Here is a 57076-nt window from a genome sequence, read left to right on the forward strand (position 1 = left end):
GCAAATGGCGGCCTGGCCCGGAGAGAGACTCAAGCTCGCTCAGGTGCCTGCCTTGGCCTTCGGAACAAGGAAGGCTATAGCTGCTGCTCGAAAGGCTTTCGTCTGCTCGCAACTAGACAAAAAGCGATTGTCCAGATTCTGTCGTCCTGAGAGTATTTCTGTCATACCCAATGCCGTGCCATTGCACGAAGCAGTGGCTACACTCCAAGGCACCAAGACCATCTTGTTCATTGGATCATACGGATACCCACCCAACGCCGATGCCGCTGAGTTTCTCATAAAGCAGATATGGCCAAGAATTCAGCGCCACTGCCCAGAAGCCAAACTCATCATTGCCGGACCAGAACCGGAAAAAATCCCTAGCTTTCAAGAATCGCCGCAGAGCGTGGAATTCACCGGCTTTGTGCGCCGACTAGACGAGCTTTATAAAACCGTTAGCGTATTATGCTGTCCGATCAGGGCTGGAAGCGGAACGCGGCTCAAAATAATTGAGGCCGCCTCCTACGGGGTCCCGGTGGTCTCAACGACGCTCGGAGCCGAAGGGTTGGAATTCCGGAATCGTGAGGAGATCTATTTATCCGATGACCCAGAAGAAATGGCGGGCCTGTGTGCTTTTCTGTTGAACAATGTCGCTGCAAGACAGGCGGTGGGTAGTGCAGCAAGAACCGCCTTCGTTAGGCACTACGAAAGGAAGGCGGTTATACGACGCATTCAGGACGAGCTAACGGCAGCTCTTAGCCGCCGTGGTTAGACTTTCCTAACGGCAATGAGTGGATTGCCTTGAGCGGCACCCGCAGAGCCCTTTTTCTCTCCTTCGCCCAGCGCTACGTGGGGCTGATGATCTACCTCGTCAGCACCATGATCCTGGCGCGGCTGCTCACACCCGAAGAGATCGGGATTTTCTCCCTCTGCGCCGCCTTCACAGCGATTGCCGGGACTCTGCGCGACTTCGGCGTGAGCGAATACATCATCCAGGAGCGGGAACTGACCCGAGATCGGCTCAAGGCAGCCTACGGGCTCGCGATCGTAACATCGTGGTCAATCGCGGCGGTTGTCTTTCTATCACGCTGGCCCTTGGCCGAATACTACGACGAGCCTGGATTGCGAGCGGTGCTAGCGATATTGACCTTGAATTTCTTGCTTCTGCCTCTGGCGTTTCCCGCTTACGCCGTTCTTACTCGGGAAATGAAATTTGCCGCTATATTTGTCATTCAGACCGCTGCAGCGCTCACGCAAGCGGCGACGGCGATTGCGCTCGCATGGCAGGGCTTCAGCTACCTGAGCCTCGCCTGGGCTGGAGTTGCGGCCAATGTCGTGCAGATCCTCGGCACAGGTTATTTTCGTCCGCGAGAAGCCTGGCTGCTGCCCGGATTCAGAGAGTGGAGGCGTGTCTGGGACTACGGCTCCCGCGTGAGTGGCGCGACCCTGCTGCAAGAGGTGTCTAGAAACGCCTACGAATTCATCATCGCCAAGCAGCTCGGCTTCGCTTCGTTGGGTCTTTACAACCGCGCCGTCGGCCTGATGAGCCAGTTCCACCAGAACATCACTTCGGCCATCATCCGGGTCGCCCATCCCAGCTTCGCGGCAGCAAATCGGGCCGGCCGGGACATTGTTCCAGAATATACCCGGGCGCTTGCCTATTTCACGGGGGTTGCCTGGCCGTTTTTTGCTTTCGCTGCGGTGATGTCGCGCGAGATCATCGAAGTCTTGTTCGGCCATCAGTGGCTGGAGGCGGCTCCTCTAGCGAGGATTCTCGCGGTCAGCTCGATGATTTATTGCACCTGGGCCTTTGCGCCCACGTTGCTTGGGGCTCTTGGGCAAGCGCGGCGCAAGTTGCGTGTTCAGCTCTTTTTGACGCCTTTGACCATAGGCATTGCGCTGCTTGCCTCGTTACATTCTTTAACGGCGGTTGCCTACGGCGCTGCGCTCGGTTCCGCGATGGCGTTCGTGCTGTACGGTGAGCAGTTAAAGCAGGTCATCGGCTTAAAAGCGATGCGCGCCCTTCGCGCCTGTGGCGTAAGCGCTAAAGTTGCGCTCCTTTGCTTGGGAATTTCGGTGGCGGCGCACGCACTGATAGCGGCTGAGGCCACCAACCCCTTGCTGCAATTATTTTGGGTTGGAACTTGGGCAGCGATTGCCTGGATTGTAGGAATTCTGATATTTGGCCACCCGCTGCAGGCCGAATTGTCGAACGCATGGTCAAACATCAAACGCCATCGTTCGTTGGGCATCGGCAGGGATCCGCTAGACAGGTAATGCGCGTAATTACAACGCTTAGAAATGCGTGGCCGGAACACGTCTCAATCACAGGTTCGGTCAAGCATGCCTTACTGGGCTTGCTCGTGTTTATATCGGCGTCGGTCAGGCAGTTGTACCGCCTCGTTGACAAGCATCCTGGCATCATTATTCTCTCTCCCGCCGATCCCGGAAGCCTAGGGGATGAGGCGATGATGATCGTGGCTGCGGAGCGCCTTCGCTCGATCGGTTATGCCAAAATAGCCGTCATCTATCACACGCGCCGGAATCAGCGATATCCGGTAGGCGAGCACAAGAGCATCGTCCTGAGCAGGTTTTTCTCCTGGGGATCATGGAGCGACAAGTGTCGCTTCCTATGGATGAGCACGAGTTTCGAATCGTTCGTTTGCCTTGGCGCGGATGTGTTGGATGGAGGATACAGCGTTGAGGGTTCCGTAAGAAGGCTAGAGCTTGTTCGCTTGGTAGCGAGGGCTGGAATGAGTACACGGGTGGTGGGGTTCAGCTTAAACGTAGCTTTAGACATCGCCGTTATCCAAGCCATACGTGCCTTGCCGCCATCCGTTCTTTTCTTTCCGCGTGATCCCTTGTCGTTGCAAAGACTTCGCTCGTTCGCTGGCGTTCCTGGTGAATTATCCGCCGATCTGGCATTCTTGCTCCAGCCAAGGAGCACGCCGGCTTCCAGAGCCGTTACCGCTTGGATCGAAGAACGGAGGGCAGTTGGGCAAATTCCCATCGGGATCAACGCGAACTATCTGTTGGTCAAAGATCATCACGATGACCCTTATAGCGCGTTTTTGGAATTGATAGGTTTTAATGTAGCGTTGATTGAATCTCTACGCGCCGCAAATCCTCGATATTGTTTCATCCTTATTCCCCATGACTATCGGGGTCCTTGGAGCGACGATCGTCTTGCACAGCTCATCCATGAGAAGCTTGCCAATGTGACACGAGATTACGTCTTGACGGTCGCGAATAAGCTGTCAGCCGCGGAAGTCAAGGCCATCTGCGCACGCCTAGAGTTCCTCGTCACCGGGAGGATGCACCTCGCGATTGCCGCCCTAGGTATGGGAATTCCTGCCGCATGCTTTTCTTACCAAGGGAAAGTACAGGGCCTATTCGAGCATTTTGGAATAGGCGAGCTTGCACTTGAGTTACCAGCCACCCTGACTGCCGAACGGAGTACCGAGCAAGTATGGACTCATATAGAAAACAGGGTTGCGATCAAGCGATGTATTCAGGATCGTTTAAACACGGTGTTATTCTTGGCGTCAAAGAACTTGGCAGGCCTACCATCGCATCCTAGGCGGGGAAAACGACAGACGACGACTTTTTAATGCCGCACTTTTTCCGCTTTGTTGGAATTTCGGACCACTTCGTGAGATGTCGAAAATCGTGAGAGGAGGAGCGACTGTACGCACGGCTTCGAGGGCAGAAGGCATTTGGGCATGCCAGCGAGCATGCTGAAAGTTTGCGAGCGAACAGCGCATGCTTGGTGGGGTCTCATCCTCGCAGCGTATGCCCAGAAAGGGAGAGGGCGCTAAAAGACGTCACTTTGGCAAGACCTTTTGGAGCAGCGCCCAACGCGTTCGCGCGCTCGTCGGACCGATCGGCAACAGCGCTTTATAAAAGTCTTTAACAATCCCAGCGGATCAAGGAACAAGACCGCAACGCGCTTCTTTCACTATCATCATGCTGGCGGTCGAGTAAAATTCCTGAGAAGCGCTGTCAAAATAACCCATGAAATCAACGACTCTCCTGCATGATCTTCCGACAGCGTCGGCCGAAGGCATCCCTTCGAGCCGGGCCTTGACCTACGCCGAGGCGTCGCTTTCCTATAGCGAGCTTGCCGCACAGATCGACGCTTTTTGCAGCGGCCTTTTGGCGCTTTCGTTGGCCCGCGCCGAACGGGTGGCCGTCTACCTGGAAAAGCGCTTTGAGACCGTCATCGCCATCTTCGGCACCTCCGCGGCCGGCGGGGTTTTCGTGCCGATCAACCCGCTGCTCAAGGCGGAGCAGGTCGCCTATATCCTGAAGGATTGCAACGTCCGCGTGCTGGTCACGTCAGGTGAGCGCCTGGAGACCCTCACCGGCGTGCTAGTCGAGTGCCCCGACCTGCGGCACGTGGTCGTCGTAGGGGCAGATGGTCGTCAATCGATTGCCCGCGGCGCGTTGAAAGGCCTGTCGGTCCACGCCTGGAACGAGCTGCTCGCGTCGCCGCCCCGGCCCGGCCACCGGGTGATCGACACCGACATGGCGGCGATCCTTTACACCTCCGGCAGCACCGGCCGCCCGAAAGGCGTGGTGCTGTCCCACCGCAACCTGGTGGCGGGGGCGAAGAGCGTCGCCCAGTATCTGGAAAACGGCCCGGAGGACGCGATCCTGGCCGCGCTCCCCCTCTCCTTCGACGCGGGCTTCAGCCAGCTTACCACCGCGTTTCACGTGGGCGCCCGGGTCGTGCTGCTCAATTACCTTTTGCCCCAGGACGTGGTCAAGGCCCTTGCCAGGGAGAGGGTCACGGGCCTGACCGCCGTGCCGCCCCTGTGGATCCAGTTGACCCAGGTGGCCTGGCCCCAGCCCATCGCCGGACACTTGCGCTACATCGCCAATACCGGCGGCCGGATGCCTTTGGAGACGTTGAAGGCGCTCCGGGCGCGGCTGCCCGGGACCAAGGTTTACCTGATGTACGGGCTGACCGAAGCCTTCCGCTCCACCTATCTGCCCCCGGAGGAAGTGGACCGCCGGCCGGACTCCATCGGCAAAGCGATCCCCAACGCCGAGATCCTGGTGTTGCGGGAGGACGGGACCCCCTGCGGCCCCAACGAACCCGGGGAGTTGGTGCACCGGGGGGCGCTGGTGGCCATGGGCTACTGGAACGACCCCGAGAAAACCGCCGAGCGGTTCAAGCCGTTGCCCGGGCGGGAGGCGGGCCTCGTGCTGCCCGAGATCGCCGTCTTTTCCGGGGATACCGTGCGCATGGACGAGGAAGGCTTTCTCTACTTCATCGGTCGCCGGGACGAGATGATCAAGACCTCCGGCTACCGGGTGAGTCCCACGGAGATCGAAGAGGTGCTCTACAGCACCCAGCTCGTGGCGGAGGCGGCGGCGTTCGGAGTGGAGCACCCAACGCTGGGGCAGGCCATCGTGGCGGTGGTCGTGCCCAAGGATGGGCACGATCCCACGGCGGAGGCGATCATCGCCGAATGCCGGGAACGGCTTCCCGCCTACATGGTGCCCGCCCACGTGGAGCTTCGGCGGAGGGCGCTGCCGCGCAATCCCAACGGCAAGATCGACCGCAAGGGCCTGGCTCAGGAATTCGCGGGGATGTTTCGAGCTTCTTTTACATAGACCTATCTCAAAATCGGCTAGGCGGCGTTGTGCGCAGCCGAAACGCACTGCGCATCCAGAGGCGCCGCGACGGTGCGCTGAAGCGCCCTTCCGCGCCGGCGATTTTGAGACAGGTTCTAAGGGGCTTCTTCAAGTCACCACCGCCACGCCGGCGGAGCGGCAGGCCGCGGCCAGCTTCCGATCGAGGGTGGCGAGCGGAAGCTGCATGCGCAGCGCAAGCTCCAGGTAAGCGGCGTCATAGGCCGAAATCCCGTGGCGGTGGGCCAAATCCAATATCTGGAGCGCTTGATTGGAAGTATTAGGATCGACCTCGATGGGAAGCGCCCCAAGATCGGCGAAAATGCGCCGCCAGTCATCTTCCGCGAGTCGTCCCCGGCGCGTTGCCACGAGCAGAACGTTGGCCACCTCGATGGGCCACAGCTCGGGCACGACCGCCAGCTCGGTCACGAGAGCATCGCGCAGGGCCTCAGTCCTGTCGGTGGCCTCGTCCCGGAACACCCAGGCCATGGTCACCGAACAGTCCAGCACGAAGGGCACTATTTACGACCTTCCTCGATCATGTCGCGCACGGAAAGGCCGCCCAGGTCATGGGCCGCCTGGAATGCCTTAAGATCCTCGATAGCCTTGCGGATGCGCTGGGGATCGCGTTTGCTCACGGGGGCCAGCTCCGCCACCGGACGACCGTGCTTGGTGATCAGGAAACGCTCCCCCTTTTCCACCCGCTCCAGCAATTTGGGAAGATGGGTCTTCGCCTCGTAAGCGCCGATTTCACGCATGTTGATGTGCCCATATCAGACTAGTGTTAGACTAGTCTATTTATGTTAATAAGTGCCTGTCAATAAGAGCATAAAGGCAACCAATGAGCGCCCTTGAGCACGCTTTCGTCTGCCCCTTCCCCGTCATCGACGATTGCCTCCAGGTGGGCGGCATGCCCCTTACCCGGCTTGCCGAGCGGGTGGGCCGCACCCCTTTCTACGCCTACGACCGCGGCCTCATCGGCGAGCGGGTGGCGCTCCTCAAGCGCCACTTGCCGGAAGCGGTGAGACTTCACTACGCCGTCAAAGCGAATCCCATGCCGGCGCTGGTGGCCCATATGGCCGGGCGGGTGGACGGGCTCGATGTGGCTTCCGCGGGGGAGCTTCGCGTGGCGCTGGATAGCGGCATGGCGCCCGCCGAGATCAGCTTCGCCGGCCCAGGAAAACGGGACGAGGAGCTGCGCCAGGCGGTCGCGGCCGGCATCTTGGTGAACGTGGAGTCCTTCCGGGAGGCCCGGGCGCTTGCCCGGATTTCGGCGGAACTGGGACTCCCTGCCCGGGTGGCGGTGCGGGTGAATCCGGATTTCGAGCTCAAGTCGTCCGGAGCCAAAATGGGGGGTGGCCCCAAGCCCTTCGGCGTCGACGCGGAGAAGGTGCCGGAGTTGCTCCACGAGATGGGCGCGCTGGGCCTCGCTTTCGAAGGATTCCACATCTTCGCCGGCTCCCAGAACTTAAAGGCCGAGGCCATCGTCGAGACCCAGGTGAAATCCTACGAGCTGGCCGTCAGCCTCTCCCGGGAAGCGCCTGCGCCGGTCAAAGTGGTCAACATCGGCGGCGGGTTCGGGATTCCCTACTTCCCGGGGGAGCAGCCCTTGGATCTCGCCCCCATCGGGCGAAACCTCGCCGGGCTGACCGAGCGCGTGCGGCGCGATTTGCCGGGCGCCCACCTGGTGCTGGAGCTGGGGCGCTACCTGGTAGGCGAGGCGGGGATCTACGTGTGCCGGGTGATCGACCGGAAAGAGTCCCGGGGGCACGTGTTCCTGGTGACCGACGGTGGACTGCATCACCATCTTTCCGCCTCCGGCAACTTCGGGCAGGTGATCCGCAAGAACTACCCGGTGGTGGTGGGGAACCGGGTCCGGGGAGAACGGCGAGAGGTGGTCTCCGTGGTGGGACCGCTGTGCACGCCGCTGGACCTGCTGGCGGACCGCATGGAGCTGGCCGAAGCTCACCTCGGGGATTTGATCGTCATTTTCCAGTCGGGCGCCTACGGGCTCACGGCAAGCCCGACGGCTTTCCTGAGCCATCCGGCGCCTTTGGAAGTTCTAATCTGAAAGGAAAGTCGCTGTGCCGGAAGTCAGCGTTATTGTCCCCACGTTCAATAGTGAGCGCTTCATTGCTCAGACCATTGGCAGCGTCTTTGCCCAGACCTTCAGGGGCTTCGAGATATTGGTGGTCGATGACGGGTCGATCGATGGGACGATAGCGGCGATACCCAAAAATGATCCGCGCGTTCGCATTTTTCGGCAAGAGAACGCCGGCGTGGCGGCAGCCCGTAATACGGGGATCAAGAACGCAAAGGGCCGCTACATCGCTTTTCTGGATCACGATGACTTCTGGCATCCCCAAAAGCTGGCAGCGCAGCTTGAGTCCTTTCGAAGGCGTCCAGAAATTGGCGTCGTGTACGGCTAATTCAAAAATTGGGTTGATGGCACCGAAGCGTGCTTCCCCGAGCGCACGCTTGATCCAGACGATGTCGTGGAGACGCTTTCGGGCTGGATCTACCATCAACTCCTGCTGACTAACTGGGTGCTTCTGACCACAGCAATGTTCCGTGCTGAGGTCATACACAAGACTGGCTTTTTCGATGAGTCTCTCCCGCCGGCAGATGACTGGGATTATGTGATTCGCGCTTCAAGACGCTACAAGTTTTGCAAACTCAGGCAGGTGATAGCGCTTTATAGAGTGCATCACGGGCAAGCTTCACGAAGAGTATCTAGCAAGGATCACGCATCTGCGCTGCGGAAATCCGCCATTCGCAGATTTGGTTATGAGGGACGCGATGGGGCGAAACCAAACCCGATAGAATTCAGGCGTCGGTGTTTTCAGAGTCATTTTAGCTTCGGTCTTGCTCAGTACCGAGAGGGAAATAGGGCATTGGCGGCTGCCGCTTTTGCCGAGGCTCTCAAAGAGCGTCCATTTTCGGTCAAAGCTATCGCTTATCTTGCGGCCAGCGCGGGCTCGATCGCCCTAGGGCGTCTAGGTAGAAAATAGGCGGTGAGCTAGAGTCAGGGCTGCGTTGGAAAGCTTCGCCTGTTATCGTCCTGCATCAGGTTTATCGCGTCCTCATGACATAGAGGGGCGACTCACCCGAATCCATCCAGACAAGTAAATGTAAGCGGGGAAAATAGACCATATTACGTTCGACCACGTGGAACGTATTCGCGGGCAGCGCACCAGGCTTGATCCCAAGTTTTTCGTCTGCAAAGGTGATTTCGTAGGTTTTTGGATCGATTAGAAGCAGAACGACGCTGCGCTCGGCTCCGTCGCGGTTTTTCATCAATGGCACTGCGTAGATAAAGGCGTCCCAGTCATCGACATAAGTCAAAGCCGCTCCATCGGGTCCCTTGGTGGAGAATGAGTCTATGGTGATTCGCGGGTCGAGCCTTGCTTCCACCACCCGCCGCTGTCGCGTGTCGAGGTCATGGATGCGGAGCTTTAGCGGCCACCAGTCTCGCACGTGCATGTTTTTGCGGCTGACGAGCGTGATGAGCCACCACTCCCGCCCACGACGTTCCAGGGTGCCGCCACGCGCTTCATATCCGCCCTGGATATCTTTTCGATCTTGCCACTCGTTCGTGGCTGGGTTCCAGGCCATGAACCGCCCATAGTCGCCATTATCGGTGGGCCCGGCGATGACGAAGCCGCTTCGCTCGTCAAAGGTCGAATCAATGTTTTCGCCCATATACCCTTCCGCGCCCCGATAATCTTCCCCGGACCGAAACGATCTGTCGAAAGGAAAGCGCACGGACCATTTGCGCGTCTTGAGATCGAAATCCCACCAGCGACGGCACACCATGACGACCTTTTGATCAATCGGGTCGTAGGTTAGGGAGCGGTAAGTATGGCGGGCCGTTGGATTCCCTTGATTGTCGATGTCATAGTATTCGCTGCGATCTCTCTCCCATTGGGCCTTCGTTTCCGTGTAGACCGTGTAACTTCCTGTCGCTGGAGGCCGCTTTGCGTAACTGGGATCCCACTTGGCCGGATCGCTCGGCAGCGCTTCGATGTCCCACTGGAGCTTGGCCGCGTCGAGTCGATACAAGCCGTTGTTGCTTCCGTCCGCGTGGCCGCCGCCGAAGAACCAGGCTCGGTTACCTTCTCGGTCCACCGCAAATCCGTTCCATGCCCGGGTGTACAAGCCCCAGTTTCCGAGCTCTCTCCAGGTGGGAATCGCGGCCTTGATCCGCGGCTCCAGGTTGTCTTTCATGGCAGTGCCATCCGCCTTGACCCAAGTCTTGAGTGGCAACCGCTCGAAGGACACGCGGTTGATGAGTCCCTTGGCATCACGGCCTGGCTTCCATGTAAAAGTAGACGGGTCGTAGGTGCCGACATTCGTTCCTGTGCTCCAAGAACTTGCGTCAACGCCATGTTCAGCACGAACCAAGTCTGAAGCCAAAACTCCGGTGACTAGGAAGCAAGCGATCAAGCTGCGCACTGCGGTACTCCAAAACCGGCTTTCTATGAGAGTGAAAGTCACCATAAAAACATTTTTGCTGTGGCGCAACGAGATCATATGGCTGCGATCGTTGCCGGAGTACAAAAATGGTGTCCCGAACTGTAACACTTTGTTAGTATTTTCTTATGGCCCCTTTTTAGAACGGAGGCGACGTGCCGTATATGGGCAATGCTCCGGATGAGAGCGATTGTGGAATAGGAGAAGTTGCCGTGCGCTTTCTTATGTTCCTTTTGTTAGGCTTTCTGAACATGGGAGTTCCGGTGATGGCGGCTCATCAAGGTTATCATGCTTGGGACTGCGGCGATTTGGCCAACGGGTATGGCCCTTTCGACTATCGCAAGGCCACCTCCGAGCAGAAAAGGCTGGTTGAAGGCGCGCACTTCACAGCCGGTATTGAATCGCTGCTCCAAGGGCGTACGGGAAAGATAGGTGCAGATATTGACTATACGCTTCGGGCCTTTCCCAATCACCCCAGGGCGCTTATGGCCATGATTCGGCTTTCCGAGAGAGAGAAGCGTGATCAGCCGGATGGGGCACGCTATACCCTGGAGTGTTACTTTGACCGGGCGCTGCGCTTCGCCAACGACGACCCCAACGTGCGGCTCGTTTACGGAATTTACTTCCTGCGAAAAAACAATCCCCAGGCCGCCTTGCAGCAATTCGAGGAGGCGAAGGCACTGGGGCTGGAGGACCCGAACCTCGACTATAACCTCGGCTTAGCCTATTTCGAACTTGGACAGTACGACAAGTCCATAGAGCACGCGAAGCGAGCCTATGCGCTTGGTTACCCCTTGACCGGATTACGTGAAAAGCTGCAGGCGAAAGGTCACTGGAAGTAGTCTCGGTTGACGCTTGGCTTTGAAGCAAAGGTCCCCCATCCTCCTCCCGACTCTCCCCCTTAGGAGGGGGAGGCAAGTCGGCCGTGCCGTGGCAGACTGAAATGAGGCAATCACCATGAAAACAGGTTCCGCTTGGCCTGTTATGGTCTTGGCACACAACGAGGAGGAAAAGATCGGTGTATGCTTGGACAGCCTGTGTGCCGCGGAGCCGGAGCACGAGCTGGACATATACGTGATGGCGAACGGATGCACCGATCGAACGGAGGACATCGTTCGCGAGTATTCGCGCTCTCGCTCAGAGGTTCATCTGGTCTCGATCGCACTCGGCGACAAATGCAACGCCTGGAACGTCTTTATCCATGAAACGGTCCCTCTGCGGTGTCCCGGTCGAGAGGTCTACTTCTTCATGGATGGAGATGCACGGATACGTGCGGGCTCCCTCTCGACGATGGCCGAAGCGCTACGAGCCGACTCCCATGCTCATGCAGCATCCGCCGTCCCGGGCTCGGGTCGCAGCATGGTGAAAGACCGGCGAGAGATCCTCGAACAACGGGGCCTTGTGGCGAATCTGTACGCTTTGCGCGGCGCCTTCGTCGAACGCTTGAGGCGCCACGGCGTGCGACTGCCCCTCAAGCTCGAGGGCGACGACGGCCTCCTGGGCGCTCTCATCAAGTGGGACTTGGAGCCCCGGGGCGAGTGGGATGATCGCCTGATCCATCCCTGCCCGGATGCGGTTTTCGAATTCGATTCGGTTCCCATCGGAAAGCTGAGCGAATGGCCCAAGTATTGGCGGCGACTCGTGCGCTACGGGCGGCGGCACTTCGAGTTCCAGCTTCTGGGGCCACGGCTGCGGCGGATGGGGCTGGCGGGATTGCCCGCCGATATCCAGGAGTTGTACGCAGGTGCCGATACCCTGAGGCTGCCCTGGAAAGGCATCTACACGCTGACGCATATGGTCGCCCTGCGCCAGATGCGCAGGATCGGGCGGGCGCGCCAGGCAGCCGGGGAAGTCGGCTCCTGATGCTATGGTGCCTTACATAATCCTGCCACGAAGCGATGCGCTGTATGGCTCTCTCCCCTCTCCACGGAGAGAGGGGAGCCTTGCCGTCAGCATAGGCAAAGCAATTGTCATCCAGTTGCGTAATTCTCGGTAAGTTCAATCACAATACAGCTCATCGAGCGGGGATGGTTTCCTTCTACCTTCGATTTGCCCCTATCGTCGTCACGTTCACGGTGGTCTCGGTCTGCCTTGCGGAAGAGGTAATACCGCTCTACGACGGTCCCAGCGGCGCTACCTGCGATTACTACAACACCGCGGCTCGCATCCCCTGGAAAACGCGCGGCGGCGATTGGATCGATGCCAAGGGCAAGCAGGACGGTCCTGAGCCTTACGCCGAACGAGTGATTGCCCAGGAGGCCAGCGCGGTTCCTGTGCAATGGGATGTCACGGAACTCGTTCGGCGCTGGCTGGAGCAACCCTCGTCCAACGGGGGATTGCTCGTCCAGGCGATACCGGCGACCCGCTCGGGGGTCGTCAATTTTTACAGCCGCGAAAGCTCGGAACCTGCTTATCACCCGCGGCTGCGGATCACGTTCACCGACAGAACCGAAAAGGAGATCCCGCCGGCCGCCGACACCTCCTTGCATTGTTCCACTAACAAGTCGCTGGGGAAGATGGAGATCCTGCGCATCGGCGGTGGCTATCGGTCACTGCTTTATTTCGATATGCGCCCGGTCGCAGCCGCCAGCGGCCTCCAGCGCGCGGTTCTGGAACTCACCAAACAGGCCGAAGGACAGACCGGCGCGGCGACAGCCGGAGTCTACGAGCTGGATGCCCCGCGGATCGACCGCAGCGCTCAGGTGCGTCGGGGCCTTGCCGATCGCTATCCCAACGATCAAGGCATCGAGCGGGACCCGGCGGTGGTCAAGTTCGAGGGGTTCGAGAGCCGGTCCTGGACGAACGGGTGGGCGATCCAGAAAGAAAGCGTGTTCCGGGTGGTGGATCGGGACGAAAGCTTGCGCTTCGAGCCGCTTCAGGGAAGGGCCCTTCGCGTGACCGTCAGGAAAGGCGGCAACCTGGGGCTCAACATGGAGTACTACTTCGAAAAGGGGAGCGAACCGGAGGAGATCTACTTCCGCTATTACCAGCGCTTCGGCAGCAACTGGGCTCCTATCGCTGATGGGGGCAAGATGCCTGGGGTGGCAGGCACCTACGGCATGCAGGGTCGCGCCACCGGCACCAACGGCTGGTCCATCCGCAGCGAGTTCCTGCGCAAGCCTGAGCGGGAAAACCCCCTCGCGCGCTATACGATCGCCGCGAGCTACGCCTACCACGCGGACCAGAAAGGCAGATATGGAGACCTCTGGGTATGGTCTCTTGGGCCGCGCGGTTTTCTGGAGAACAACCGCTGGTACGCGATCGAGCACTACGTGAAGATGAACACGCCGGGCCACAACGACGGGATCTACAAGGTGTGGCTCGACGGCCGACTCGTGTTCGAGAAGACGGACGTCCGCTACCGGGACATTCCCAAGATCAAGATTCAAAAGATCCACGTCAATTATTGGCATGGGGGCATGACGCCCTCGCCCTACGACCAGGACGTGTTCATCGACAACCTGGTGATTTCTCGCGAGTACGTGGGGCCGATGTCACGGTAGGGCCTAAACCGTCGTATGGGTCAGCATCGTTCGGTGCGTTTCGCTTCGCTCAACGCACCCTACAGGAGGGCGGCCCGAGCAAGCTGTGGGCTGATGAGAGTGTCGAGGCACACAAAGTTCCTGCGAACCGTGGCCGTCCTCGTGGGGTGGAGCCTCGTGTCGCTCAGCGCGCCTTCGATGGCTGCCGAGTACACGGGGCGCCCGGACAATTATCTGGCCATTCTCGGGCGGCTCGCTCCCGGCGATACCCTCTGGCTCGCGCCGGGGACGTATCGCTACGGGCTTCCCATCCATCGGTTGAGCGGGACCGAAGAAGCGCCCATCGCGATCTCGGGGATCCCCGGCCGAGAGCGGCCAGTGTTCCTCGCCCGCCGGGGCGCCAATACCGTGAGCCTGGTCAACGCCGCTCACATCGTCGTCCGCAATCTGGTGCTGGACGGGCGGAGCCAGATCGCGGATGGAGTCAAGGCCGAAGGCCACGCGGCCTTCGCCCACCACATCACGCTGGAAAACCTCCTGATCATCAATCACGGGGTCGATCAGTCCATCGTGGGCATCTCCACCAAGTGCCCCACTTGGGGATGGGTGATCCGGGGCAACGTGATCCTGGGAGCCGGTACGGGACTCTATCTCGGCGATTCCGACGGCCGTGCCCCTTTCGTCTCCGGGTTGATCGAGCACAACGTGGTGCGCGACACGATCGGCTACAACCTGCAGATCAAGCACCAGATCGGGAGGCCGCAGCTTGCCGGGATGCCCATCGGGGATAGTGAGACCGTCATCCGCCACAACGTGTTCAGCAAGGCAAACAACGCTTCCACTGGCCCCAGGGCGCGCCCGAATCTCCTCGTGGGGCATTGGCCGCCCGAAGGCCCGGGGGTCAACGACCGGTACCTTATTTACGGCAACTTCTTCTACGACAATCCTTCCGGCGAACCCCTGTTCCAGGGCGAAGGCAATGTGGCCCTCTACAACAACGCTTTCGTGAACCCCTCGGGTTCGGCCATTCTCATCCAGCCTCACCGCGGCCTGCCGCGGGAAATCCACGTTTTCCACAACACCGTGGTCGCCCGGGACGCGGGCCTCGTCGTTCGCGGCGTAGCGCCGGGTCATGCGCCGGTGGTCGCCGGAAACGCTGTGTTCGCGGGGGAGCCTATTTTCGGTCTGGACGGGGAAGGAAACCTGGGTTTGCCCTACGCCGAAGCGGCGCAGTATTTACGGGCGCCTTTCGCCGCTCCCCCGCATCTGGACGTGTCGCCCCTGGGTGCATTGCGGCTCTCTTCGGACACGCTGCCCGAGCGGCTCCGGCGCTTGCCGGAAGCGACCATGGACTACGACGGGCTGCCCCGAAAAGCGGGGACAGTGGGGGCGTTCGCTTACCGGCCCGAAGGCAGGCCCCTTGCCCTGGAGGGCGGTCCGGGCGGGTCTCCCCGCCGGACGGCGGGCCCGTGAGCCCTAGGCCCACCCCCAAATTCGCCGCCCCTGCCCAGGTGGTATCGGGCGTTCCACATTGGCGCGCGTCCCATCATGGCACTGGGGGACCGCAATTCGATTCTCTCTCCTTCGAGAGGCGGCTGGGGGTTCGGGGAGGGCCGCTCCGCGTCTGCACACACATAGAACCCATCCCCCTCCTAGCCTCCCCCTTGAAGGGGCAGGAGGACATGGGCATGCCGGGCCGTGGGCGGGTTAGGGGAGGGGATGGGGTTCCCTCCCCTTCAAGGGGAGGGTTAGGGAGGGGATGGGTTTTCATGATCACCGCCCAAACCATTCCATTCCTGATTCTTTCCTTGAAGGGCGGCGCGGAAATAGCCAGTGAATGGTTGACGAGTTGTGGACTATGGGCATTAAGGGGGCCGTAAAGGGAGATCGGGATGTCAAAAAACTTAACATTCCGGTCATCCAAAAACCCGCCCGGTCCGTCAGGATTGGCTATACTTGGGCTTGTTCAAGGTGTTGGCGTCTACCCGGGGTACCCGGTACACAATTTGCTAGTCACTAGAGGTTAGAGCCAAGCGCCTTTCCCGGGATTATGGATCACGAACCGATCGAAAAAGGCCGTCGCGGCCTCCTGAAAGGGATAGTCGCCGCGCCGCTGGTGTTGACGGTGCGCCCGGCCTCGGCCGTCGCCGTGGGCAGCGCTGCCGCGTGCGTGGAAAACGATGCACTTAAGGCGACGAGTTACGGCACCAAGCCCGCCGAGATATCGGCTGTGGATGCAGACGAGTGGATGCGGGTCAGACTCTACGTCTATCACCTCTACAAAAACCCGCACAAAAAGATTCCCGGCCTTTACTTCATCGGCACCGACAACACCCGGTTCTGGCGGCTGGTGAACCAGGGCAGCGGCAAGTTTGGCGCCGAACTCACGGAGTACACGGTTTTCAACGTCCATCGCTTCGAGAAGGCCCCCGGAAACTACTACGCCCTTTCTTACGTGGACGGTGAGGGAACCGACATCCGGCAAGTGGGCTACGCGTGGGAGCCTAACGGGGGAACGCCGATCACCACTTCTTGCTGGACCTCGGTTTCTCCGATCAAGGTCTGAAGCCCCTTCCGGGCGTGGGCGCCAGGCGGGACGGCACCCCCATCGCTTCCGGCTCGTCTCGGCGCTGGGCATTGCGCGCTTCCGAGGGATTGCGCATCTTCCGCGAGGGGGGCGAAGCTTTGGTGTTCAATCCTCTGTCCTGGCAGACCCATTACCTCAACGAGACCGCGCTGCGCGTCCTGGACGCCTTGACCTCCGGGCCTCGGCCCCTGGAGGATCTGGTGGCCGCGGCCCTCGAGGGTTCCGCTCCCGCCGACGCCCATTGGCGATCCCAGGTCTTGCTCCTCCTGGAGGAGCTGGAGCGCATGGGGCTCGTCGTCCGCGCCGATGAATGAAACCGTCGCGGGCCTGCCCCACGAGGCCATCGCCACCCGCTTGCGCTCCGCCGGCCTGGCGCTGGATTTCGGCCTGGTGCGGGCGCGGGTGCGCTCCGACGTACCCGCCCTCCCCGATCTGCTGAAGCGGCTCTACGGGGCTTTCCCGGCGCTGCCTTCCGAAGGCTTCTTCGACTTGACCGTAGGGCTCTATCGGCAGCGGGGCTTGAGGCGGGTGGTGCGTCCCCAGGTGGTGTTCCAGGTGGACGGATCGGTCCCCTTCCAGCCGTTTCCCGCCGATACCCATTTGCCCTTGCTGGAGTGGGGCATGAACTGGTGCATCGCCCAGCGCTGCCACCGCTATCTGCTGCTCCATGCGGGCGTGGTGGAGCGGGAAGGCCGGGCGGTGGTGCTTCCGGCCCATCCGGGCTCCGGGAAAAGCACCTTGACCGCGGGGCTCGCCTGCCGGGGCTACCGCCTGCTCTCTGATGAGTTCGGCGTCGTGGATCTCGAGTCCGGGCGGCTGTTGCCCCTGCTGCGCCCTGTTGCGCTCAAAAACGAGTCCATCGGCGTGATCCGGCGCTTCGCCTCCCAAGCCGTGCTGGGGCCGGAATTCCCCAAGACCCGCAAGGGAACCGTGGCCCATCTGGCGCCCTCGCCCGAGAGCGTCGAGCGACGACACGTCCCCGCGCAACCCTTTCTGATCGTCTTTCCCAAGTACGCACCGGGCTCCCCCGTGGCGGTGGAGCGCGTCCCCGCTCCCCGCGCCTTCGTCAAGCTCTCGGGCAACGCATTCAACTACGAAACCCTGGGCCCCGCCGCCTTCGACGCGGTGGCCCGGCTTACTCGGGCGTGCGAAGCGTATCGGCTCCAGTACGGCGATCTGGAGCAGGCCGTCCGCGCCGTGGACCGGCTGACGGACCGAGCGCCCCGGGCGGGGGAACAAGAGGGCACTTTCGAGAAGCGAGCGGACGTTACCGGACATGGCTGACGAAAAGAAATCGGAAAGAGGGGATGTCGCAAGGCGCTGCTCTGGACCGCGCGTACCCCACCCCCTCCCAACCTCCCTCTTGAAAGGGGGAGGATGACATCGGCATGCCTGCTTTCCTTTTGAAAGGCGAGCATCTCGGGGGGATGCTGGCCCGTGGGCGGGGGTGGGGATGGAGCTCCCTCCCCTTCAAGGGGGCGGAGCGGGGGTTTTGCAGAGCACTGCTCTCTCGCCCACGGAGCCGGTCCGGCCTGCCTGCCGGGCCGTGGACGGGCCGGGGTGGGGATGGAGCTCCCTCCCCTTCAAGGGGAGGGTTGGGGTGGGGATGGGTTTTCATCCTCACCGCCGAAACCCATCCCGATATCGTGGATTTCGTCTGCTTTCAAGCCCGGCTGATAATCGAGGTCGATGGCGGGCAACACCCAGGGTTGCGCATCGGATCGGATACGCGACGCCTAGCGGGAAGAGCGCGGCTATCGGCTCTTGCGTTTTTGGGATTCACAAGTTTTGACTGAGTCGACGGCGGTATTGGAGAAAATCCTCGCCTCTTTTCCCCCTCTCCCCCGCCTCTCTCCCTCGGGGAGAGAGGGGTGATAGCCCATCTGAGGACCCTAGTCGATGCCCCTGCCTCCGCCGATCGCCTCCCTTGTAACTTTGCTCGCTCGTCCCGAGTCGGCACTGCGCTTGGATCTCGTCGCCTGGGACGGGGTGGTGCGGGTCGGGCGCACCGCCCGGCTGCTTGCTGCTCTGCGTGCGCGGCTGGAGAGGGCCGGAATGCTGGAAGCGCTGCCGGCGCCGGTGCGAAATCACCTGGATTCGGAAGCGGCGCTGGCCCGGTTCCAACGCCAGGCCGTGTTGTGGACCCTCGCCCGTGTCGAGGCCGCCCTGGAAGGCATCGAGGTTCCTCAGGTGCTCCTCAAGGGGGCCGCGTACCTGGTCCAGGGTTTGCCCTGCGCACAAGGGCGGCTGGTGGGGGACGTGGACCTGCTGGTCCCCCGGGATGCGCTGGCCGAAGTGGAAGCCCGGCTGCGGGAAGCGGGCTGGCAGTCCAAGCCCCTGGACGCCCACGACGAGCGCTATTACCGGCAATGGACCCACGAACTGCCGCCCCTGCGGCATCCTGAGCACGCCCTGGAGCTGGACGTGCATCACACGATTCTGCCGCCCCTGGGAAAGCTGCGGCCGCCGCCCGAGCGCCTGCTGGACGCGGCCCGCCCGGTCCCAGGAAGCCGATGGCGGGTGCTGGCCCCCGCGGATCAGGTGCTCCACGCCGCCGCCCACTTGTTCCACGATTCCGATTGCAGCAACCGCTTGCGGGACCTGGCGGATCTGGATAGCCTGTTGCGCGGCTTCGGGGTCGAGCCCGGGTTTTGGGAGGCGCTGCAGGAACGCGCCCAAGTGTTGGGACTGGGCCGCCCCCTCTGGTACGGGCTCCATTTCGCCGGCCGGTTCTTCGGCACGCCGGTGCCCCGGCAGTTGGCTTCGCAGGTCCAGGGCGCCGTGCCGCCCGCGCCGGTCAAGTGGCTCGTGGAGCCGCTGATCGCCTCCGTGCTACCACCCCCCGATCCGGACCGCCTCCCTGGCCCGGGGCGCCGCTTGGCTCGGCGGGTCTTGCTCGCCCGCGCCACCTGGCTCAAGCTGCCCTTGGGGCTGCTGGTGCAGCACATGTTCGTCAAGGCGCGGCGATCAGCCGCCGAAACTGCAAACGCACCATGAGGGAAGCCTTGATTTACGGTTGGGTGGATTTTTCTGGCGTGCGGCCGGGAGGCGCGCCCCGGGTCGATCAACGCCCCCAGGGAGGGCCGGCCCAACGCTGGACGGCGCCAGGCCTGGAAGTGGTGGTGGACCCCCTGGCCGCCGACGTGGCGGTCCAGGACACTGCCATGGCTTTGACCTGGGGGCGGCCTCGGTTCGAAGCCGAGGCTGGTGGAGGGGCGGCGGACCTATCCCCGGCGCGATGCTGGCTGCGCCTGTACCGGCGCCACGGCGCCGCCGTGGCGCCGATGGTCAAGGGCCCGTACGCGGTGGCGATCCTGGATTTCGCCCAGGGCCGCGGCGTGCTGGCCGTGGACCGGTTCGCCCGCGAGAGCCTGTGCTACGCCCGGGAGGGAACGCGGCTCGCTTTTTCGAACCGCGCCGACCGGGTGCCCCTCGTCCGGGCCCCGGAGCTGGATCCCCAGGCGCTATTCGATTACCTCTACTTCCACATGATCCCGGCGCCCCGGACGGTGTTTCGGGGCGTCTCCCGCCTGCCGGCGGGGCATGCGTTGGAGGCGAACCGGGACGGCGTGCGCGTGCAGCGCCACTGGGTGCCGCGCTTCGAAGAAGAGCGGCCGGCGCCGCTCCGATCCCTGGCGGAAGAGTTCCGGCGGCTGGTGCGGGAGGCGGTGGCCCGGGAAGCCGATGGGGCGGCGGTCGGGTGTTTCTTGAGCGGCGGCACCGACAGCTCCACCGTGACCGGTATGTTGCAGGAGGTGACGGGGCGCCCGGCCCGGAGTTTTTCCATCGGCTTCGACGCCGCGGGCTACGACGAGATGGCCTACGCCCGCATCGCCGTCCGCCACTTCGGCGCCGAGCACTACGAGCACTACCTCACGCCCGAGGAGCTGGTGGAAGGCATTCCCCGGGTGGCGGCCCATTACGACCAGCCCTTCGGCAACTCTTCGGTGCTGCCCGCCTATCGCTGCGCCCAGCTGGCGGCGTCCGCGGGCGTGGAGAAGCTGCTGGCGGGCGACGGCGGCGACGAGCTGTTCGGCGGCAATGCCCGGTACGCCACGCAGAAGCTCTTCGCGCTCTACGAAGCGATTCCGGCGCCGGTGCGCCGCCGCCTCGTCGAGCCGCTACTCGCCGACTCGACGGCCTTCGCTCGGCTTCCCCTCGTGCGCAAAGCCGCAGCCTACGTGCGCCACGCGCGGCTACCCATGCCCGACCGGCTGGAAACGTACAACCTGCTGACGCGGCTGGGGGCCGAGCACCTGCTCGCGGCGGATTTCCTGGCCTCGGTCGATCAAGCGGCGCCCCTCGCGCAGCAGAGGGCGGTCTATGGCGCCTCCAGCGCCCGCGCCCTGGTGAACCGCATGCTGGAGTACGACTGGAAATACACCCTGGCGGACAACGACCTGCCCAAGGTGCTGGGGGCGACGGCGCTCGCTGGCGTGCAGGCGGCCTTTCCGTTCCTCGCGGAAGAGCTCGTGGATTTTTCCCTGCGCCTGCCGCCACGCCTCAAGGTGCGGGGTTTGAGGCTCCGCTACTTTTTCAAGGAGGCGCTGCGCGGCTTCCTGCCGGAAGCCATCCTGCGCAAGAAGAAGCACGGCTTCGGGCTTCCCTTCGGCGTGTGGGTGCTGCGACATCCGGGCCTTCGGGAACTGGCTTTTGCCAGCCTCGATGCTCTGGGCGAGCGCGGCATGGTGCGGAAAACGTTTTTACGGGAGCTGATCCAATCCCATCTTCCACAGCATCCCGGGTACTATGGGGAAATGGTGTGGATCCTCATGATGCTGGAGCAATGGCTCCAGGCCCGGGAGCGGCAGGCGCGCGCCGAGCGACCGGCGGCCATCGCCTGAGCTTGAGACAAGAAGCAAGGGCGCGCTTCGGCGCGCCCCTGAAGGCCGGCTTGAACCTTTAGAGCGACCTGACTAGAATAGTGACTAGTTCATTTCCGACCGACGCGAACCATGTCCACATGGCCGGTGCAGGATGCCAAGGCGCGCTTCAGCGAGCTGCTGCGTGCGAGCTTGGTTGAAGGTCCGCAGTTCGTCACTCTGCGTGGCAAGGAGGCGGCCGTGCTGGTGCCCGTCAAAGAATGGCGTCGCCTATGCGAGCAGGCTCGGCCCCGGCTCAAGGCGCTCTTGCTCACGCCCGGCGCGCCTCGGAATCTGGAGGTTCCAGCAAGGGGGCGCCGCCGCCGTCGAGCGCTGAAGCTTGCAAAAAATCCGTAGCAGGGGAAGGCGGTCGCCGTTCTCCGAGGCGTGACGGAACTCTTATGAGCTCACGGCATGTACTTGCTTGATACCAACATCGTCTCGGAGCTCCGCAAACGCAATCCGCATCGCGCCGTGCTGTCTTGGCTCAAAGCCGTGCCGGAGACCGCGTTGTATCTTTCGGCGGTGACGCTCGGCGAGATCCAAGCAGGTATCGAAATCACCCGTGAGCAAGATGCCGCGAAGGCCGGCGAGATAGAAATCTGGCTTGAACAGCTCGCGCAGTCGTCCCAGATATTACCGGCGGACGCGGCCGTCTTCCGTCGTTGGGCGAAACTGATGCATCGCCGCCCCGACCATCACCTGGAGAACGCGCTGATCGCCGCCACCGCGCTCATCCACGGTCTTACGGTCGTCACGCGCAACACGCGCGACTTCAAACCCTTTTCCGTCCCCCTGCTCAATCCTTTCGTTGCCGGAAAAGATAAAAGCCCTTCTTGAGCGTCGCACGGTCGCTGTTGGAACGGGCGGTACCGTAGTAATCGTAGGGTGATGCGCTTCAGCGCACCGCTGCCCGGTTTCGAATGCACCGACACCCGGCGGTGCGCATCGCCGCGCTTGGCGCGCTTTATTTCGTCGGCTTCTCCGCCCTCATCAGGAAGGCGTGGCTCACGGCCAGCCCCAGCGGCGGAATCCAGCGCAGAAGGAGCCGGACGGCCGGATGCTCCATGACGGCCTGCCAGCGCTGCCACCGCACCGGCAGAATGGGCATCCAGTAAAGACGCACGTTTTCGAATCCGGCCTCCCGGATCACCCGCCGCAGGGCCCAGGGCGACTCGTAGCGCAGGTGCATGGGCTTGCCTCGCGCCCAGCGCTTGAGCCGAACCCACAGGTTCGCTAGGCACCAGCCGTTCAAGGCGTCGATCCACACCGCGCCGCCGGGGCGCACCGCCCGGGCGAGCTCGCGTACCGCCGGCGCCGAGGCAGAGAGGGCCTGCAGCACACCTAAGCACAGGACGCCGTCGAATCGAGCTGCACGGAATGGAAGCCGCTGCACGTCGGAGACCACCCAGGCGCAGTCCGCGCCGTCGCTTCGCTCGCGGGCTTTGCGGAGGGTAGGGGGAGAGTAATCCACCGCCACGACTTGGGCGCCTGCGCGGGCGAGGAGCCGGGAATAGGTGCCGGCACCGCACCCGGCGTCGAGCCACAGGGATTCGGGCGTCAAGCCTTCCCAGAAGGCGAGGAAATGGCGCAGCCGCGCTTCCAGCCCGCTCGCGCTCCAACCGGCGATCCCCGCGTCGTCGTCGCGCAGCTCGGCGAACTCCTGGAAGCGCCGGCGCCAGACGGTCTCGAACGGGGCCGGTCCTCGCGGCGGTCGGCTAGGCGTTTCTGGCGTCGTTGGATGCATTCGATGGTGGGACAGGGACGGACGGCGGCCACGCTCGAGGGGCCGGTTCGGTTGCCGGTACCACTTCCCGGGATACCACCATATGGGTGAGCGCCAACATCGCCGCCAGCAGGTAGGGGTAATCCCAGTAGGCGAGGCCCAGGAACGATCCGCCCACGAAATAACCCACCAAGCTCACTTGGATCATGGCCGCCAGATCGCCGGCCCAGCGCAGATCGTCGCGATCCTTGGATGCTTGGATGATCTTGGAAGCCGTTCTCCAGACAAACCACCAAAAAAGCATAAATAGACTCAGCCCGACGTAGCCATGCTCTCCAAGCACGCCGAACCAGATGCTGTGGGAATCGTGAAAACGCTCCGGCTCTGGAGCCCAGCGCTCGAAGGCGCTGGGCTTGAAGGCCTGGAAACCGCCGCCGGTGATGGGCCGGTCCTGGGCGAGATTCAAGGCGAAGGCCCAGGCGTTGAGCCGTCCGAGAGCCGAGGAATCCTCCTGGTAAGTGGCGATGGTGCCCATGCGCTCGAACCACCGCTCCGGCATCACGCTCAGGCCGAGGAGCAGGACCGGCGGCAGTAGGAGCAGGAGGAGCGCTTTCCTGCGGCTCTTGAGCCAGAGGAAAAACACCATGGCGATGATGGCGAGAAGCCCGCCCCGGGAATAGGAGCCGATGACCGCGATAGCGCATAGGCCCAGGGCGCCGTACAGACCCCAACGCAGCCACCGCTGCTCGGTCTGCTGGGCCATGTAGTAGAGGAGCGGCGCCACCATGGTGATGGCCAGCGCAATTTCGGTATTGCCCGAGATGTAGCTGCCGTAAGGGCCCAACACCATGCCCGCGCCACCGGTACGCAGCGTGAAAAGACCGCCCTTGACTCCATAGAAGGCGATGGAAAGCGCCACGACCCGCACGAGCCACAGGATGCGCTCCTTGTCCTGCATGACGAAAAGCGTCAGCAAAACCCCGAGCTGGACCTTGATGAACTTCTTCAATTGATCCACCGCGGAGTCGGGGTACAAAGCGAAAATGGTCGTGATACACACCCACACAATGAAGGCGATGAGCGTCATCGTCAACGCCGATACCGGAAAGCGCTTCTTCTCGGGAGAGAGCAGGAACGCGATGCCGGTGGTGAGCCCCACCACCTGGGCGAAGGGAAGATCCCGGGCGAAGCTCCAGGTGGAGCGGTGGGGGTTCATGAGCCCGATCCAGTGCCACAGGAGCATCCCGATCCATGGGCGCTTGAACACGAAGACAAGCGCCCCGAAGATGAATCCCGTGAGAACGATGTCGCGCAGGGGCATGATTAAGGCGCTGACTTCTCGGGTTCGAAAACCGGTTCTCGGATTTTGTTGACTACGTAACGGTACTTGCCCGTGGGCTCGGGGGCGATCGCTTCCACTTCCTCGATCTCCACCGTCACCCGATCCCCCAGATGGTGGCGGAACGCGGCGAGCATGCGCTCCCGCGTCCGCACCCTATCGTAGCTCCGCCTCACCACCAATTGCAGGCGCACGAGATCCAGCGCTTCCTGAACGATCTTGAATTGCTCGACGCCAGGCAACTCCCGAAGCAGTATCGAAAAGGCCGTGCCGTGGACGCGCTGGCCGCTCAAGCCCAGCAGGAGATCGTTGCTGCGGCCTTGCACTTCTTGAAGAAGGGGCAGCCCGCGCCCGCAGGGGCAGGGACGGTCGGACAGCACCGCCACGTCGCCGTTTTTGTAGCGAACGAAGGGAAACTCGTGGGAAAACAAGTGGGTCACCACCACTTCCCCCGGCTTCCCCGGCGGCACAGGGCGGCCGCGCGAATCCACCGTCTCCACGATCACGTCCTCCGCCGTGAGGTGGAGCCCCCCGGCCGGGCACTCGTGGGCGAGGAATCCGGCGTCGCGCCCGCCGTAACCGTCCGCTACCCGGCAGCCGAACACCCGCGCGATCCGCTCCCGCTGGTGGGGATAAAGCCGCTCGGCGGTGCAGAAGGCGACGGCGATGCCCAGATCGTCCAGCCGGATGTCTTTGTGCTCGGCGTGCTGGGCGATCAGGGTGAGGGCCGAAGGATAGCCGAACAGCATCTTGGGCCGGTAGGCGCGGATGTCGGCCACGATGGCATCGAGTTTTTCCGGGGTGAGCGCCGTTGCGGGGACAAGCCGGCTGCGCAGAAGCCGGTCGCGCAACCGCCGCAGGCGGTCCTGCGCTGATAGCTCGATGGGGGAGCTCCAGAGCACTATTTCCCGGTCGCCCACGTCTACGCCCCACCAGCGGGTGGCGCGCCACTTGGCCGCCACGTCATGGGTGATGCGCGCTCGACCGATGTAGAAGCGCAACGGATCCCCGGTGGATCCTGTGGTGGAATAGAGCTTCACGTTACGCGCATTTTCCGCCAGCAGGTCGTCGAAATTGGACCGGATCTCGGCCTTGGTGAGGACCGGTAACGCCGCCAGATCCGAGATGGACCTGATCCCGGCCGGATCGAACCCCGCCTCGACGAAGCGCTGCCGGTAGTAGCGCGTGTGGCTCGCCGCGTGCATGAGAAGTGCGCGCAGGCGCTCTACCCGTAGCCGGTCCAGCGCCTCCGGGGCTAACCACTGGCTACGCTCCAGGGAGCGCAGAACCTGCCGAGTGTCGTGCCCCTTCAAGCGCTCGTGGAGCGGGAAGAGGACCGCCGAGCAGAAGGCCGTGTATAGGCTCATGTGCTAGTTCCTACCGGAAGGCGGCAGCCGGAAAGCCGCCCGTATTCGGCGAGCCACAAGCCGCGGATCGCCTCCCAGCGGTAGCGCCGCGCTTCTTCCAACCCGGCCCGAGCCAGCCGGGCGGCAAGCTCGGCGTCGACCAACACCCGCACCAGGGCGTCGGCCATGGCTTGTGCGTCGCCCGGCTTCACCAGCAAGGCGGTGCGCTCGTGCTCGGCGATGTAGGGGATGCCGCCTGCGTCGGTGGACACGACCGGCACTCCGCTCGCGAAGGCTTCCAGGATCGAGATGGGCATGTTGTCCACCCGGCTGGGATTGAGCATGACGTCCGCGGATTGGTAGAGGAAGGGCATGTGTTCATTAGCCACTCGGCCAGCGAAGGTCACGGCTTCCTGGATGCCCAACGCCCGCGCCAGGGCCTGCAGCCGCTCCAGTTCGGGCCCCGTGCCCGCCACCGTGAGGCGCGCCTCCGGGATACGGGCGCGTACCCGGGCGAAGGCCGCCAGGGCGGAGGCGATGTCGTAGATGGGCTCCAGGTTGCGGGCGACCACGATGTGTTTGCCCGCAACCTCGGGGCGGCGGGCTGCCGGGCGAAACCGCTCCAGGTCCACGATGTTGGGGATCACCGTGGCCTGGAATCCGAACCGCTCGAACACGGCTTTCAGGAACCCGGAGGGGGTAACCAGGGCATCCGCCCGGGCGAGCGCGGCGCGACCGAGCCGTCCGGCGCCGGAAAAGAAGGTCTCGGCACCCCCGCCCCGGTAGTTCACGATCACCGCAATACCCTTGAGTTTCGCTACCCACACGGCGGGGCAGGCGTGCAGATACCAGGCCCAGCCCGAGTTGGCCATGACGTGAAAGAGACTGACCCGTCCCGCGGCGCGCCAGAGTTGTACCAGATACGGCAGGAGGCGGAACAGGGCCCGCAACCCGCGGATGCGGCCGATCCAGGCGGGGCGAGGCTCGGCATTGGTACGGATCACCTCCACCTCCAAGCCCTCCCGTTCCAGCAGCCCGGCGAGCTGCCGGGTCTGGTTGGCCATGCCCCCGAAGGGAGGCGGCAGGGGCCCCACCAGGCCGATCCTCAAGGCGCGTGGCGCTACGGGATTCATGATGTGGGGAACGGGAAAAGTTCGGCTGTCTGCAAGCGATCATTCGTCATGGAAATGGGACGCTTAGTGGCACAGCGCGGGCCGCCGCAACAGGTTTCGCGCCAGGCGCAGGCCGTACCGGATACGGGTCCGGTCCCAGGGTGTGAACCGGGGGATCTGGAACGGATCGCAGCCGGTCCCGGCGGCCCCCCACGCGGTGGAAAAGGCGGCGGCGAATCCCAGCTCCCGCACCATTGCCACGTGCTCGGGAGCATAATCCCGCCCGGGCCTGCCGTTGGGATAGGCGAAAAGCCGTACCGGCTCTCTCAACAGCTCTTCCAGGCGGCTCGCCCCTTCCACGATCTCTTCCCGCGCTTCCTGCGCGCCGACTTTGGCGAGGATCGGATGGTGGACCGTATGGGCCCCGATCCCCATGCCCGCCCGCCGCAGCGCCCTCAACTGGTCGCTGGTGAGCATCAGGTCCCGGGGGAGCCGCGCCCCCGTCCGCTCCACCAGGGCCGCCAGCTTTTCCGCCCGGGCTTCCAGGGGAAGGTACTTGAGGGCCCCGATCAAGGCGGCGATGGCTGCCCGCTTCTCCTCGACGCTGCCCAACGGGTGCACCCCCAGGTCTAGGTCGTCCAGCGCGAGGGGGTTTGCCCGAGATTGCCGCACCGCTTCGATCACCTGATCGTTCCACATGATCCCGCCGTCGAGGAAGCCGGTGGCGATGAAAAATGTGGCGGGGAGCCCGAGCCGCTGCAGAACGGGCAGCGCCACCGTCAGGTTGTCGGCGTAGCCGTCGTCGAAAGTGATACATAACGCCCTGGGTGGCAGTTGCCCGGTATGGAGCAGGGCCACCGCTTCCTCCAGGGGCAGGGGTTCGAACCAGTGCCGGACCCACCGCATCTGCTGTTCGAACGCTTGAGCATCTGGCTCGCCGGGAAAGAGGGGGTCGGGGCTCGTACGCACCCGGTGGAAGATGAGCACCGTGAGGCGCCCCCGGGCGCCGCCGGGAGACAGGCATTGCAGCAGAGCGCGCAGCGGCACGTCCAGCCCGCCGCGCTCTTGGCGGCCCAAGAGAGTGCGGCTTACCAGCATAACCCGAGGACCGTTCCCTTGAGTGGTAGCTTGCGCAGTGCCCCGGTCAGATCCAGCACGAGCTGATCCTCTTGCACGTGCCGCGCCAGGGCCTCCGCGAGCCTGTCGTAGGCCGCGCCCACCACCAACACCTCGGAATCGGCCACCACCGCCTCCAGGCTCGAGCGCAGGAGGGAGCCGATGTGGGGCAGGTGCTCCTCGATGAAGCGGCGGTTGGCGCCCAGCAGGCGCGAGAGCTGCACCTCCGGGTCGTAGACTTGCAACGACAGCCCCTTGCCGATCAAGTGCTCGGCGAGCAGCACCAGGGGGCTTTCCCGCAGGTCGTCGGTGCCCGCCTTGAACGAGAGCCCGATCAAACCCGCGCGTCGCTTGCCCGAGGCCATGATCTTGGCTATGGCGTGGTCGATGTGGGTCCGGTTGGACGGCAGGATCCCGCCCAGCATGGGCAGCTCCACGTCCCGCATCTTGGCCATGTGCAGGGTCGCTCGCAGGTCCTTGGGCAGGCAGGAGCCGCCGAAGGCGAAGCCCGGCTTGAGGTAGGCCCGGGAGATATTGAGCTGGGTGTCCCGGCACACCAGGTCCATCACTTCGAACGGGTCCACCCCGAGAGCCTCGCACAGCCGCGCCGTTTCGTTGGCGAAGGTGATCTTCAAGGCGTGGAAGTTGTTGCAGGAGTACTTGACCATCTCGGCGGCGCGAATGGAGGTGGCGTGGAACTCGCAGGGCAGGTGGCCGAACAGCGCCTTGAGCCGCTCCACCGGATAGGGGTGGGAGGCGCCCACGATGGTGAAGGGGGGGTGGTCGTAGTCGGCGATGGAGGAGCCCTCCCGCAGGAACTCCGGCTGGAAGCATATGTGGAAACCGTCCCCATCGCGTTTTCCCGACTGGCCTTCGAGCAAGGGTCGCAGCACTTCTTCCACCGTGCCGGGCACCAGGGTGGAGCGGTAGACGAAGACGTGGGGCGTGTTCTTCTCCCGCAGCGCCACGCCCAGGGATTTCGTCAAGCGCAGGATGGCCGACTGGTCCTGGCTGCCGTTGGGCGCGGAGGGGGTGCCCACACAGATCAAGGAAAGGTCGCTCTCCAGCACCGCCTCCCGGGCGTCGTCGGTCACCCGAACCCGACCCGAGGCCGCCACCGCCTCCATGAGCTCCACCATGCCTTCCTCCACCACCGGTGTCTTGCCGCGGCGGATCAGGTCCAGCTTGGCGGCGTCGATGTCCACGCCGATCACTCGGTGGCCGTCCCGGGCCAAGCAGGCGAGGGACACCGCGCCCACGTAACCGAGGCCAAAGATGCTGATGTTCACGACTGGGCTACCTCCTGCAAGGGAAGATCGCGGGCGCGGTACGTGGCCAGGCAACGGGCGATGGCCTGGTCCAGCCGTCGCATGGACATGGGCCAGGCGTGGTGGGAGAGCATGCGGGCGCGCCCGTTTTCCGCCAGCCGCTCCCGTTCCCGAGAGTCGTCCAGGATGCGCAGGATCGCGTCCTCGTATTCCTCCGGGGTGGAGGCGACCAGAAAATGCTCCCCAGGCTCCGCGTCCACACCCCCGGCCGCCACGCGGCTCGCCACCACCGGCACGCCCATGGCCATGGCCTCCAGGATCTTGTTCTGGGTACCCCGGGCAATGTTGAGGGGCGCCACCATGAGGGCGGAACGGTGCACGTAGGGCCGCACGTCGTCCACGCTGCCGGTCACCGTGACCCCGGGGATCGATCCCAGGCGCCGCACCCGCCGGGAAGGGTCGGCCCCCACGATGAAGAGCTTCAATCCCGGCCGGCGGGCCTTGAGTCGCGGCCATACCCGCTCACAGAAACTGAACATGCATTCCTGATTCGGGTAGTAGTCCATGCGCCCAACGAAGCAGAGCATGTCACGATCGTAAGGCTCTCGGGCGGGAGTGAAAAATTCCGTGTCCACCCCATTGGGGAACCAGTCGGTGGCCACCGGCACGCCGTAGCCCACCAGGGTTTCCCACTCGGCCCGGGTGGTGGCGGTGCACAGGTCGAACTTGCTCGCGAGGCGCTTCTCCGCCCGCATGAGTTTTACCCCTTCCAGCCAGTAGCCCAGGGACAGGGGGAAGGGCTTGTAGCAGGCGTACTCCAGCCACTTCTGGGAGTCCATGTCGCCGAAGTCCAGGATCTTGGGGATGCCCTGGACGTCCTCCACGTACTGCGCCACCGACGAGCAGTGCACGAAGATGAGATCGAAGCTTTCCCGCGCGAGCAGGCGCCGGATGCGCCGGGCGAGCTCCGGCGAGTAGAAGAAGCCCATGGACGAGGGCGCCCGGGTGGGCAGGCGCGCCACCATGCGCACCACCTGCACCGGATTGTGGACCTGCACCATTTCGAAGTGGGCGCACACCGAACCGAGGCCTTGCCCTTCCCGGGCTTCCGCTTCGGAGCGGGCGAGGGAGGCCACCGTGACCCGGTGCTGGCGGCTCAAGTGCCGGATCATGTTGAACGGCCGGATCTTCCCGCCCCGCTTGGGCGGATAGGGGAAGCGATGGCAGAGGTAGAGAATGTTCATGCCAAGACCTTTTCGCTACCCTGCCACCCGGGGTCTATCCCTGTTTGTCCAGTACAACGCAAGGTGGGTAGACTTTTCGTTTTCCGACGAGTTCTTTCCCCGTCAAGGGGGCGAAGCGGGGGTTTCGCGGGGCACTGCTCTGCGCCTGCGGAGCCGGCCCGGCCTGCCTGCCGGGCCGTGGACGGGCCGGGGTGGGGATGGGCCCCCTCCCCTTCAAGGGGAGGGCCGGGGTGGGGATGGGTTTCGATCGCCGTCACCACGATAGTGGCCATCACACGAATTCCTTCAACTCCGCCGTCACATCCTCCGGCGTGCGCTGGTCCAGGTAAATGCGACCCCAGATCTCCAGATTGAGAAGCGCCAGCAACAGGTCCGTGTAGTCCTCCCGGTTCGCCGCGTGATCGGCCACGATCCGGCGCAGCACCGGGTAATTGAGGAGACCCCGGCGCGCCACCGCCTCCTCGGATAGCACGCTCTCCAGCAGCCCCGCCAGGGATCCTTTCAGCCAGGCCCCCATGGGGGTGCCGAAGCCGCGCTTGCCGCGCTGGAGCACGTCCAGGGGCAGCAGGTCGGAAAGGGCGATCTTCATCAGACGCTTGAGTTCACCCTTGCGCACCTTGATCGCCTCGGGCATGCGGGCGGCGAGCTCCACCAGCTCGTGGTCGAGGAGCGGCACCCGGCATTCCAGGGAGGTGGCCATGCTCATCTTGTCGGTGAGCAGCAGCAGGTCGTCGGGGAGCTGGGTCTCGGCGTCCACCACCAGCATGCGGTTCAGACTGTCGTCGCTCGAAGCGGCGGCGAAGGCCCGGTCGAGGGCATCGTCCCCATCGAAGCTCATGCCGGAGAGCTCAGCGAGCATCTCGGGCGCGGCGATTTGTACGTAGGAACGGTAGCGCTCTTCGAAGGTAAGCTCGGCGCTGGCGAGGAAGCGCTTAGCAAGCCGCATAGCGTTCAAGGCGCCCGAGTGCCGGTCGCTGGGAAGCACGCGGCCGGCCCGCACCGCGGAGCGACGCAGCCACCCGGGCAGGCGCTCGAAGCGGGCGGCGAAGTGGTTGCCCAGGTAGCGGCGATAGCCGCCGAAGAGCTCGTCGCCCCCCACACCGGAGAGGATTACGGTGACTTCCCGCCGGGCGAATTCCGACACCAGGTAGGTGGTGAGGAAGGCGCTGTCGGCGATGGGCTCGTCCATGTGCCACAAGAGCCGCGGCAGGAGGGCCGCCACGTCGGGCTTGACCAGGATCTCGTGGTGGTCGGTGCCGAAGAGGCGCGCCACCCGCTGGGCGTGGGGCAGTTCGTTGTAATAGTCGTCGGCGGCGCTGCCCTCGAAACCGATGGAATAGGTCTTGACCGGGGCGTCGGCCGCGCGGCTCATGTAGCCCACCACGGCGCTCGAGTCGAGACCGCCGGAGAGAAAAGCGCCGATGGGCACATCGCTCACCATCTGCATGCGCACCGACCGCTCCATCTGCTCGCGCACCGCGGCGACCCACTCGGCCTCCGACATTTCCCGGTCGATCTCCTCGGGGATGCGCCAGTAGCGGCGCTCTTCCAGGCGGCCGTTCTCGGCCACCAGCAACGTGGCGGGCGGGAGCTTGCGGATGCCCTCGAACAGGCAGTGGGGCGCGGGCACGTAACCCCATTGCAGGTATTCCGCCAGGGCGGAGCGATCGACGCGGGGGGAAAAGCCCGGAGCCGCCAGGATGGACTTGGCTTCCGAGGCGAACGCGAGCCGCCGCCCGTTCAGCGCGTAGTAGAGGGGCTTGATGCCTAGGCGATCGCGCCCGATCAGGAGCCGCCGCCGCGGCGCGTCCCACAGGGCGAAGCCGAACATGCCGTTCAGGTGCTGGAGGAAATCGTCCCCGTATTCCGCGTAGGCGTGGAGGATCACCTCGCTGTCGGAGCCGGTGAGGAAGCGGTGGCCCCGGGCGGAGAGGGCTTGCCGCAGCTCCCGGAAGTTGTAGATCTCTCCGTTGCATACCAGCCAGAGGGTGCGGTCCCGGTTGGCGAGGGGCTGGTGGCCGCCGGCGAGATCGATGATGGACAGGCGCCGCATGCCGATGGCGCAGGGGCCGTCGTGGTGCAGGCCTTCGTCGTCCGGCCCACGATGGACGATCACCCGGCCCATGGGGGAGACCTGCCCCGGGTCGGCGGGGGAGTCGTCCAGATGGAGCACGCCGTAAATGCCGCACATGGCCCGACCTAATTCCTTGTCTTTTCAGCCGCCAATAAAGTTTTGTAGGGTGCGTGGAGCGAAGCGAAACGCACCGCCGCGGCGAGGTCGATACCTCCGGGCGGTGCGCTGAAGCGCACCCTACGGCTACTGGATCGCCCTCTCCCCTGTCCCCTCTCCACACGGGAGAGGGGGGCCGAGAGGCGCGCTCTCTTCTTCCTACCAGTCATATTCGGTGAAATAAGGCCTTGTCTTATTCGTGAACATTCGTGTCCATTTGTGGCTGAATAGCGATTTCCGGGTCTGACCCATTCACCGTCCGGCGATAACGGGAATCTTGGCGTCCCGCTTCGCTAGCACCCGTTCGTACACGGCCGCGTATCGCGCTACGCTGCGGGCCCAGGTGCGCTCTTCCTCCACGAACTTTCGTCCCGCCCGCTTGAGCGTCTCCCATCGTTGAGGTTCTTCCAGCAACCGCTCGATGGCCTGGGCCAGGGCTCCCACGTCGCCCGCGGGGAAGAGGATGCCTGTGCGCCCGTCCTGGATCAGCTCGCGGTGGCCCCCCACGTCGGAGGCCACCACCAGCTTCCCCTGGGCCAGGGCTTCCAGGGGTTTCAACGGCGTCACCAGCTCGGTCAACCGTATGGAGCGCCGGGGATAAACCAGGATGTCGACGAGATCGTAGTAGCGGCTGACTTCCGCATGGGGCACGCGCCCGGCGAAGATCACCCGGCCCATGAGGCCCAACGCCTGCGCTTGGCGCTTGAGCGCTTCTTCCTGAAAGCCGCCGCCCACCAGCAGGAGCTTGAGGGCCCCGTGGCGCGGCGCGAGCAGGGCCATGGCGTCGATCAGGAGATCCAAGCCCTCGTAGGCGTAGAAGGAACCGGCGAAGCCGAGCACTGTTGCGCCCTCCAGCCCCAGGGCGGCGGCCAGGGCTGGGTCCCGGGGCCGCCCGGCGCCGAACTGGGCCGGATTCACTCCGTTGGGGATCACGGTGATTCTCTCCTCCGGGATGCCCCGGGCGGCGATGTCCCGCCGCAACCCTTCGCACAGGGTGGTAACGTGGTCGGCCCGGCGCAGGGCGAAGGTCTCCAGGGCCCGGGACAGCCGGTAGCGCGCGCTCCCTTCGGTGGTGGTGCCGTGATCCACGGCGGCATCTTCCCATGACGCCCGCATCTCATAGACCACGGGGACGCCGCGGCGGCGCCCCACCCACAAAGCGGGAAGCGCGTTGAGCACGGGCGAGTGGGCGTGCAGCACGTCGGGCGCAAGCCGCGCCGTGAGGGCGTCCAGCCGCCGGGCCGTGGCCAGCATGCAGGCAAAGGGTTCAAGGAGGGTTCCCCTGGCCCAGAAACGGTTGCTTACCGGGGTACGGTAGAAGTGCCAGCCGTCCACCTGCTCCTCGTCCGCCGCGCAGGGGCCTTGCTTGGGGGAGGTCAGGTGAAAGGTCTTCCAGCCCAGGGCTTGGGCTTCCCGCAGGATCGCCAGGGTGCGAAAGGCGTACCCGCTGTGCAGGGGGGCCGAATGGTCCAGGAGGTGGAGGACGCGCAGGCTCATGCCGCCACGGTCTCCCGCCGCTGGGCGGTTTCCTGGCCCAGGGTATGGCGCAGGAATGCCTCGAACATGAGCAGCGTCCACAGGGGCGCGCTGTGGTCCGACCGTCCGGATTCGTGGGCCTCTACCAGTTGGCGCAGGAACGCGGGGTTGAACAGGCCGGTTTGCGCCAGGGCGTCGCCCAGGAGCGCCCGGCGCACCCTTTCCCGCAAGGGGCCGCGGAACCAGCGGGCGAGGGGCACGGCGAAGCCCATCTTGGGCCGGTAGAGGATTTCCTGCGGCAGCTTCGGCTCCATTGCCTTCTTGAGCAGGAACTTGCCTTCGCCGCCGCGCACCTTGAAGGTGGAGGGCAGGGTCGCGAGCCACTCCACCAGGGGATGGTCCATCAGGGGCTCGCGCACCTCCAGGGAATGGGCCATGCTGGCTCGGTCCACCTTGGTGTTGATGTCGCCCACGAGATAGGTCTTCAGATCCAGGTACTGTACCAGGGCGAGGGGGTCCTCCCGGTTGGCGCGGCGGGCGTGGCGCTCGAACACCTCGAAGGCGTTGTAGCCGCCGAGCTCGGCGCGGAACGCGGGGCTGTAAAGCTCGCGCCGCATGGAATCGCGCAGGATCGACACGCCCTGGAAGTACGCCTCCACCGAGCTTCTTGCGAGAGCCTCGAAGGTGCTCTTCGCCCGCAGGAACCGGGGCGCCCAGTCAGCTTTCGGATAGACGCGCCCGAGGAGCCCGAAGACGGACCGCCGTAGGGCAAGCGGCAGGGACGCCCTCAGCTTTTCTTCCCTCATGTGGAGCCGGTAGCGCCGGTAGCCGCCGAAGCTCTCGTCGCCGCCGTCCCCCGACAGGGCTACGGTCACGTGGCGGCGGGCGAGCTGGCATACCCGGTAGGTGGGGATCGCCGAGCTGTCGGCGTAGGGTTCGTCGTAGACGCGGGCGAGCTCGTCCAGGAGATCGAAATCGTCCACGTCCACCGGGTGGACGAAGTGCTCGGTGCCCAGCCGCTCCGCCACCAGCGCCGCGTAGCGGGACTCGTCGAAGGCCGGATCGGAAAAGGCGATGGAGCAGGTGCGTACCGGCTCCTGGGCGACCGCTGCCATGGTGGCCACCACCGCGCTGGAATCCACGCCGCCGGAGAGGAAGGCCCCCAGGGGCACCTCGGCGATCAGGCGCAACCGCACCGACTCCTCCAGCCGCGCCAGCAGCTCGGCCCGGGCGTCGGCCTCCGGGATGGGGTTGTCCAGGGTGAAGGCGACATCCCAATACTCCCGGGGTGCCGGAAGCGCTTCCCCGCGGCGCACGGTGAGGGTGTGGCCCGGGGGCAGCTTCAGCGCCTGCTTGAAGATGGTGCGCGGCTCCGGGACGTACCCGAGGGCGAAATACTCCTCCACGGCGCAAGGATCCAGGGTCCGGCTCAACCCCCCGTGGGCTAGCAGGCTCTTGAGTTCCGAGCCGACCAGCAGCAGCCCGTCGGGCAGGAGCGCGTAATGCAAGGGTTTCACTCCGAGCCGGTCCCGGGCGAGGAACAGGGTCTCCCGATTGCGATCCCAGAGGGCGAAGGCGAACATGCCCCGCAGCCGCTCCACGCAGGCCTCGCCCCAGGCCTCCCAGGCATGAACGATGACTTCGGTGTCGCTGCGGGTGCGGAACGCATGCCCCAGGCGCGTGAGTTCGGGGATGAGGGACTGGTAGTTGTAGATCTCGCCGTTGAACACCACGGCGACGCTCCCGTCTTCGTTGAACAGGGGTTGCTGGCCGGTGGCGAGGTCGATGATGGAAAGCCGCCGGTGGCCTAGGGCGAGGCCCGGCTCCAGGTGCACGGCCCCTTCGTCGGGACCCCGGTGGCGCTGGACCTCGTTCATGCGCGCCACCGCCTCCCGGGGGATGTCCCGGCGCCCCCGTGTGTCGAAGATGGCCACCAGCCCGCACATGGGTCACCGCCCCGGGGTGGGGCTCGCGGTGGCCGCGCCCCGTTCGCCGCGCCGCGCCGAAGCCAAGGCCTCGTAGACCTCCTGGTAGCGGGCCACCATCTGGGCCAGGCTGAACTGCCGCACCACCCGGCTGCGCCCGGCGGTGCCGTGGCGCCGGGCCACCTCCGGGTGATGGAAGTAGTCCAGAATCCGGGACGCCAGGGCCTCGGGGTCTGCGGGCGGGACGAGCCGCCCGGTCATGCCGTCGGCCACCAGCTCCCCGTTGCCGCCCACCCGGGTGGCGATCACCGGCAGCCCCGAGGCCATTGCCTCCAGGATGGTGTTGGAGATGCCCTCCGCCAGGGAGGGCAGGGCGAAGCAATGGAAGCCCCGCAGGAGCTCCGCCACGTCGGAGCGCTCCCCTGGCATCCACGCGAGATGGGCGACGCCCGCCTCCTCCAGGATCCGCCGGGTGGCCTCCCGCAGGGGGCCGTCGCCGACGAGGGCAAGCCGCAGCCGCTCGCGCGCGCCCGGGCTGCGCTCCAGGGCCCGCACGAAAGCCCGGGCCAGGGTGGGCTGGTCCTTGACCGTCTCCAAGCGGCCCACCGTGCCCACCACCCAGAGCCCGGGATCGTGGAAGGGATAGCCCTCGATCAACACCGGCGCCTCCTTGGCTGGACGGAAGCGCTCCGTGTCCACCCCGTTGTAGATCTGCAGGACCCGCTCCTTACCGATGCCCACGGCATCGGTGAGATAGCGCTCCAGATGCTGGGACAGGGCGATGTAGCGATGGACGAAGGGCGAGAACAACTGGCGCATGCGCCGGTAGCGGCCGTTGGTTCCGTCCAGATCCTGGGCGCCCCAGCCGTGCTCGCCGTGGATCCGGGCGGGCACCCCGGCGGCCCAGGCGGGAACCACGGCCTCCAGGGCGGCCAGGTTGCGGGTGTGGACGATGGCGGGCTTGAGCTCGCGAAAGAGCCGGTAGAGCCGGGGGTAGAGGCGCAAGGCATGGCCGGGGCTCTTTTGCAGGGCCACGAAGACCACGTCCTTGCGGGCGACGCGGCGGCGGAACTCCTCGGAAACGTCGGTCAGGGACACGACGCCGTGGCGAAACGCCTCTTCGGGCATGCGGTTGATGAGGTTCACCACCCCGTTTTCCAGCCCGCCCACGGCGAAGCGGTACACCACGTGCAGGATCAGAGGACGTTCGGCCCGGGCACTCATGGGCGGCCTCCTCCGGCGGCGCGCTCGAGCAGGTCGTCGATGGCGGGGGCCATGTCGGCGACGAACCGCTTGAGGGTTCGTTCGGCCGCTTCCCGGTCGTCTTCGACCGGGGTATAGACCACCACCAGGGCGGAATCGTCCCCCCGTCCCTGGAGCTTCAGCCAGGCTAGGTAGAGCTTGGCCAGGTGATCGACGGCAGTAAGCCGGCCATCGACCCAGTACCACTGGTAGACGAGGAACCGCTGGCCGGGGCCCGCCAGCAAGGCGGATTTCGCCTGGAGCGGCTCCCCTTTCCAGGCGAGTCGGGCCGTCCCGCCGCTCACCTGCCGCCAGCTCTGGTCGCTGGTCTTGACTAGGGCGTTCAACGAGCTCACCAGCTCGGCGCCCTGGCGCTGATCCCGGTAGTAGGCGAGGTAGAGCCCGACGGCAGCGCCGTCCCGCTGGAATGCGGCGTTGAGCTCGGCCCGGGGTGACTCGAACGCCGGCTTCCAGGGAGTGAAAGGTGCAGCGGGCTGCCAAGGCCCGGCGAGATCGCTCGCCGCCAGCGCGGGCGGCGGGGCGTTGCGGGGCGCGTCCAGGGCCGCCAGGGCCGCCGGCCACAGGCTCCCGATGGAGAGGGCGAAGGCGGCGGCGATGAGCAGCGACCCCGTGGCGGTGGACGCCCCCGCTGGTCCAGCGGGCGCCGCGGCAGGGGGGGCTTGCTCCGGCGGGTCGCGCCAGAAGTAGCCGATCCAGAAGGTCAGGGTTATCACCACGCCGAAAAACAGCCATCCGTAGATCAGATGGTCCACCCCGGCCGCCAGCTTGTTGCCGGAGAGATGGCCGATCATGACGATCAGATAGGCCCGCAGCCAGTTGGCGACCACCGGCACCGCCAGGGAGACGGCGACGAAGGCCAGCCGTTTCAGGGGCTTGCGGTAGACCAGGTAGGCGTAGAGGCAGCCCACCATGAAGCTGGCGATGAGGTAGCGTACCCCGCTGCAGGCCTCCACCACCGACCAGGCGCCGGTGGGAATGAGGAAGAAGTTGCCTTCCCGGTATACCGGGACGCCGGATGCGCGCAGGGCGGCGATGGTGACGTCGGCGGTCACGTTCATCATGGCCGGCACGAGAAACTCCCCCGCCGGCACGGCGAAGAGCAGAAAGGCGAGGGGGAAGACGATGCGCCGGGCGATCCCCAGGCCCAGGACCGCGACGAGGGCGGCCTGGAGCATGAGCACCAGGGCGAAATGGGTGACCCCGATCACGCTGGCCAGCTCTCCTAGGAGCCAGCCGAATCCCGCCAGCGCCACGCCCGCCAGGGCGGGGTAGAAGGGCCGCGGCACCTGTCCCGTCAGCCGGTGCCGGTCGCGCCACACGAGCCACAGGGCAATGGGCGCCACCAGGAAGCCGTGGGCGAAGGTCTCCGAGCGGTACCAGATGGACACCAGGTCGCGAAGCGTGTCGAAGTAAAGCAGCAGCAGTCCGACCATCACTGCGGCGGCCACCAGGACGGCGATCCCGCTCGTTCCGAAAGGCCAGGGGAAGCCCTGCCCGAAAAGCCCGGAACGCCCCGTCCCGGGAGGCGGGTCCGGCGCGGCGACGAAGGGGTCGGTTTCTACTTTCATTCCGGACTACCCTAGATGGCGCACGATGCGGGGCCCCAGCGCGTTGGCCACCCCAAGGGGCAGGCGCCGCCAGAGGGCGATGAAAGCCCGGTACTTGGGGTTGAGGGGATTGTGCTGGGGAATGGCGGTTCCCCGGTACAGGCAGTACTCGTAATGGAGGGGCGAGGGCTCGAACCCCCAGTGGCGCTTGAAGTCGTAGGACCCGGTGCCCCGCTTGCTCCTGCCGTAATCGAAGACCCGCACGCCCCGCTCGCATGCGCGCCGCATGAGCTCCCAGTACTTGAAATCGTTGGCCGCCAGCTCCCGGGCGCTGGCGTCGTCCCCGGCGTAATAGGGCAAGACCTCGTCCCGAAAATAGAAGGAGAGCACGCTGGAAAGGGGACGGCCCGCGGGGTCCACCACGGTGAGCACCTCGCAGTCGCCGCCGAAAGCCTGCTGGAGGGCCCGGAAGTAATCCTGGGGCAGGGCCGGCGTGCCGTGGCGGTGCACGTTGTCCGCGTAAAGGCGGAAGAAGCGGTCCACCGTGGCGTCGATCTCGCTGCTCAAGCCCGCCTTGATGCCTTTGCGCACCATGGCCCGCTGCTTGCGGGGAACCGCGTTCAGGTTCACTTCGGGTTCCGGAGCCAAGGTCTTGCGGAAGGTCACGTAGAGATCCTGGCGCGGCCAGGCGGGCTCCCGCGGCTCCCGATGGCGCAGCTCCAGGTGATCCACGCCCAGGTCCCGGCCCAGGGCGCGGGCGGCCTCGATGAGGGCGCGCCGGGCGCCCTCGCGGACCGCGGCGACGCCTCCGTACGCGCAGAAAGGCAGAGAGGTCAGGCGGTGGCCGAAGAGGAGGCTCTTCATTTCCGCCAGGGGCAGCACGCCCACCACCTCGCCGCCCTCCTCGGCCAGGAGGTAATGGGTGCGATGGCCGAAGACGCCCTCGATCACCTCTTTCCACTCGATGCGATGGAAAAAGGTCGCCTCCGGGCAGCCGGCCACGAAAGCGGACCAGCGGGCCCGATCCGCGTCCCCGTAGCGTCGCACGGCGATGCCGGCTGCCTTCTGCCGCGGGACGAGTACGCGCTCGATGCCCCCCATGCCTCAGTCCTTGAGAAACACCCGGTCCACCCGGTCCCAGGCGAAATCGTCGAGCAGGCGCTTGAGCCGCCGTTCGGTGCGGGCGAGGTTCAAGTAATGGCGGAAACGGGCCTTCAGCGCCACCCCGGGGACCCGGGGCTGTTCCGGGTCCAGCTCCCAGGGATGGAAATAGAACACGGCGGGCATGCCGTCCACCCGGTTCACGCGCCGGAGGAAGGCCCGGGACACCGCGTAGGGAAAGAGGCGGAAATAGCCGCCGCCCCCCGCCGGCAGGTTGGCGTTCCACAGCCGCGCCGTGGTCACGGGCACCTCCAGGAGCCCCGGTCGGGGCGAGTAAGGGAAGCGGGGCGCCTCGGGCATGCCATAGTGGTCGTGGCGCACCGGATAGACGCTGGAGCTGTAGCGGTAGCCGGCTTCCAGCACGCAGTCGAAGGCCCAGGAGTTGTGCCGGTTGAAGGAAAAGCTGGGGGCCCGGTAGCCTTTCACCGGCTGGCCGGTGATGTCTTCCAGGAGGGACTTCGCCCGTCGGATGTCCTCCAGGAACGCCGCGGGCGGCTGATCCCCCGCTCGCCGGTGGCCATGGCCGTGGCTCGCCACTTCGTGCCCCGCCTCGGCGATCGCTTTCACCAGGCGGGGATAGCGCTCCGCCACCCAGCCCAGGACGAAGAATGTAGCCCGCGCCCTGGCCCCCGCGAGGAGGGTGAGCACTCGCTCCACGTTGCGTTCCACCCGGCAGGGAAACCGCTCCCAGGCGTCCCGGTGGATCTGGGGCTCGAAGGCCGACACATGAAAGTAGTCCTCCACGTCGATGGACATGGCGTTGACCACGGTGGAACCGTCGGCCCTGGGAAGACCATCGGTCAAGGGAAGGCCGTCGGCCACGGGAAAGCCGTCGGCCGTGGGCCGGGGTGCGGGATCCGGCCTCATGGCGAAACCCGGGTCAAGGGCCCTTCAGCCGGCCGGCGGGCGAGCCACCCGGCGAGATGGGCGGCGATGCGCTCCGCGGCGTGGCCATCCCAGCCTTCGGGTCGTCGTCCCTTCTTTCCCCGCCCGGCCAGGATGGCCTCCACTAGGGAGAGGATCAGCCCCCGGTTGCGGCCCACCAGAGTGTTGGTGCCCTGCTCCACCGTGATGGGACGCTCGGTGTTGTCCCGTAGGGTCAGGCAAGGAACCGACAGGGCGGTGGTCTCCTCCTGCACCCCGCCGGAATCGGTGAGCACCACCCGGGCTGCGCCCAAGAGGCCCAGCATCTCCAGGTAACCCGCCGGGGGGAGCAGGGCGATGGAGGGGGTGGCGAAGCGGGCAGCGAGGCCGAAGCGCTCCAGGTTGGCGCGGGTGCGCGGATGAACGGGCCAAACCAGGGGCAAGCGCTCGCTTACCGCCTTCAGGATCTCTACCGTTTCGGCCAGCGCTTCGGGCTCGTCCACGTTGGAGGGACGGTGCAAAGTGACCAGCCCGAAGCCCCGCTCGTCGATGGAAAAGCCGGCCTTGCCCAAGGTGGACGCCGCTGGCACTGCATGGGGCAGATGGCACAGCAGGGAATCGATCATGACGTTGCCCACGAAGTGGATCTTCTCTGGCTCCACACCTTCCCGGGCCAGGTTCTCCGCCGCCGCGGGCTCGGTGGTGTAGAGCACCTCGGCGAGCTGATCGGTCAGGAGCCGGTTGATCTCCTCCGGCATGGTGCGGTCGAAGCTGCGCAAGCCCGCCTCCACGTGGACCACGGGCACCGCCTTTTTCACCGCCACCAGGCTGCAGGCCAGGGTGGAGTTGACGTCACCCACCACCACCACGCAGCTCGGTGCGTAGTTGTCCACCACCGGCTCGAAGCGGCGCATGATTTCCGCGGTCTGCAGCGCGTGGCTGCCCGAGCCCACCTCCAGGTTCACGTCGGGGGGCGGCAGCCCCAGGTCGCGGAACAACTGGTCGTTCATGAGCCAGTCGTAGTGCTGTCCCGTGTGCACCAGCACTGCGCCGGGCAGATCCCCCCGGGCGGAAAAGGCGCCGAGCAGAGGCGCCATCTTCATGTAATTGGGGCGCGCCCCCACCACGCACAGGATGGGTCCCTGCTTGCCGTCCGCAGCGCCCATCAGCCTCGCTCCCTCTGCCTGGCTGCGGGCTTCGCCCCCGGCGCGCCGGAACTTTCCTTGCGCACCAGCTCGCTCAACAGGTCCAGCACCGTGAACATGGCCCGCTCCAGCCGCAGCAGCCGTTGCTGCAGGCTCACCGGGTCCATGCCTTCGGAGCTGCCCAGGCCACCGGCTAGCTCCAGGCCTTCCCCGGGCCCGAGGCTGTCGGCCGGGCTCCCCTGTCCTGCCCCGGCCGCCGCTTTAGGGGCCGCCCGCTCCCTGGTGGCCCCCTGCTCGGCTGGCGCCGGGGCGCCCTCGTCCTGGGACACGGCCAGGTCCAGGCCGCCCTCGTCCTTCATCTCCGCGGTCACCGCGCGCACGTCCTCCCCGCGGAAGACGTGCTTTTCCGCCAGATAGCCAGCGAGGAGCAGGCGGTTGCACAGCGTGTTGATGCGCCGGGGAACGCCGCCGGTGGCGCCGTAGATCTCGTCCATGGCCTCGGCGTCGAACTGGGGATCGCCTACCCATCCCACCCGCGCCAGGCGGTGCTCGATGTAACCCTGGGTTTCCTGGCGGTCCATGGGACCCAGGTGGTAGGAGGCGATCACCCGCTGGCGCAACTGCTTCATGCGGGCGCTGCGCATCACTTCCCGCAGCTCGGGTTGCCCCACCAGCACGCTTTGCAGCAGGGCGTGGTTACCGAGCTGAAAGTTGGACAGCATGCGCAGCTCCTCCACCGCCCGGGGGCTCAAGTTCTGGGCCTCGTCCACGATCAGCAAGGCCCGCTTGTGCCGCGGCACCAGGGCGGTGAGGTAGGCCTCGATCTCGGCCAGCAGCTCCGCCTTGTGGGGCGCCTTCACCGGGATGCCGAAGGCGGTGGCCACTGCCCGCAGCAGGTTTTCCGCGTCGAGCTGGGTGCTCACGAGCTGGGCCGCCACCACTTTCTGCCGGTCGAGCTGCTCCAGGAGGCTGCGGATCAGAGTGGTCTTGCCCGTGCCGATCTCGCCGGTGATGACGATGAAGCCTTCCCCCTGGTACATGCCGTATTTGAGATAGGCGAGGGCGCTCTTGTGGCCGCGGCTCGCGTAGAGGAAAGCGGGGTCCGGGTTGAGCTGGAAGGGCTTGCCTTTCAGCCCGTAGAAGGCTTCGTACATGGCTCAGAAGCGGTGGTCGAGGCCGACGAATACCGCGAACTCGTTGTAGTTGTTGAACAGAGGATCGTCGGAGTCGAACTGCTGGTACCGGGCGCCGGCCAACCCCCGGGTTTTGGGGGCGAGCTGGGTGGAATAGGTGAGCCGCACGCTGTTCTGCTCGGAATCGGGGCGGCTGCCCGCAAGGGTTTGCTCGCGCTTGGTGCGGGTGTGGGAGAGCAGCAGGTTCACGTTACTCAAGCGGGTCAGCCGCAGGGTGTAGGAAATCGACGCCCCGATCTGGGTGAACGGCTGGTCCACCAACAGGAGTTCCGGAGGCAAGGTCGCATTGGTCGTGGAGACCGGCTCGTTGTCACTATAGAAGACCGAAAAGACAACGGTGTTACGCGCTCCGTTGATGGCGGCGGAGGCCTCGTAGCGCTCCCGCAGGAAGATCCGCTGGGTGAAAAAGCGCAGCGGCGTATTGAGGAAAAGAGGAATCTGGTTCTCCTGCAGGAACTGGACCACGGCGTTGAAGCGCTCCACCGGGTCCGGGATGCGCGCGGCGAAGATGGCGTCCAAAAGCAGCGGCGTGAAGCCGGGCTGCAGGGTGAAGAGTTCCTGGGGGAAGTCGCTGATGTCGCGGGAGGCCGAGAGCCGCCACGCGGTGAGCCGGGTGCGGTGGGTGAGGTTGGCCCCGAAAGAGCTGCCGAAGAAGCGCTCCTCCCAGAAGCCGTTCACCGCCGTTCGCGGGGTCGGGCGCCAATCGAGGCCGGCGCCGTAGATGGCGCCCTCCTGATCAGTGAGCCCGAAATCGTTCTGCTCGTAGCCGCCCCGGGCTTCTACGCGGAAGGTGGGAACGACCTGGTAGGTGACGATCAGGCGTCCCAGGTTGTTGGTAAACGTTTGCTGGTCTTCGAACTTGGTCTCCTCGCGAAACGCTTCGGCGCTCCAGCCGATACGCCGGGTTGGCGCCGAGAGGCGCCCCAGCCACTTGGTGCGCCGGGCGTTGGCGAGGCTCTCCCGATCGGTGTCGGTCCACGTGGTCTCGTAGCGGCCGAGGTAGTCGATGTTGCCCACCGTCCGGCCCTGGATATAGGGCGAAACCCGCAGCCTGCGGGTCTCGATGCGATTATCGGTGTCGAGGCCCACGTCCCCGGGCTGGGGGCCGAAAGGGGAGACGAACTCCTGGGAGATGTCGGCGTTGGCGTCGATGAAAAAAAAGTTCTCGATGGCCTCCAGCTTGGCGGAGGAGGCGAGCTCGTGGGCGATGCGGCTGCGGGAGGTCTGATTCACGTAATACAGCAGCCGGGGAGAGTAGTCGGCGGAAAGCTTGAGCCGCCCCCCCTCTCCCCGGATACCGATGCGGGGCCGCACTTCGGTGTAGAGGTCGCCCTCCTCCCGACCGCTGGGAGCAAGGTTCACGTTATCGGTGTAGGTTGCCCGCGCTGACACCCCGCTTTCCAGCCTCCAGTCGGCGCCGTGGGCGGCGGCGGCGAGGAGGCCGAGCGCCGCCCCCAGTACGAGCCCGCCGCAATGGCTAACATGCCGCTGGAAAGCTACCCCTCCTCCTCGGGGAGGAAAGCCCGCCCCCTCCCCTGCAAGGGGGCGGAGCGGGGGTTTCGCAGAGCACTGCTCTGGGCTCGCAGAGCCGGCCCGGCCTGCCTGCCGGGCCGTGGGCGGGCTGGGGTGGGGATGGGCTCCCTCCCCTTCAAGGGGAGGGTTGGGGTGGGGATGGGTTCCCTCCCCTTCAAGGGGAGGGTTGGGGTGGGGATGGGTTCCCTCCCCTTCAAGGGGAGGGTTGGGGTGGGGATGAGTTTTCATGCTCGCCGCCAGACCCCACCTCCATCCTGTCCTTCCCCAAAAGGTGAGGCATCGACTAAGCGCCAGTGTCCAGCTTGAGAGACAGTCCCAGGGCCGTAGGGTGCATTGAGCGAAGCGAAACGCACCGAACCAGGGACGGCGACCACTCGAAAAGCGCTGCGCTGAAGCGCACCCGATAGCTTTCCCGTTGCGGATGGACATGGAGGCGAAGACCGCGGTCAGCCGGCGCAAGGGCGTCAATCCGAAAACTGCTGGCGATAGCCGTAGTAGGAGCCGACCTCCGACTCGAATGCCTTGTTCAACACCGTCATGACCACTGGGCAGGGCTCCAGGGTCTCCAGGGCCTGCTGCACCGTGGCGTGGGTGGTGCGGTCCGCCTCCACCACCAGCACGATCTGGCCCATGTAGGTGGCGAGCACCCGCGCCTCCGGAGTGGCAAGCAGGGGCGGCGAGTCGAAGACGATGACGCGGTCGCTGTAGCGGTAGGCCATCTCGTTCAGCAGGGTCCGCATGGCCTCGCTTGCCAGGAGCTCGGTGGCGTGGGGGTGCCGGCGCCCCGCCAGCAGCAGGGACAGGCGTTCCACATTGGTGCGCAACAACGCCTCCGAGGGATCCAGGCCGGGATTGCTCAGCAGATCCAGCAGGCCGGGACCGGAATGCCGCACCCCCAGAATGGCCGGCAGCGACCGGCCGGCCACGTCCGTGTCCACCAGGAGCACGTAGGTATCCCGTTCCATGGCCATGCTCATGGCGAGGTTCACGGCCACGAAGCTTTTCCCTTCCCCGGGAACCGCGCTCGCCACCATGATCAGGTTGCCCCGCTCCACCGGCGCGGCGGAGCCGCCCCGGGCGTTCTGGAGCAGGGGCCACTTGATGACCCGGAACTCGTCCGAGAGCTTGGACTGGGGCATGTCGGGTACCACCATGCCGGCGGCCCGCATCCGTCCCAGATCGATCTCCACCCGGCGGCTGATCTGGCCCTGGGGCGCCTCCAGGGGATGGGAAAAGCCTTCGCGGCCGGCGCCCCGGTCCAGGTCGGGCGCCGGGTGGCCTATGGAGCCCAACGCGGGCTCGGCGCCGGTCAAACCGTCGGGCACCTGGATGCCCGACTTCTTGAGCTGTTCGAGCCGCTTGGCGGCTTGTTCGATGATACTCACGGAGGCGGCCTCACAGCAGAGGGGTTTTGGTCAAGGTGAACAGGATGCCCACGGCATAGCAGGCCACCAGCCCGGCGAGCCCGGCGGCGAAGGCCCCGATGCGGCGCCGGCGCTGGCGGGTGAGGGCCGGGCTCGGCAGCAGGGAAATGGTGCCGAGCACCGGCCGCCGGGTGACCTCCCGCAGCGTGCGGCTGTCGTGGAACGTGGGGAAGAGCTGGCTCACCAGGAAGCTCGCCAAGAGGCCCGCGCCGAGGGAGCCGGCGAAAACGACGGGCAGCAGCAGGGACCGGTTCGGCGCCACGGGCTTCGATTCGGCCCGGGGCGGGTCGATGACCCGGAATTCCCCGATTCCGCCCGAGCCCTGGAGCTCCTTGGACATGGCGGCCTGCTCCCGCCGGGCCACCAGGTTTTCGTAGGCGCGTTTTTCCACTTCGTAGTCCCGGTTCAGGCGCGCCAGCTCCGCCTCCATCTGGGGGATGAGGGCCTGCCTTTCCTGGAGCTGCCGGTAGCGCGCCTCGTAGTTGGCGACCCGGGCGCGCAGGGCCGCCACGTTGGCCTCGGCCGCCGCGAGGGACACCTTGATCTGCTGGTAGACGGGGTTGCGGTCGGCCGAGCCCATCGTCCCAGGACCCCCTCCGCTCGCGCGCCGCGCCTCGAGGATCTCTTTCCTCTCCTTTTCCAGCTCGGCGATGATGCGCCTGGTGTTCTGCACGTCCGGGTGCCGGTCCGTGTACCGGCGCAGCAGCTCGTCCAGGGCTTGCTTCAGGGTGGCCAGGCGCGCGTCGATCTCGGGCACCGCGCCCGTCTCCGCGGGCACGGCGGCTCCCGCATCGGGCAGGAACACCGGTTCTTCGCCGGCGAGCTCCCGCTTGAGGGCGTCCCGGGATTCCTCGGCCGCGCGCAGCTCCACCCGGGCCCGGGCCAGCTCCTCGCTCAAGGCGGTGAGCTGGCTGATGTAGTCCCGGTCGCCGCCCGCGCCCAGTCCCATGTACTTGAGGCGAAACTCCTTGAGCCGGTTCTCTGCGTCCTGCAGGCGCTTTTCGTAGATCGCGATCTGCTCGTTGATGAACTTCTCCGCCTGCTCCGCGTCGCTGCGCTTGTTCCCCAGGCTGGATTCCAGGAAGATGGAAAGGAGCGCCTGGACTACCCGCTTGGCCTGCTCCGGGTTGGTGTCCCGGTAGGAGATGGTGTAGAGATTGTCCTCTCGGCGGGCGGCCCGGATCTGCAGGCTGCTCATCATCCGGTCGATCAGCTTTTCCCGCTCCTGGGGCGACTTGATTCCCAGGTCGCTGTCGGTCATGCGCACCAGCTTCTCCACGTTGGGCCGGCTAATGAGGATCCGGCTCAGGATGGAGAGCTCCTCCGCCAGATTGCGCTGCACGGCGATGCCCGTCATTAGGGGCCGCAGCACCGAATCGGTGTCCACGTAGACCCGGGCCGAAGCCTCGTACCGGTCCGGGATCGAATAGACGACGAGCGCGCCCACGGCGCCCACCAGCCACGCCACCGCCAGTCCGTACCAGCGGCGGTGCCACATGCCGCGGGCCATGTCACGAAGCTGCTTGACCAGATGTTCCACCGTCTTCTCCGATGCCTTCCGGCGGGCTGCGCGACGCTACGGGGTCCGCCCCAGGCGGCTAGCAAGCTGCTGAAAAAACGCCCTCTCCCCTCAGAACCAGCTCTGGGGAATGACCAGCACGTCGCCCGGCTTCACTTCCACGTTGGCGGACACGTCCCCGTCCTTCAGCAGATCGTTCAGGCGCACGCTATACTGCTTGTTCCCTTCCGAGGTGCGCAGGATGATGGCCCGGTTGCCGTCGGCGAACTCGGTGACCCCGCCCACGGCGATCATGACGTCGAGCAGGGTCATCTTCTGGCGGTAGGGCAGCACCTGGGGCTTGGCCGCTTCGCCGATCACCCGGATCTGCTCGCTGAACGGGCCGATGAAGCCCGTCACCATCACCGTCACCACGGGATCGCGCACGTATTTGGAAAGCGCTTTTTCGATGTCCCGGGCGAGGGTGGTGGAGTCCTTGCCGATGGCCACCAGGTCCTCCGCCAGGGGCACGGTGATCTTGCCGTCCGGGCGCACGGTCACGGTGGTGGACAGGTCGGGGTTGCGCCACACCACCACGTTGAGGGTGTCGAGCGGCCCGATGATGTAGTTGTACTCCGGCGTGGCCGCCGTGGCCGGCGCGGGGGGCAAGTCGGACCGAGCGGCGCAGCCGCCGAGCAAAGCGGCCCATGCCAGCGTGATCCCGAGCAGGCGCCCATAGCGAAGAATGCCGGACGGATCGAACGAGCCCATAACCCACCTCTTGTTAATGGTTGCAGTGGACGGATTACGCCGCTATTTTAGCCCGGACGGATCTTTCCTGATCCACCCTGTCACGCCCGCAAGCCGCGGCGGCCGGGCAGAAAGCCTGTGCGTTTCCGAGCTTAGGCGAAGCGCCGCCGTCTGCCAAGGGGCCCAAGAAAAAGTAACATTCATTTAAATTTTGCGCTTGACATTCGACTATCAGCAGACTTTCTCCCGCAACATCGGCTGGGTGACCGCGGCCGAGCAGGCGCGGCTGCGGGGCTGCCGGGTCGCCATCGCCGGCCTCGGAGGGGTGGGGGGCGTCCATCTCGTCACCCTGGCGCGGCTGGGGATCGGCCGCTTCAGCCTGGCAGAGAGGGATGTCTTCGAGCCCGCCAACTTCAACCGCCAGCTCGGCGCCGGGGTGAGCACCGTCGGCCGGGCCAAACTGGAGGTGCTCTCGAGCCTCGCCCGGGACATCAACCCGGAGGTGGACATCCGGACGCTTCCCGATGGGGTCACCCGGGACAACGTGGGCGAATTCCTGCGGGAGGTGGATCTCTATGTGGACGGGCTGGACTTCTTCGCCTTCGAGGCGCGACGCCTGGTGTTCGCCGAGTGCGCGAGGCGCCGGATCCCGGCCGTCACCGTGGCGCCTCTGGGGATGGGGGCGGCGCTGCTCAACTTCCTGCCCGGGGGAATGACGTTCGAGGAGTATTTCCGCTGGAAGGGTTGTTCCGAGGAGGAAATGGCGCTTCGCTTTCTCATCGGGCTGGCGCCAGCCATGCTCCATCGGGCCTATCTGGTGGAGCCCGTCGCCGTGGACCTGGCGGCGGGGCGGGGCCCCTCCACAGCCATGGCCTGCCAGCTTTGCGCCGGCATCGCCGCCACCGAGGCGCTCAAGATCCTCCTGGGCCGGGGGCCCGTGCTCGCCGCGCCCCGCGGCATGCAGTTCGACGCCTACCGCAACCGGGTGGTCCACACCTGGCGCCCGTTCGGCAACCGCAACCCCCTGCAGCGGCTCGCCCTAATGATCGCCCGGCGTTTATTGGCGAAACGGTCTTAGGTTTCGTCGCTGACGCTTCGCCCATCACGCGCTCGCCCGCGGTTTGCGGGCGATCACGTCGTAGGTATTGCCCGAGATCTGTTCCTGCAAGATCTCGAAGCCTGCCACAAGCATCCGCCGGCGCACGTCCTGGGGCTCGTAGGGGGAAAAAAGAATCCCTTTGCCCATGCCCCAGGCGTTGATTTTGTTGGCGATCCAACGCAGCGGCCGCGGGCCCCGCGGGTAGAGCAGGACGTTCGCCGCGAGCCTGCCCCCCGGTTTGAGCACCCGGAAAACCTCCCGCAGGCCCGCGTCCACGTCCGGGAAGCAGTGGAGCGCGTTGGCGATATTGGCCGTGTCGAAGCGATCGTCCGGAAAGGGCATCGCGGCGACGTCCGCCAGATGGAGTTCCACATGAGGCTTTCCTGCAAAGCGCTTGATGGCCCCCGCCAGCATGGGCTCGGCGTAGTCGATTCCTACGACCCGAACTTCGGGAAGGCCCTTCCATTTGCGCCATCGCAGCACCAGTTCGGTCAGAGTGCCGGAGCCCACCGCCACCTCGAGGTGCTCCGGGCCCATGTTCTGTCCAAACAGGCGGAGTTGCGCCGTCAGCGTGCTCCGGTAAGCGAAGGTCAGAATGAAAAACCCGCGGACGTCGTACCACCAGGGAGGTGAAGAATAGGCTTGGGCGATTTTCTCCAAGGTCTTCTCGTGCTCGGACCGACTTGCTCCCATGGTTTGCCTCCCATCGATGGCATGCGGGTGCCTGGCGGGCTGTCGGGCATTTTTACAGGGCCGGCTACCCTGATCGCCTTCGGTCCCTGTTGGGGGTGCCTGTACCCAGATCCGCCTTTTCCCTCTCGTGCCCTTTTCGAGGCGGGCACGGGAGGGCTCATTGGGGGCCGCAGCCTTGAGGATCGCCCCGTCCGGGCTGAGATTATGGGTGAGCGTGAACGCTGCGCCAAAGGCTTTGTGGAAGTACCTCTGTAGAAATTGTCGGGGAAATTTACATTCCAGCTGAAGCACGGGAAGAGGCGGCCTTCACAGGATTGTTTTTTAAGCTTGTTTTCGGCCTGGCACGATCGGTGCTAAGTATCCGGGCAGGATTGCGGGATTTGCCTTCTTAAACGGATAAACGGAGAAAGATCATGGAAAAACTTCTGAGCAAGGCGCTGGCTACGACCGCGGTGGCCCTGGGGTTTGGCTTGGCCAGCCTGCCCGCGAGCGCCGTGGGGCTCTTCAACGAATTCACGATCGATGAAGGAGGCGTGCCCGGAAGCAGTTCGGTGACCTTCGTGGCCGACAAGATAAACGGCGCGTATACCGAAAAGATTACCTTCGACGGTATGGGCGGATTCGACGCGGCCGCCTTTGCTGACTTCGGCCAATATTTCGCGAACGATGGGACGACGCTGATCACGATTTCCCAGCTAAACACGAACTATGGACTGTACGCCCTGTTCGAGTCCTCGGGAACGGTCACCCCGCTCGGCCCCCCGTTTCCTGCGGGTTCGGCAATTTTTACCGGCACGTCCGGCGGGTTTAGCCTCTTCCTCGACCCCGACCAAAATACCACCAAGACTCTGGGGGCCACCGGGAGCGATCCCATCACGCTGGCGAATAATGCCGACGATATTCTGATCGCCTTTGCCACCGACCTGACCTCCGCCACCGGCACGCTGGTGGCCGGCGTTGGCGGATTCTTCGATCTGGTCTTTAACGACTTTACCCTCACCCCTGCCGGCGCGTCGTATTTCGTTGCACCGAGCCCCTTCTACTTCCGGGTCAACGTGGACGGGGACTTCGACAGCTTCTCCATCACGGGCACCCAAACGGTTACCGGCGACGTGAGCGCGGTGTTCGTGCCGGAGCCCGGGACCCTCGCCCTGGTCGGCATCAGTCTGCTGGGTCTGGGGGGATTGAGCCGGATTCGTCGGGCCCGCGCGTAAGCCTTCTCTTGAGACTTAACGCATCGGGTTAGCCAGCCAAGCCCCGGCCGCCAACTAGGCGGCCGGGGTTTTTTTCGGGACTTTCCTTCCCCCACTGGACCGCTTGGCCGCGGGTATCCCAGAATACCCGGAGGGTTGGCCGGTGCCCGCCGACCCTTGCCGTTCAACCCGATGGCCGAGAGATGAGCGCACTGGCGGTTCGCGGCGGGGCCTTCTTGCACGGTCTCACGACCGATTTTTTTCTGGCTTATCGCAATGTGGCCCGCCAGGGCCACCGGAGCCTGGTGGCCATGGGGGCGATCATTGCCGGCGTGGCCCTGTACATGCTCGCCGCCGGCTTCATCGACTGGTCGTTACGGATGGGGCGTGAATGGACCATCCGCGCCCATTTGGGTCATCTGCAGGTGGCGAAACGAGGCTATTTCGAGTCGGGAGCGGCGGATCCGTGGGCGTTTCTGATCGATCCCCAGGTGGACGTCGAAGGAGCGCTCCGGGGGAGCCGAGAGATCACCGAGACGGCGCCGCGCCTTTCCTTCTCCGGCCTCGTCAGCCTCGGCGATGCGACGCTCTCCTTCTCCGGCGAAGGGGTGGATCCCCGCCGCGAAGGGGGGCTCGCCCGCGCCGTCGTGATCGAGCGCGGGCAACCCCTCGACGCCAACGATCCGCGTGGCGTGATATTGGGCCAGGGGCTTGCCTTGAATCTGGGCGCCAAAGTGGGCGACACGGTCGTGTTGCTCGCCACCACGCGCACTGGCGGGGTGAACGCCGTCGAGGCCCGGGTGCGGGGGCTTTTCTCGACGGTGACCAAGGCCTACGACGACTACGCGCTGCGTGCGCCCATCGGGCTCGTCCAAGAATTGCTCCGGGCTTCCGGCGCTCACAAATGGTTGGTCTTGCTCAACGAGACGGAAGCGACCCCCGAAGTATTGGCGCGCCTCCGCCCCCGTCTCGAGGCGCTGGGGCTGGAGATCGTGCCCTGGTTCCGGTTGGCGGATTTCTATAACAAGACCGCGGCGCTTTTCAAGCGCCAGGTGGGTTTCGTCAAGCTCATCATCGCGGTGATTATCGTGCTCAGCATCTCCAACGTGCTCACCATGTCGGTTCTGGAAAGAACCTGGGAAATCGGCACAGCCCTCGCGCTGGGGGCAAAGCGACGGCAGATCATGCAACGCTTCGTCGGCGAGGGCCTGCTGATCGGGCTCGCTGGGGGAGGGCTGGGAGCCCTCCTGGGAGCCGTCGCCGCGGCGGTGATCTCCGCCGTTGGCATTCCCATGCCCCCCGCCCCCGGCATGGGCCGGGGTTACACGGCCGAAATCGCCGTGAGCTGGTCCCTCACGGCCGACGCCGCCCTTCTCGCTTTGGTCACCGCCTTTTTCGCCAGCCTCTATCCGGCCTGGAAGGCGGCGAGCCTGCCCATCGTGGATGCCCTTCGTCACAGCCGTTGAGCTCATGTCCCGTATCCGGCTGCGCTTCGAGCGCTTCGCTATTTTGCTGGGACTGGCCGCCCGCAACGTCGCCCGGCATCGGCTGCGCACTGGGCTCACGCTGGCGGCCATCGGGTTCGGGGTGAGCGGGTTGGTGCTGACCGGCGGCTTCGTCCAGGACATCTATATCCAACTGGGAGAGGCCATCATCCGCTCCCAGACCGGCCACGTGCAGGTTGCCCGGAAAGGCTTTTTCACCTATGGCTCCCAGGCGCCGGAGAAGTACTTAATCGAAGACGCCACTGCCCTGGCGAAACGCCTGGAAGGCCAGTCCGGCGTTACCCAAGTGATGGGGCGCCTTCACTTTTCGGCCTTGCTCGGCAACGGCCGCACCGACTTGCCGGTCGTCGGCGAAGGGATCGAGCCGGACAAGGAGGCGCGGCTGGGCACCTATATGGTGATCCAGTCCGGGGAGCGCTTAAGCTCGCGCCATCGCTACGGGATTCTCGTGGGCGAGGGGTTAGCGAGGGCCCTCAAGCTCGGGCCCGGCGACACCGTGACCCTGATGACCACCGCGATGGGGGGCGCGGTGAACGTCCTGGACTTCGAGGTGGTGGGGGTGTTCCAAAGTTACTCCAAGGACTACGACGCCCGGGCGGTCAAGATCCCTCTGGAGGCGGCCCAGGAGCTGCTCGCCACCTCCGGCGTGAACGTGCTGGTGGTGGAACTCGGTGCCACCGGAGCGACGGACCGTTTCGCCGCCTCGCTCCGAAGCCGGTTGGAAACGGCGGGCCTCACCCTTCGCACCTGGCGGGAACTTAGCGACTTCTACGAAAAGACCGTGGACCTGTACGAGCGGCAGTTCGGGGTGCTGCGCCTGATCGTGCTGCTCATGGTGCTGCTTTCCGTCGCCAACACCGTGAACCTGAGCCTCTTCGAGCGCATCGGCGAGTTCGGCACCATGTGCGCCCTGGGAGACCGGCGCCGCAAGGTGTTTGGCCTGATCATGACGGAAGGGCTGTTGATCGGCTCCATCGGTGCCGGGATCGGGGTCGCGCTGGGAGTGGGACTGGCGGCGGCGATCTCCGCCGTCGGCATCCCGATGCCGCCGCCCCCCAACGCCAACTTGGGCTACATGGCCCGGATCCAGCTCGTTCCCGGAGTAATCACGGGGGCGGCGCTGGTGGGCGTCTTCGCCACCGTGCTGGCCACCCTTCTGCCCGCCCGCCGCATGGCGCGGCTTTCCGTCGTGGACGCGCTGCGGCACAACGTCTAGAAATCGTGGCGCAGCTCGGTATAGATTCGATCCCGGTTGCCGTAGCGGCCGAAGAACCCGTCCTGCGGCCCGGTGAAGATATCGAGCCCGAATCCCAGGGTGGTGTTCTTTTCCAGCAGCCAGTTGAGCCGCGGGCGGATGAGCCCGCCCGCGTCCTTGAAGCTCTGGATCCAGAGGAGCTGGGGCTCGAACCGAGCCCCCAGCTTGGTGGTGAGCCGGAGGCTTCCGCCGAGGCCGTCGGTCTTGATGATGTGACCCCCGCCTCCCCCGTCCAGGAAAGCGCGCTGAAACGCCTGCACGTTGAGGTGGGTGGCTCCCCCCAGGGAGAAATCGGCGCCGGCGATGACGTCCAGGGTCTCCTGCTCCACCACCCCGTTAGGGGCCGCGGGATCGGTCACGCCGAAGCGTTGACCGTGGGTATAGACCGCCTCCGCCCGCAGCACGAAAGCGCCCAGGTCCTTGCTCAAAGTCCCCCCGAGCTGCCAGATGCGGTCGTAGCGGGGCTGGAATCGGGCGGGCAGTCCGGGTCCGGCCGGCGCCAGGCGGAAGAAGGTGGGATGGGCGCTGAAACTCCGGTAATAGAAGAGCGACCAGTCCCAGCCGGCGGTGAGGGTATTGAAGCGAAGCCCGTAGTTGCCGTTGCCAAGGGTGCGGGCCGGGCGCTCCGGGTCCATGAACAGGGCCGCCGCCTCGGGGGGCGTCGGCGAAGGCAGAGGCACGGGGTAGAAATCCGAGCCGGGCTTGCCGATGTCGTCGAACACGGGAACGGGGATCCAGACGAGTTCCAGGTGGGCGTCCCCGGCGAAGTACTCCGCCCGCGCCGCCCATTGGGGAATGCGGATGACATCGAAGCCGGGCAGGAGGAAGTCCCGCAGATCCCGCGCCGAAACCACGTCGGCGAAGAACAGCCCCACCACCTCGCCCCACACGATATTCTGCGCGCCGACGCGCAAATCCCATCCGGCGAGGGGAAAGTCCAGGTAGATTTCCCGCCAGAACGCCTCCAGCCGCTGGTCTTCCTTGACCTTGGGCAAGTAGAACTCGGAGGCGAAATAGACCGGGTCCGCGTCCACCCGGGCGCCCGCTTTCCACCGCAGGCCATTCCCCAGGCGCCCTTCGGCTTCGAGCTGGGTGCGTGCCACTGCCCGGGACCAGTGGGTGGGTTTGCTGTACGTGTAGGCCAGGGTGGAGTCGAGGAATCCGCCCCACTTGACCGCAGGAGCGCTTTCTTCGGCCGGCGCCAGCCCGAAAAGCTCCTCCCGGCTGCTGGGCAGCGGCGCGCCGGCATCCCCCGCGCCATGGGCTTCGGCCTGGGCCAGCCGCAGCGCCCCGTCTCCGGCCTTGACAGGCACGACGCTCACGTCATCCCGCCGGCCGTCAGCGGGCAGGGGGCGCCTTGGCGCACCGTTCACCGGCGCTGCCCGGTGCGCTTCGCCTCGCTCTACGCGCCCCACGGTTTTTGTCTCGGGGTGTTCGATGGATGCCGAGCCGTCCCTGGGAAGGGGTGGCGGGCTTGACGCCGCCTGTTGAGCGGCAAGACTCGCTAGCAGACCGCCCAGCGAGGACGCGCTCATCGGGTAGGGGGCAGGCACCGACCCTTCGAGCCGTGAACTATCCCGCTCCATGGCGGCAGGCCCGGCGGGCGCGGCCCAAGCCGCGCTGGCCAGGCTCGAAGCTGCCAGCCCGGCGAGCAGCCCAAAAGTGCTATGCCGCTTAATGGGACCTCCCCGCCACGTCGAGGGCACCCCCCCGCTTGCGGGCGTCCACCGCGACCCAGCGGTCGCCGGCGCGCACCGCGAGCCGGGTGATCCGACCGTCTTCGATCTGCACCAGGCGGTCGGCCATGTCCATCACCTTCTGATCGTGGGTGGAAAAGACGAAGGTGGTGCCGAGCCGGCGGTTGATGGCCCGCATGAGCTCCAGAATGCTGCTCCCGGTGCGATGGTCCAGGTTGGCCGTGGGCTCGTCCGCCAGCACGATGCTGGGATGGGTGGCCAGGGCCCGGGCGATGGCCACCCGCTGGCGCTGGCCGCCGGAGAGCTGGTTGGGGCGATGACGGGCGAATTCCCTGAGCTGCACCACGTCGAGGAAATGGGCGACCCGCGCTTTGCGCTCCTTGCGGGACAGCTCCGGAAACTGGAGCAGCGGGTACTCCACGTTCTCCTCCGCCGTGAGCACCGGGAACAGGTTGAACGTCTGAAAGATAAACCCGATGGTGCGCCCGCGCAATCCGGCGAGCTGGTCGGGCGTTTTCCCGGTCACGTCCTGACCGTTGACGAAGACCCGTCCCTCGGTGGGCGTGTCGATGCAACCGATCAGGTTGAGCAGCGTGGACTTCCCGCTCCCCGAGGGGCCGGCGATGGCCATGAAAACGCCCGCTTCGACCGCGAGGGACACGTCCTCCAGCGCCTTGACCGTCTGCGTACCCAGCCGGTAGATTTTGGTCACGTGCTCAACCAGGACGACGCTCATGGCATGGCGTGTTCGGAAACGCTCGTCTCTCGGTTGCAGTCGTTAAGCGCATGATGTCCGCGCTTCCGGCTCGCGGCCTCGCGACAACGGCGTTCGCTTGCGTGGCAGCGCTCGCTTTGACGGCCGTGTCTCTCGGCGCCGCTTCCCCTACCACGGACGCCGATGCGGTTGCCCGTAGTATAGTGGAAAAGGCCGACGCGATCCGATTTCCCCAGGAGGGGTTCGAAGTCGACGTCGCCATCACCACCACCAGCGATGGCGCCACCACCGAGAACCGCAAGTACCGCGTCCTCTCCAAGGGCAACGACAAGACCATCGTGATGGTGACCGAGCCCGCCTCCGAGCGAGGCCAGATCCTGCTCATGCGGGATCGGGACCTGTGGGTTTTCCTTCCCAACGTTTCCCAGCCGGTGCGGCTTTCCTTGTCCCAGCGCCTGACGGGCCAAGTGGCCAACGGGGACTTGGCCCGGGCCAATTTCACGGGGGATTACGCGCCCCGGCTGTTGCGCGAGGAGACGATCGAGGGGAAAGACTATTATGTGCTGGAGCTCAACGCCGTGGACCGGGGGGTGACCTACCACAGGGTGATCTACTGGGTCCAGAAGGCGAATTTCTTTCCCTACAAGGCGGAGTTCTACTCGGTGTCGGGCCGCCTGCTCAAGACCTGCCAGTACGAGGAGTTCCAGACCATGGCGGGGCGGGTGCGGCCGACCCG

49 protein-coding genes and 1 pseudogene (2 of these 50 only partly in view) are annotated in these 57076 nt (G+C 65.2%); 24 read left to right on the top strand and 26 right to left on the bottom strand.

The window, feature by feature from the left end:
- From ACTFO6_RS03415 to ACTFO6_RS03430, 4 genes are all read left to right on the top strand, one after another.
- On the top strand, positions 1 to 751 hold the 3' portion of the coding sequence (locus ACTFO6_RS03415) for a glycosyltransferase (RefSeq protein ID WP_439933035.1). Its footprint begins 497 nt before the window's first position; only the last 751 of its 1248 coding nucleotides appear in the window; its start codon lies beyond the left edge, outside the window; its stop codon occupies positions 749 to 751.
- A 29-nt stretch (positions 752 to 780) separates the two neighbouring features.
- Positions 781 to 2256, top strand: a complete 1476-nt coding sequence (locus ACTFO6_RS03420) for a lipopolysaccharide biosynthesis protein (RefSeq protein ID WP_439933036.1) — start codon at positions 781 to 783, stop codon at positions 2254 to 2256.
- Complete coding sequence (locus tag ACTFO6_RS03425; protein WP_439933037.1) at positions 2256 to 3590, top strand: polysaccharide pyruvyl transferase family protein; 1335 nt, start codon at positions 2256 to 2258, stop codon at positions 3588 to 3590. Before ACTFO6_RS03420 ends, ACTFO6_RS03425 begins: the two co-directional genes overlap by 1 nt.
- 403 nt (positions 3591 to 3993) lie before the next feature.
- Complete coding sequence (locus tag ACTFO6_RS03430) at positions 3994 to 5601, top strand: acyl-CoA ligase (AMP-forming), exosortase A system-associated (protein WP_439933038.1); 1608 nt, start codon at positions 3994 to 3996, stop codon at positions 5599 to 5601.
- A 129-nt stretch (positions 5602 to 5730) separates the two neighbouring features.
- On the opposite strand, the gene ACTFO6_RS03435 is transcribed toward ACTFO6_RS03430, so the two are convergent.
- Both ACTFO6_RS03435 and ACTFO6_RS03440 read right to left on the bottom strand, forming a co-directional pair.
- The gene (locus ACTFO6_RS03435) at positions 5731 to 6138 is read right to left on the bottom strand and encodes a type II toxin-antitoxin system VapC family toxin (protein WP_439933039.1); all 408 of its coding nucleotides are present in this window, start codon (positions 6136 to 6138) and stop codon (positions 5731 to 5733) included.
- Positions 6138 to 6377, bottom strand: a complete 240-nt coding sequence (locus tag ACTFO6_RS03440) for a type II toxin-antitoxin system Phd/YefM family antitoxin (RefSeq protein WP_439933040.1) — start codon at positions 6375 to 6377, stop codon at positions 6138 to 6140. Before ACTFO6_RS03440 ends, ACTFO6_RS03435 begins: the two co-directional genes overlap by 1 nt.
- Before the next feature lie 83 nt (positions 6378 to 6460).
- On the opposite strand from ACTFO6_RS03440, the gene ACTFO6_RS03445 reads away from it, so the two are divergent.
- Together ACTFO6_RS03445 and ACTFO6_RS03450 are read left to right on the top strand one after the other, a co-directional pair.
- Positions 6461 to 7690, top strand: a complete 1230-nt coding sequence (locus ACTFO6_RS03445) for a pyridoxal-dependent decarboxylase, exosortase A system-associated (protein ID WP_439933041.1) — start codon at positions 6461 to 6463, stop codon at positions 7688 to 7690.
- A 13-nt stretch (positions 7691 to 7703) separates the two neighbouring features.
- Entirely contained in the window at positions 7704 to 8048 is a 345-nt protein-coding gene (locus ACTFO6_RS03450; protein WP_439933042.1) for a glycosyltransferase family 2 protein, read from the top strand.
- Between the two features lie 643 nt (positions 8049 to 8691).
- On the opposite strand, the gene ACTFO6_RS03455 is transcribed toward ACTFO6_RS03450, so the two are convergent.
- On the bottom strand, positions 8692 to 10152 hold the full coding sequence (locus ACTFO6_RS03455; protein ID WP_439933043.1) for a hypothetical protein: 1461 nt from the start codon (positions 10150 to 10152) through the stop codon (positions 8692 to 8694).
- 152 nt (positions 10153 to 10304) lie between these two features.
- On the opposite strand from ACTFO6_RS03455, the gene ACTFO6_RS03460 reads away from it, so the two are divergent.
- From ACTFO6_RS03460 to ACTFO6_RS03520, 13 genes and pseudogenes are all read left to right on the top strand, one after another.
- Entirely contained in the window at positions 10305 to 10934 is a 630-nt protein-coding gene (locus ACTFO6_RS03460; RefSeq protein ID WP_439933044.1) for a tetratricopeptide repeat protein, read from the top strand.
- Positions 10935 to 11076: 142 nt separating this feature from the next.
- Entirely contained in the window at positions 11077 to 11955 is an 879-nt protein-coding gene (locus ACTFO6_RS03465; RefSeq protein WP_439933045.1) for a glycosyltransferase, read from the top strand.
- Between the two features lie 164 nt (positions 11956 to 12119).
- Positions 12120 to 13595, top strand: a complete 1476-nt coding sequence (locus tag ACTFO6_RS03470; RefSeq protein WP_439933046.1) for a polysaccharide lyase — start codon at positions 12120 to 12122, stop codon at positions 13593 to 13595.
- Positions 13596 to 13772: 177 nt separating this feature from the next.
- Entirely contained in the window at positions 13773 to 15047 is a 1275-nt protein-coding gene (locus ACTFO6_RS03475) for a hypothetical protein (protein ID WP_439933047.1), read from the top strand.
- Positions 15048 to 15624: 577 nt separating this feature from the next.
- Positions 15625 to 16140, top strand: a complete 516-nt coding sequence (locus tag ACTFO6_RS03480; protein WP_439933048.1) for a hypothetical protein — start codon at positions 15625 to 15627, stop codon at positions 16138 to 16140.
- Positions 16107 to 16475, top strand: a complete 369-nt coding sequence (locus ACTFO6_RS03485) for an HPr-rel-A system PqqD family peptide chaperone (protein ID WP_439933049.1) — start codon at positions 16107 to 16109, stop codon at positions 16473 to 16475. The genes ACTFO6_RS03480 and ACTFO6_RS03485 overlap by 34 nt, the downstream gene beginning before the upstream one ends.
- A complete protein-coding gene (locus ACTFO6_RS03490) occupies positions 16468 to 17445 on the top strand; it encodes an HprK-related kinase A (protein ID WP_439933050.1) in 978 nt (325 codons plus the stop codon). Before ACTFO6_RS03485 ends, ACTFO6_RS03490 begins: the two co-directional genes overlap by 8 nt.
- Before the next feature lie 143 nt (positions 17446 to 17588).
- Positions 17589 to 17957: a DUF559 domain-containing protein gene (locus ACTFO6_RS03495; RefSeq protein ID WP_439933099.1), complete on the top strand. Its 369-nt coding sequence runs from the start codon at positions 17589 to 17591 to the stop codon at positions 17955 to 17957.
- Positions 17917 to 18036 (top strand): annotated as a pseudogene (locus ACTFO6_RS03500) (hypothetical protein); the annotation flags it as partial. The gene ACTFO6_RS03495 and the pseudogene ACTFO6_RS03500, both read left to right, overlap by 41 nt.
- Positions 18037 to 18060: 24 nt before the next feature.
- A complete protein-coding gene (locus tag ACTFO6_RS03505; RefSeq protein WP_439933051.1) occupies positions 18061 to 19158 on the top strand; it encodes a nucleotidyltransferase domain-containing protein in 1098 nt (365 codons plus the stop codon).
- Positions 19155 to 21005 (top strand): asparagine synthetase B family protein, encoded by a 1851-nt coding sequence (locus ACTFO6_RS03510; protein WP_439933052.1) that lies wholly within the window; start codon positions 19155 to 19157, stop codon positions 21003 to 21005. Before ACTFO6_RS03505 ends, ACTFO6_RS03510 begins: the two co-directional genes overlap by 4 nt.
- A gap of 111 nt (positions 21006 to 21116) precedes the next feature.
- Positions 21117 to 21380: a type II toxin-antitoxin system Phd/YefM family antitoxin gene (locus tag ACTFO6_RS03515; protein WP_439933053.1), complete on the top strand. Its 264-nt coding sequence runs from the start codon at positions 21117 to 21119 to the stop codon at positions 21378 to 21380.
- A gap of 57 nt (positions 21381 to 21437) precedes the next feature.
- On the top strand, positions 21438 to 21863 hold the full coding sequence (locus ACTFO6_RS03520; protein WP_439933054.1) for a type II toxin-antitoxin system VapC family toxin: 426 nt from the start codon (positions 21438 to 21440) through the stop codon (positions 21861 to 21863).
- A 127-nt stretch (positions 21864 to 21990) separates the two neighbouring features.
- Here the strand turns inward: ACTFO6_RS03520 and ACTFO6_RS03525 are convergent, their stop codons facing one another.
- From ACTFO6_RS03525 to ACTFO6_RS03620, 20 genes are all read right to left on the bottom strand, one after another.
- Entirely contained in the window at positions 21991 to 22770 is a 780-nt protein-coding gene (locus ACTFO6_RS03525; protein ID WP_439933055.1) for a class I SAM-dependent methyltransferase, read from the bottom strand.
- On the bottom strand, positions 22742 to 24070 hold the full coding sequence (locus ACTFO6_RS03530; RefSeq protein WP_439933056.1) for a putative O-glycosylation ligase, exosortase A system-associated: 1329 nt from the start codon (positions 24068 to 24070) through the stop codon (positions 22742 to 22744). The genes ACTFO6_RS03525 and ACTFO6_RS03530 overlap by 29 nt, the downstream gene beginning before the upstream one ends.
- A gap of 2 nt (positions 24071 to 24072) precedes the next feature.
- On the bottom strand, positions 24073 to 25455 hold the full coding sequence (locus ACTFO6_RS03535) for a phenylacetate--CoA ligase family protein (RefSeq protein ID WP_439933057.1): 1383 nt from the start codon (positions 25453 to 25455) through the stop codon (positions 24073 to 24075).
- A complete protein-coding gene (locus tag ACTFO6_RS03540; protein ID WP_439933058.1) occupies positions 25452 to 26567 on the bottom strand; it encodes a glycosyltransferase family 4 protein in 1116 nt (371 codons plus the stop codon). Before ACTFO6_RS03540 ends, ACTFO6_RS03535 begins: the two co-directional genes overlap by 4 nt.
- Positions 26568 to 26630: 63 nt before the next feature.
- Positions 26631 to 27644: a polysaccharide deacetylase family protein gene (locus ACTFO6_RS03545; protein ID WP_439933059.1), complete on the bottom strand. Its 1014-nt coding sequence runs from the start codon at positions 27642 to 27644 to the stop codon at positions 26631 to 26633.
- Entirely contained in the window at positions 27635 to 28951 is a 1317-nt protein-coding gene (locus ACTFO6_RS03550) for a nucleotide sugar dehydrogenase (protein WP_439933060.1), read from the bottom strand. Before ACTFO6_RS03550 ends, ACTFO6_RS03545 begins: the two co-directional genes overlap by 10 nt.
- Positions 28948 to 30174 (bottom strand): TIGR03087 family PEP-CTERM/XrtA system glycosyltransferase, encoded by a 1227-nt coding sequence (locus tag ACTFO6_RS03555; RefSeq protein ID WP_439933061.1) that lies wholly within the window; start codon positions 30172 to 30174, stop codon positions 28948 to 28950. The genes ACTFO6_RS03550 and ACTFO6_RS03555 overlap by 4 nt, the downstream gene beginning before the upstream one ends.
- 271 nt (positions 30175 to 30445) lie before the next feature.
- Positions 30446 to 32365, bottom strand: coding sequence for an asparagine synthase (glutamine-hydrolyzing) (asnB, locus tag ACTFO6_RS03560; protein WP_439933062.1), 1920 nt, complete (start codon positions 32363 to 32365; stop codon positions 30446 to 30448).
- A gap of 291 nt (positions 32366 to 32656) precedes the next feature.
- The gene (locus ACTFO6_RS03565; protein WP_439933100.1) at positions 32657 to 33895 is read right to left on the bottom strand and encodes a TIGR04063 family PEP-CTERM/XrtA system glycosyltransferase; all 1239 of its coding nucleotides are present in this window, start codon (positions 33893 to 33895) and stop codon (positions 32657 to 32659) included.
- Between the two features lie 2 nt (positions 33896 to 33897).
- Complete coding sequence (locus ACTFO6_RS03570; protein WP_439933063.1) at positions 33898 to 35826, bottom strand: XrtA/PEP-CTERM system amidotransferase; 1929 nt, start codon at positions 35824 to 35826, stop codon at positions 33898 to 33900.
- Between the two features lie 3 nt (positions 35827 to 35829).
- A complete protein-coding gene (locus ACTFO6_RS03575; RefSeq protein WP_439933064.1) occupies positions 35830 to 37029 on the bottom strand; it encodes a TIGR03088 family PEP-CTERM/XrtA system glycosyltransferase in 1200 nt (399 codons plus the stop codon).
- Positions 37026 to 38636 (bottom strand): exosortase A, encoded by a 1611-nt coding sequence (xrtA, locus tag ACTFO6_RS03580; RefSeq protein ID WP_439933065.1) that lies wholly within the window; start codon positions 38634 to 38636, stop codon positions 37026 to 37028. The genes ACTFO6_RS03575 and xrtA overlap by 4 nt, the downstream gene beginning before the upstream one ends.
- Before the next feature lie 6 nt (positions 38637 to 38642).
- Positions 38643 to 39716: a FemAB family XrtA/PEP-CTERM system-associated protein gene (locus ACTFO6_RS03585; RefSeq protein ID WP_439933066.1), complete on the bottom strand. Its 1074-nt coding sequence runs from the start codon at positions 39714 to 39716 to the stop codon at positions 38643 to 38645.
- A 3-nt stretch (positions 39717 to 39719) separates the two neighbouring features.
- On the bottom strand, positions 39720 to 40532 hold the full coding sequence (locus tag ACTFO6_RS03590) for an XrtA system polysaccharide deacetylase (RefSeq protein WP_439933101.1): 813 nt from the start codon (positions 40530 to 40532) through the stop codon (positions 39720 to 39722).
- A 107-nt stretch (positions 40533 to 40639) separates the two neighbouring features.
- Positions 40640 to 41806 carry a non-hydrolyzing UDP-N-acetylglucosamine 2-epimerase gene (gene wecB / locus ACTFO6_RS03595; RefSeq protein WP_439933067.1) on the bottom strand — a complete coding sequence of 389 codons (1167 nt, stop codon included), beginning with the start codon at positions 41804 to 41806 and terminating at the stop codon, positions 40640 to 40642.
- Entirely contained in the window at positions 41806 to 42939 is a 1134-nt protein-coding gene (locus ACTFO6_RS03600) for an XrtA/PEP-CTERM system-associated ATPase (protein ID WP_439933068.1), read from the bottom strand. The genes wecB and ACTFO6_RS03600 overlap by 1 nt, the downstream gene beginning before the upstream one ends.
- A gap of 3 nt (positions 42940 to 42942) precedes the next feature.
- Positions 42943 to 44940: a TIGR03016 family PEP-CTERM system-associated outer membrane protein gene (locus ACTFO6_RS03605; protein ID WP_439933102.1), complete on the bottom strand. Its 1998-nt coding sequence runs from the start codon at positions 44938 to 44940 to the stop codon at positions 42943 to 42945.
- A gap of 35 nt (positions 44941 to 44975) precedes the next feature.
- A complete protein-coding gene (locus ACTFO6_RS03610) occupies positions 44976 to 45896 on the bottom strand; it encodes an XrtA-associated tyrosine autokinase (RefSeq protein WP_439933069.1) in 921 nt (306 codons plus the stop codon).
- Between the two features lie 10 nt (positions 45897 to 45906).
- Positions 45907 to 47475 (bottom strand): XrtA system polysaccharide chain length determinant, encoded by a 1569-nt coding sequence (locus ACTFO6_RS03615; protein ID WP_439933070.1) that lies wholly within the window; start codon positions 47473 to 47475, stop codon positions 45907 to 45909.
- A 90-nt stretch (positions 47476 to 47565) separates the two neighbouring features.
- Positions 47566 to 48204, bottom strand: a complete 639-nt coding sequence (locus tag ACTFO6_RS03620; protein ID WP_439933071.1) for an XrtA/PEP-CTERM system exopolysaccharide export protein — start codon at positions 48202 to 48204, stop codon at positions 47566 to 47568.
- A 190-nt stretch (positions 48205 to 48394) separates the two neighbouring features.
- On the opposite strand from ACTFO6_RS03620, the gene ACTFO6_RS03625 reads away from it, so the two are divergent.
- Positions 48395 to 49261, top strand: a complete 867-nt coding sequence (locus tag ACTFO6_RS03625; protein ID WP_439933072.1) for a ThiF family adenylyltransferase — start codon at positions 48395 to 48397, stop codon at positions 49259 to 49261.
- Between the two features lie 24 nt (positions 49262 to 49285).
- On the opposite strand, the gene ACTFO6_RS03630 is transcribed toward ACTFO6_RS03625, so the two are convergent.
- The gene (locus tag ACTFO6_RS03630) at positions 49286 to 49975 is read right to left on the bottom strand and encodes a class I SAM-dependent methyltransferase (protein ID WP_439933073.1); all 690 of its coding nucleotides are present in this window, start codon (positions 49973 to 49975) and stop codon (positions 49286 to 49288) included.
- Positions 49976 to 50388: 413 nt separating this feature from the next.
- Here ACTFO6_RS03630 and pepA point away from each other — a divergent pair, with 413 nt between their 5' ends.
- From pepA to ACTFO6_RS03645, 3 genes are all read left to right on the top strand, one after another.
- Positions 50389 to 51189: a flocculation-associated PEP-CTERM protein PepA gene (pepA, locus tag ACTFO6_RS03635; RefSeq protein WP_439933074.1), complete on the top strand. Its 801-nt coding sequence runs from the start codon at positions 50389 to 50391 to the stop codon at positions 51187 to 51189.
- A gap of 182 nt (positions 51190 to 51371) precedes the next feature.
- Positions 51372 to 52634, top strand: a complete 1263-nt coding sequence (locus tag ACTFO6_RS03640; RefSeq protein ID WP_439933075.1) for an ABC transporter permease — start codon at positions 51372 to 51374, stop codon at positions 52632 to 52634.
- Positions 52612 to 53889: an ABC transporter permease gene (locus ACTFO6_RS03645; protein WP_439933076.1), complete on the top strand. Its 1278-nt coding sequence runs from the start codon at positions 52612 to 52614 to the stop codon at positions 53887 to 53889. Before ACTFO6_RS03640 ends, ACTFO6_RS03645 begins: the two co-directional genes overlap by 23 nt.
- Here ACTFO6_RS03645 and ACTFO6_RS03650 read toward each other — a convergent pair.
- Both ACTFO6_RS03650 and ACTFO6_RS03655 read right to left on the bottom strand, forming a co-directional pair.
- Positions 53886 to 55250: a DUF1302 family protein gene (locus ACTFO6_RS03650; protein ID WP_439933077.1), complete on the bottom strand. Its 1365-nt coding sequence runs from the start codon at positions 55248 to 55250 to the stop codon at positions 53886 to 53888. The genes ACTFO6_RS03645 and ACTFO6_RS03650 overlap by 4 nt on opposite strands.
- Positions 55251 to 55602: 352 nt before the next feature.
- Positions 55603 to 56361, bottom strand: coding sequence for an ABC transporter ATP-binding protein (locus ACTFO6_RS03655; protein WP_439933078.1), 759 nt, complete (start codon positions 56359 to 56361; stop codon positions 55603 to 55605).
- Positions 56362 to 56414: 53 nt separating this feature from the next.
- Here ACTFO6_RS03655 and ACTFO6_RS03660 point away from each other — a divergent pair, with 53 nt between their 5' ends.
- Positions 56415 to 57076: the 5' portion of an outer membrane lipoprotein-sorting protein gene (locus ACTFO6_RS03660; RefSeq protein ID WP_439933103.1), read on the top strand. Its footprint extends 118 nt past the window's final position; the window shows 662 of its 780 coding nt (coding positions 1-662); the start codon lies at positions 56415 to 56417; its stop codon lies off the right edge, out of view.

Origin of the sequence: Pelomicrobium sp. G1 (assembly GCF_051905455.1) — a bacterium.
GTDB lineage: Bacteria > Pseudomonadota > Gammaproteobacteria > Burkholderiales > UBA6910 > Pelomicrobium.

Bases quoted from the DNA above. Each gene is read 5' to 3' on its own strand.
- ACTFO6_RS03425 (WP_439933037.1), top strand. From the start codon at position 2,256: ATGCGCGTAATTACAACGCTTAGAAATGCGTGGCCGGAACACGTCTCA.
- ACTFO6_RS03430 (WP_439933038.1), top strand. From the start codon at position 3,994: ATGAAATCAACGACTCTCCTGCATGATCTTCCGACAGCGTCGGCCGAA.
- ACTFO6_RS03440 (WP_439933040.1), bottom strand. From the start codon at position 6,377: ATGCGTGAAATCGGCGCTTACGAGGCGAAGACCCATCTTCCCAAATTG.
- ACTFO6_RS03445 (WP_439933041.1), top strand. From the start codon at position 6,461: ATGAGCGCCCTTGAGCACGCTTTCGTCTGCCCCTTCCCCGTCATCGAC.
- ACTFO6_RS03455 (WP_439933043.1), bottom strand. From the start codon at position 10,152: ATGATCTCGTTGCGCCACAGCAAAAATGTTTTTATGGTGACTTTCACT.
- ACTFO6_RS03465 (WP_439933045.1), top strand. From the start codon at position 11,077: ATGGTCTTGGCACACAACGAGGAGGAAAAGATCGGTGTATGCTTGGAC.
- ACTFO6_RS03470 (WP_439933046.1), top strand. From the start codon at position 12,120: ATGGTTTCCTTCTACCTTCGATTTGCCCCTATCGTCGTCACGTTCACG.
- ACTFO6_RS03475 (WP_439933047.1), top strand. From the start codon at position 13,773: ATGGCTGCCGAGTACACGGGGCGCCCGGACAATTATCTGGCCATTCTC.
- ACTFO6_RS03480 (WP_439933048.1), top strand. From the start codon at position 15,625: ATGGATCACGAACCGATCGAAAAAGGCCGTCGCGGCCTCCTGAAAGGG.
- ACTFO6_RS03490 (WP_439933050.1), top strand. From the start codon at position 16,468: ATGAATGAAACCGTCGCGGGCCTGCCCCACGAGGCCATCGCCACCCGC.
- ACTFO6_RS03495 (WP_439933099.1), top strand. From the start codon at position 17,589: ATGCTGGCCCGTGGGCGGGGGTGGGGATGGAGCTCCCTCCCCTTCAAG.
- ACTFO6_RS03505 (WP_439933051.1), top strand. From the start codon at position 18,061: ATGCCCCTGCCTCCGCCGATCGCCTCCCTTGTAACTTTGCTCGCTCGT.
- ACTFO6_RS03510 (WP_439933052.1), top strand. From the start codon at position 19,155: ATGAGGGAAGCCTTGATTTACGGTTGGGTGGATTTTTCTGGCGTGCGG.
- ACTFO6_RS03515 (WP_439933053.1), top strand. From the start codon at position 21,117: ATGTCCACATGGCCGGTGCAGGATGCCAAGGCGCGCTTCAGCGAGCTG.
- ACTFO6_RS03520 (WP_439933054.1), top strand. From the start codon at position 21,438: ATGTACTTGCTTGATACCAACATCGTCTCGGAGCTCCGCAAACGCAAT.
- ACTFO6_RS03525 (WP_439933055.1), bottom strand. From the start codon at position 22,770: ATGCATCCAACGACGCCAGAAACGCCTAGCCGACCGCCGCGAGGACCG.
- ACTFO6_RS03530 (WP_439933056.1), bottom strand. From the start codon at position 24,070: ATGCCCCTGCGCGACATCGTTCTCACGGGATTCATCTTCGGGGCGCTT.
- ACTFO6_RS03535 (WP_439933057.1), bottom strand. From the start codon at position 25,455: ATGAGCCTATACACGGCCTTCTGCTCGGCGGTCCTCTTCCCGCTCCAC.
- ACTFO6_RS03540 (WP_439933058.1), bottom strand. From the start codon at position 26,567: ATGAATCCCGTAGCGCCACGCGCCTTGAGGATCGGCCTGGTGGGGCCC.
- ACTFO6_RS03545 (WP_439933059.1), bottom strand. From the start codon at position 27,644: ATGCTGGTAAGCCGCACTCTCTTGGGCCGCCAAGAGCGCGGCGGGCTG.
- ACTFO6_RS03555 (WP_439933061.1), bottom strand. From the start codon at position 30,174: ATGAACATTCTCTACCTCTGCCATCGCTTCCCCTATCCGCCCAAGCGG.
- asnB (WP_439933062.1), bottom strand. From the start codon at position 32,365: ATGTGCGGCATTTACGGCGTGCTCCATCTGGACGACTCCCCCGCCGAC.
- ACTFO6_RS03570 (WP_439933063.1), bottom strand. From the start codon at position 35,826: ATGTGCGGGCTGGTGGCCATCTTCGACACACGGGGGCGCCGGGACATC.
- ACTFO6_RS03575 (WP_439933064.1), bottom strand. From the start codon at position 37,029: ATGAGTGCCCGGGCCGAACGTCCTCTGATCCTGCACGTGGTGTACCGC.
- xrtA (WP_439933065.1), bottom strand. From the start codon at position 38,636: ATGAAAGTAGAAACCGACCCCTTCGTCGCCGCGCCGGACCCGCCTCCC.
- ACTFO6_RS03585 (WP_439933066.1), bottom strand. From the start codon at position 39,716: ATGGGGGGCATCGAGCGCGTACTCGTCCCGCGGCAGAAGGCAGCCGGC.
- ACTFO6_RS03590 (WP_439933101.1), bottom strand. From the start codon at position 40,532: ATGTCCATCGACGTGGAGGACTACTTTCATGTGTCGGCCTTCGAGCCC.
- wecB (WP_439933067.1), bottom strand. From the start codon at position 41,806: ATGGGCGCTGCGGACGGCAAGCAGGGACCCATCCTGTGCGTGGTGGGG.
- ACTFO6_RS03600 (WP_439933068.1), bottom strand. From the start codon at position 42,939: ATGTACGAAGCCTTCTACGGGCTGAAAGGCAAGCCCTTCCAGCTCAAC.
- ACTFO6_RS03605 (WP_439933102.1), bottom strand. From the start codon at position 44,940: ATGTCCATCCGCAACGGGAAAGCTATCGGGTGCGCTTCAGCGCAGCGC.
- ACTFO6_RS03620 (WP_439933071.1), bottom strand. From the start codon at position 48,204: ATGGGCTCGTTCGATCCGTCCGGCATTCTTCGCTATGGGCGCCTGCTC.
- ACTFO6_RS03630 (WP_439933073.1), bottom strand. From the start codon at position 49,975: ATGGGAGCAAGTCGGTCCGAGCACGAGAAGACCTTGGAGAAAATCGCC.
- pepA (WP_439933074.1), top strand. From the start codon at position 50,389: ATGGAAAAACTTCTGAGCAAGGCGCTGGCTACGACCGCGGTGGCCCTG.
- ACTFO6_RS03640 (WP_439933075.1), top strand. From the start codon at position 51,372: ATGAGCGCACTGGCGGTTCGCGGCGGGGCCTTCTTGCACGGTCTCACG.
- ACTFO6_RS03645 (WP_439933076.1), top strand. From the start codon at position 52,612: ATGCCCTTCGTCACAGCCGTTGAGCTCATGTCCCGTATCCGGCTGCGC.
- ACTFO6_RS03655 (WP_439933078.1), bottom strand. From the start codon at position 56,361: ATGAGCGTCGTCCTGGTTGAGCACGTGACCAAAATCTACCGGCTGGGT.